At 67.0% G+C, this 55,640-nt stretch carries 55 protein-coding genes, 1 other RNA gene and 1 riboswitch (2 of these 57 cut by a window edge); of the genes, 27 read left to right on the top strand and 29 right to left on the bottom strand.

Going from position 1 to position 55,640, the window contains the following annotated elements:
• On the bottom strand, positions 1-159 hold the 5' end (the start) of the coding sequence (locus B2G71_RS16885) for a substrate-binding domain-containing protein (RefSeq protein WP_098107828.1). The gene continues 636 nt to the left of window position 1, outside the view; only the first 159 of its 795 coding nucleotides appear in the window; it begins with the start codon at positions 157-159; its stop codon lies off the left edge, out of view.
• Between the two features lie 195 nt (positions 160-354).
• Here B2G71_RS16885 and B2G71_RS16880 point away from each other — a divergent pair, with 195 nt between their 5' ends.
• On the top strand, positions 355-1,536 hold the full coding sequence (locus B2G71_RS16880; protein WP_098107827.1) for an acyltransferase: 1,182 nt from the start codon (positions 355-357) through the stop codon (positions 1,534-1,536).
• A 6-nt stretch (positions 1,537-1,542) separates the two neighbouring features.
• On the opposite strand, the gene B2G71_RS16875 is transcribed toward B2G71_RS16880, so the two are convergent.
• The 9 genes from B2G71_RS16875 to B2G71_RS16835 all read right to left on the bottom strand — a co-directional run bounded on the left by B2G71_RS16875 (position 1,543) and on the right by B2G71_RS16835 (position 11,408).
• Entirely contained in the window at positions 1,543-2,709 is a 1,167-nt protein-coding gene (locus B2G71_RS16875) for a thiolase family protein (RefSeq protein ID WP_206049434.1), read from the bottom strand.
• Between the two features lie 2 nt (positions 2,710-2,711).
• Positions 2,712-3,116, bottom strand: a complete 405-nt coding sequence (locus B2G71_RS16870) for an OB-fold domain-containing protein (RefSeq protein ID WP_098107826.1) — start codon at positions 3,114-3,116, stop codon at positions 2,712-2,714.
• A 100-nt stretch (positions 3,117-3,216) separates the two neighbouring features.
• Positions 3,217-4,137: a TIGR03619 family F420-dependent LLM class oxidoreductase gene (locus B2G71_RS16865; RefSeq protein WP_098107824.1), complete on the bottom strand. Its 921-nt coding sequence runs from the start codon at positions 4,135-4,137 to the stop codon at positions 3,217-3,219.
• Between the two features lie 45 nt (positions 4,138-4,182).
• A complete protein-coding gene (locus tag B2G71_RS16860; protein WP_098107823.1) occupies positions 4,183-5,400 on the bottom strand; it encodes a CoA transferase in 1,218 nt (405 codons plus the stop codon).
• Positions 5,393-6,541, bottom strand: a complete 1,149-nt coding sequence (locus B2G71_RS16855) for a CoA transferase (RefSeq protein WP_098107821.1) — start codon at positions 6,539-6,541, stop codon at positions 5,393-5,395. Before B2G71_RS16855 ends, B2G71_RS16860 begins: the two co-directional genes overlap by 8 nt.
• A complete protein-coding gene (locus tag B2G71_RS16850) occupies positions 6,538-7,578 on the bottom strand; it encodes an aldo/keto reductase (RefSeq protein WP_098107820.1) in 1,041 nt (346 codons plus the stop codon). The genes B2G71_RS16855 and B2G71_RS16850 overlap by 4 nt, the downstream gene beginning before the upstream one ends.
• A 5-nt stretch (positions 7,579-7,583) precedes the next feature.
• Complete coding sequence (locus tag B2G71_RS16845; protein WP_098107818.1) at positions 7,584-8,549, bottom strand: enoyl-CoA hydratase/isomerase family protein; 966 nt, start codon at positions 8,547-8,549, stop codon at positions 7,584-7,586.
• 116 nt (positions 8,550-8,665) lie between these two features.
• Positions 8,666-10,096 (bottom strand): aromatic ring-hydroxylating dioxygenase subunit alpha, encoded by a 1,431-nt coding sequence (locus B2G71_RS16840; protein ID WP_098107817.1) that lies wholly within the window; start codon positions 10,094-10,096, stop codon positions 8,666-8,668.
• Positions 10,097-10,109: 13 nt separating this feature from the next.
• A complete protein-coding gene (locus B2G71_RS16835) occupies positions 10,110-11,408 on the bottom strand; it encodes an amidohydrolase family protein (RefSeq protein WP_098107815.1) in 1,299 nt (432 codons plus the stop codon).
• Positions 11,409-11,670: 262 nt separating this feature from the next.
• Here B2G71_RS16835 and B2G71_RS16830 point away from each other — a divergent pair, with 262 nt between their 5' ends.
• The 4 genes from B2G71_RS16830 to B2G71_RS16815 all read left to right on the top strand — a co-directional run bounded on the left by B2G71_RS16830 (position 11,671) and on the right by B2G71_RS16815 (position 16,532).
• Entirely contained in the window at positions 11,671-12,006 is a 336-nt protein-coding gene (locus B2G71_RS16830; protein ID WP_098107882.1) for a 2Fe-2S iron-sulfur cluster-binding protein, read from the top strand.
• A gap of 180 nt (positions 12,007-12,186) precedes the next feature.
• Entirely contained in the window at positions 12,187-13,512 is a 1,326-nt protein-coding gene (locus tag B2G71_RS16825) for a cytochrome P450 (RefSeq protein WP_098107814.1), read from the top strand.
• A 28-nt stretch (positions 13,513-13,540) separates the two neighbouring features.
• Positions 13,541-14,059: a VOC family protein gene (locus B2G71_RS16820; RefSeq protein ID WP_098107812.1), complete on the top strand. Its 519-nt coding sequence runs from the start codon at positions 13,541-13,543 to the stop codon at positions 14,057-14,059.
• Positions 14,060-14,192: 133 nt separating this feature from the next.
• Positions 14,193-16,532 carry a TonB-dependent receptor gene (locus B2G71_RS16815; protein WP_098107811.1) on the top strand — a complete coding sequence of 780 codons (2,340 nt, stop codon included), beginning with the start codon at positions 14,193-14,195 and terminating at the stop codon, positions 16,530-16,532.
• Between the two features lie 88 nt (positions 16,533-16,620).
• On the opposite strand, the gene B2G71_RS16810 is transcribed toward B2G71_RS16815, so the two are convergent.
• The 3 genes from B2G71_RS16810 to B2G71_RS16800 all read right to left on the bottom strand — a co-directional run bounded on the left by B2G71_RS16810 (position 16,621) and on the right by B2G71_RS16800 (position 18,745).
• Positions 16,621-17,409, bottom strand: coding sequence for an alpha/beta fold hydrolase (locus tag B2G71_RS16810; RefSeq protein WP_098107809.1), 789 nt, complete (start codon positions 17,407-17,409; stop codon positions 16,621-16,623).
• Positions 17,406-18,158, bottom strand: a complete 753-nt coding sequence (locus B2G71_RS16805) for an SDR family NAD(P)-dependent oxidoreductase (RefSeq protein WP_098107808.1) — start codon at positions 18,156-18,158, stop codon at positions 17,406-17,408. Before B2G71_RS16805 ends, B2G71_RS16810 begins: the two co-directional genes overlap by 4 nt.
• Positions 18,159-18,250: 92 nt before the next feature.
• Positions 18,251-18,745: a flavin reductase family protein gene (locus B2G71_RS16800; protein ID WP_098107806.1), complete on the bottom strand. Its 495-nt coding sequence runs from the start codon at positions 18,743-18,745 to the stop codon at positions 18,251-18,253.
• A gap of 315 nt (positions 18,746-19,060) precedes the next feature.
• Here B2G71_RS16800 and B2G71_RS16795 point away from each other — a divergent pair, with 315 nt between their 5' ends.
• The 6 genes from B2G71_RS16795 to mmsB all read left to right on the top strand — a co-directional run bounded on the left by B2G71_RS16795 (position 19,061) and on the right by mmsB (position 25,034).
• Entirely contained in the window at positions 19,061-20,485 is a 1,425-nt protein-coding gene (locus tag B2G71_RS16795) for an aldehyde dehydrogenase family protein (protein WP_098107805.1), read from the top strand.
• Positions 20,486-20,570: 85 nt separating this feature from the next.
• Positions 20,571-21,062, top strand: coding sequence for a hypothetical protein (locus tag B2G71_RS16790; protein ID WP_098107803.1), 492 nt, complete (start codon positions 20,571-20,573; stop codon positions 21,060-21,062).
• 22 nt (positions 21,063-21,084) lie between these two features.
• Entirely contained in the window at positions 21,085-22,230 is a 1,146-nt protein-coding gene (locus tag B2G71_RS16785) for an acyl-CoA dehydrogenase family protein (RefSeq protein ID WP_098107802.1), read from the top strand.
• 24 nt (positions 22,231-22,254) lie between these two features.
• A complete protein-coding gene (locus tag B2G71_RS16780) occupies positions 22,255-23,298 on the top strand; it encodes an enoyl-CoA hydratase/isomerase family protein (RefSeq protein ID WP_098107800.1) in 1,044 nt (347 codons plus the stop codon).
• Complete coding sequence (locus B2G71_RS16775) at positions 23,295-24,077, top strand: enoyl-CoA hydratase-related protein (RefSeq protein WP_098107799.1); 783 nt, start codon at positions 23,295-23,297, stop codon at positions 24,075-24,077. The genes B2G71_RS16780 and B2G71_RS16775 overlap by 4 nt, the downstream gene beginning before the upstream one ends.
• Before the next feature lie 87 nt (positions 24,078-24,164).
• A complete protein-coding gene (mmsB, locus tag B2G71_RS16770) occupies positions 24,165-25,034 on the top strand; it encodes a 3-hydroxyisobutyrate dehydrogenase (protein ID WP_098107797.1) in 870 nt (289 codons plus the stop codon).
• A gap of 23 nt (positions 25,035-25,057) precedes the next feature.
• Here mmsB and B2G71_RS16765 read toward each other — a convergent pair whose 3' ends face one another.
• Genes B2G71_RS16765 through B2G71_RS16745 form a run of 5 tightly spaced genes read right to left on the bottom strand, consistent with a single transcriptional unit; the run spans position 25,058 to position 27,894 of the window.
• Positions 25,058-25,267: a hypothetical protein gene (locus B2G71_RS16765; RefSeq protein WP_098107796.1), complete on the bottom strand. Its 210-nt coding sequence runs from the start codon at positions 25,265-25,267 to the stop codon at positions 25,058-25,060.
• Positions 25,267-25,803 (bottom strand): NUDIX hydrolase, encoded by a 537-nt coding sequence (locus B2G71_RS16760; RefSeq protein ID WP_098107794.1) that lies wholly within the window; start codon positions 25,801-25,803, stop codon positions 25,267-25,269. The genes B2G71_RS16765 and B2G71_RS16760 overlap by 1 nt, the downstream gene beginning before the upstream one ends.
• Positions 25,800-26,483, bottom strand: a complete 684-nt coding sequence (locus B2G71_RS16755) for a TPM domain-containing protein (protein WP_098107793.1) — start codon at positions 26,481-26,483, stop codon at positions 25,800-25,802. The genes B2G71_RS16760 and B2G71_RS16755 overlap by 4 nt, the downstream gene beginning before the upstream one ends.
• Before the next feature lie 11 nt (positions 26,484-26,494).
• A complete protein-coding gene (locus B2G71_RS16750) occupies positions 26,495-27,274 on the bottom strand; it encodes a TPM domain-containing protein (RefSeq protein WP_098107791.1) in 780 nt (259 codons plus the stop codon).
• A 14-nt stretch (positions 27,275-27,288) separates the two neighbouring features.
• A complete protein-coding gene (locus B2G71_RS16745) occupies positions 27,289-27,894 on the bottom strand; it encodes a LemA family protein (protein ID WP_098107880.1) in 606 nt (201 codons plus the stop codon).
• 168 nt (positions 27,895-28,062) lie between these two features.
• Here B2G71_RS16745 and mscL point away from each other — a divergent pair, with 168 nt between their 5' ends.
• Together mscL and ssrA are read left to right on the top strand one after the other, a co-directional pair.
• Entirely contained in the window at positions 28,063-28,536 is a 474-nt protein-coding gene (gene mscL / locus B2G71_RS16740) for a large conductance mechanosensitive channel protein MscL (protein WP_098107790.1), read from the top strand.
• Between the two features lie 10 nt (positions 28,537-28,546).
• Positions 28,547-28,929: a transfer-messenger RNA gene (gene ssrA, locus B2G71_RS16735) on the top strand.
• Positions 28,930-28,960: 31 nt separating this feature from the next.
• Here the strand turns inward: ssrA and B2G71_RS16730 are convergent.
• Positions 28,961-29,251 carry a hypothetical protein gene (locus B2G71_RS16730; RefSeq protein WP_098107788.1) on the bottom strand — a complete coding sequence of 97 codons (291 nt, stop codon included), beginning with the start codon at positions 29,249-29,251 and terminating at the stop codon, positions 28,961-28,963.
• A gap of 263 nt (positions 29,252-29,514) precedes the next feature.
• On the opposite strand from B2G71_RS16730, the gene B2G71_RS16725 reads away from it, so the two are divergent.
• Together B2G71_RS16725 and B2G71_RS16720 are read left to right on the top strand one after the other, a co-directional pair.
• Complete coding sequence (locus tag B2G71_RS16725) at positions 29,515-31,623, top strand: malate synthase G (RefSeq protein ID WP_098107787.1); 2,109 nt, start codon at positions 29,515-29,517, stop codon at positions 31,621-31,623.
• 128 nt (positions 31,624-31,751) lie between these two features.
• Complete coding sequence (locus tag B2G71_RS16720; protein WP_098107785.1) at positions 31,752-32,246, top strand: PilZ domain-containing protein; 495 nt, start codon at positions 31,752-31,754, stop codon at positions 32,244-32,246.
• On the opposite strand, the gene rsmA is transcribed toward B2G71_RS16720, so the two are convergent.
• From rsmA to B2G71_RS16705, 3 genes are read right to left on the bottom strand one after another with little or no spacing between them, the layout of a single operon-like run.
• Entirely contained in the window at positions 32,243-33,070 is an 828-nt protein-coding gene (rsmA, locus tag B2G71_RS16715; protein ID WP_240530195.1) for a 16S rRNA (adenine(1518)-N(6)/adenine(1519)-N(6))-dimethyltransferase RsmA, read from the bottom strand. The two genes, B2G71_RS16720 and rsmA, sit on opposite strands and share 4 nt — an antisense overlap.
• Positions 33,071-33,077: 7 nt before the next feature.
• Positions 33,078-34,100, bottom strand: a complete 1,023-nt coding sequence (gene pdxA / locus B2G71_RS16710) for a 4-hydroxythreonine-4-phosphate dehydrogenase PdxA (RefSeq protein WP_098107784.1) — start codon at positions 34,098-34,100, stop codon at positions 33,078-33,080.
• Between the two features lies 1 nt (position 34,101).
• Complete coding sequence (locus tag B2G71_RS16705) at positions 34,102-35,391, bottom strand: peptidylprolyl isomerase (protein WP_098107782.1); 1,290 nt, start codon at positions 35,389-35,391, stop codon at positions 34,102-34,104.
• Between the two features lie 552 nt (positions 35,392-35,943).
• Between B2G71_RS16705 and B2G71_RS16700 the strand changes: the two genes are divergently transcribed.
• The gene (locus tag B2G71_RS16700; RefSeq protein ID WP_098107877.1) at positions 35,944-37,212 is read left to right on the top strand and encodes a cytochrome P450; all 1,269 of its coding nucleotides are present in this window, start codon (positions 35,944-35,946) and stop codon (positions 37,210-37,212) included.
• Between the two features lie 18 nt (positions 37,213-37,230).
• Here B2G71_RS16700 and B2G71_RS16695 read toward each other — a convergent pair whose 3' ends face one another.
• From B2G71_RS16695 to B2G71_RS16680, 4 genes are all read right to left on the bottom strand, one after another.
• Positions 37,231-38,487: an acyl-CoA dehydrogenase family protein gene (locus tag B2G71_RS16695; protein WP_098107781.1), complete on the bottom strand. Its 1,257-nt coding sequence runs from the start codon at positions 38,485-38,487 to the stop codon at positions 37,231-37,233.
• Positions 38,484-39,620, bottom strand: a complete 1,137-nt coding sequence (locus B2G71_RS16690; RefSeq protein WP_098107779.1) for an acyl-CoA dehydrogenase family protein — start codon at positions 39,618-39,620, stop codon at positions 38,484-38,486. The genes B2G71_RS16695 and B2G71_RS16690 overlap by 4 nt, the downstream gene beginning before the upstream one ends.
• Before the next feature lie 160 nt (positions 39,621-39,780).
• Complete coding sequence (locus tag B2G71_RS16685; protein WP_098107777.1) at positions 39,781-40,209, bottom strand: MAPEG family protein; 429 nt, start codon at positions 40,207-40,209, stop codon at positions 39,781-39,783.
• Positions 40,210-40,261: 52 nt separating this feature from the next.
• A complete protein-coding gene (locus B2G71_RS16680; protein WP_098107776.1) occupies positions 40,262-41,239 on the bottom strand; it encodes a pyridoxal-phosphate dependent enzyme in 978 nt (325 codons plus the stop codon).
• 51 nt (positions 41,240-41,290) lie between these two features.
• Here B2G71_RS16680 and B2G71_RS16675 point away from each other — a divergent pair, with 51 nt between their 5' ends.
• The 8 genes from B2G71_RS16675 (at position 41,291) to B2G71_RS16640 (ending at position 49,098) form a co-directional block, all read left to right on the top strand.
• Entirely contained in the window at positions 41,291-42,514 is a 1,224-nt protein-coding gene (locus B2G71_RS16675) for a saccharopine dehydrogenase family protein (RefSeq protein WP_098107774.1), read from the top strand.
• Positions 42,514-42,924 (top strand): hypothetical protein, encoded by a 411-nt coding sequence (locus tag B2G71_RS24345; RefSeq protein ID WP_206049433.1) that lies wholly within the window; start codon positions 42,514-42,516, stop codon positions 42,922-42,924. Before B2G71_RS16675 ends, B2G71_RS24345 begins: the two co-directional genes overlap by 1 nt.
• Complete coding sequence (locus tag B2G71_RS16665; protein WP_168176392.1) at positions 42,914-43,699, top strand: alpha/beta hydrolase; 786 nt, start codon at positions 42,914-42,916, stop codon at positions 43,697-43,699. The genes B2G71_RS24345 and B2G71_RS16665 overlap by 11 nt, the downstream gene beginning before the upstream one ends.
• Complete coding sequence (locus B2G71_RS16660; RefSeq protein WP_098107771.1) at positions 43,699-44,901, top strand: carboxynorspermidine decarboxylase; 1,203 nt, start codon at positions 43,699-43,701, stop codon at positions 44,899-44,901. The genes B2G71_RS16665 and B2G71_RS16660 overlap by 1 nt, the downstream gene beginning before the upstream one ends.
• A 370-nt stretch (positions 44,902-45,271) precedes the next feature.
• Positions 45,272-46,474: a decarboxylase gene (locus B2G71_RS16655; protein WP_098107769.1), complete on the top strand. Its 1,203-nt coding sequence runs from the start codon at positions 45,272-45,274 to the stop codon at positions 46,472-46,474.
• Between the two features lie 117 nt (positions 46,475-46,591).
• Complete coding sequence (locus tag B2G71_RS16650) at positions 46,592-47,332, top strand: MBL fold metallo-hydrolase (RefSeq protein ID WP_098107768.1); 741 nt, start codon at positions 46,592-46,594, stop codon at positions 47,330-47,332.
• Positions 47,333-47,364: 32 nt separating this feature from the next.
• Positions 47,365-47,549, top strand: a riboswitch (yybP-ykoY riboswitch).
• Between the two features lie 12 nt (positions 47,550-47,561).
• Complete coding sequence (locus tag B2G71_RS16645; RefSeq protein WP_098107766.1) at positions 47,562-48,131, top strand: TMEM165/GDT1 family protein; 570 nt, start codon at positions 47,562-47,564, stop codon at positions 48,129-48,131.
• 100 nt (positions 48,132-48,231) lie between these two features.
• Entirely contained in the window at positions 48,232-49,098 is an 867-nt protein-coding gene (locus B2G71_RS16640) for a DUF5694 domain-containing protein (protein ID WP_141521591.1), read from the top strand.
• 90 nt (positions 49,099-49,188) lie between these two features.
• Here B2G71_RS16640 and hemA read toward each other — a convergent pair whose 3' ends face one another.
• From hemA to murI, 3 genes are all read right to left on the bottom strand, one after another.
• Positions 49,189-50,403 (bottom strand): 5-aminolevulinate synthase, encoded by a 1,215-nt coding sequence (gene hemA / locus B2G71_RS16635; protein ID WP_098107763.1) that lies wholly within the window; start codon positions 50,401-50,403, stop codon positions 49,189-49,191.
• An 88-nt stretch (positions 50,404-50,491) separates the two neighbouring features.
• Positions 50,492-51,277: a hypothetical protein gene (locus tag B2G71_RS16630; RefSeq protein WP_098107761.1), complete on the bottom strand. Its 786-nt coding sequence runs from the start codon at positions 51,275-51,277 to the stop codon at positions 50,492-50,494.
• Positions 51,277-52,089, bottom strand: a complete 813-nt coding sequence (murI, locus tag B2G71_RS16625; RefSeq protein ID WP_240530194.1) for a glutamate racemase — start codon at positions 52,087-52,089, stop codon at positions 51,277-51,279. The genes B2G71_RS16630 and murI overlap by 1 nt, the downstream gene beginning before the upstream one ends.
• Positions 52,090-52,201: 112 nt before the next feature.
• Here murI and plsY point away from each other — a divergent pair, with 112 nt between their 5' ends.
• From plsY to topA, 3 genes are all read left to right on the top strand, one after another.
• A complete protein-coding gene (gene plsY, locus B2G71_RS16620; RefSeq protein ID WP_098107758.1) occupies positions 52,202-52,786 on the top strand; it encodes a glycerol-3-phosphate 1-O-acyltransferase PlsY in 585 nt (194 codons plus the stop codon).
• Positions 52,783-53,901, top strand: a complete 1,119-nt coding sequence (gene dprA, locus B2G71_RS16615) for a DNA-processing protein DprA (RefSeq protein ID WP_098107757.1) — start codon at positions 52,783-52,785, stop codon at positions 53,899-53,901. The genes plsY and dprA overlap by 4 nt, the downstream gene beginning before the upstream one ends.
• An 83-nt stretch (positions 53,902-53,984) precedes the next feature.
• Positions 53,985-55,640, top strand: partial view of a type I DNA topoisomerase gene (gene topA / locus B2G71_RS16610; protein ID WP_098107755.1) — the 5' portion only. Its footprint extends 942 nt past the window's final position; 1,656 of the gene's 2,598 nt are visible here — the first part of the coding sequence; the start codon lies at positions 53,985-53,987; its stop codon lies off the right edge, out of view.

Below are 55,640 nucleotides of genomic sequence, written 5' to 3'. Positions count from 1 at the left end.
CTGATGCCGTGCGATGAAGGCGTGCAGCGCCTCGTCCCGCGGTTCGGTCAGCAGGCAGAAGCCGAGCACTTGTCCGGCGGCTTGCACCACGTCAGCAAGGGCTTGCACCGCTTCGCCCAGTGGGACGGGGTCGATCCTGTCGCAGACCAGCGCGATCATGCGGAAACGAAGGGCGCCGGACGCACGGCTCGGGCGTGCAACCTCGTATCTGGGGCGTTCATCATTTCGCGATGGCCCGAAACCGGCGCATGCGAAACGCCGGGTCGCTCCGAATCGGATCGATTGGATGGGCCGAGTGCAGATTTGCACTTCCGCCGGCAGGTGCTAGAGGCCGCAGATGCCTGGGGATGCTCAATGACGGGGTCGCAATCCGCGCGGCACTACGGAATGGACTGGCTGCGCATCGCGGCGTTCATCCTGCTCATCTTCTACCATATCGGCTTCATGTTCACGCCCTGGGGCTATCAGACGCCTTCACGCGGCGTGGTCGACGGCGTGGCGGTATTCCTGCTCGCGCTGAGTCCCTGGCGCTTGTCGCTGCTGTTCGCGATCTCGGGCTACGCGAGCGCGGCGATGCTCGAGCGGCAGCCGGGCAGGGGCACTTTCCTGCGCAACCGCTTCATGCGTCTAGCGGTGCCGCTGGTTTTCGGCATCCTCGTCATCGTTCCGCCGCAGCCCTGGGTCGGCATGATGCGCGATACCGGATATTCGGGCGGCTACTACGAGTTCCTGGCCCACTACTACCGCGCGTTCAACATGGTGGACGGCATTCCCGTGCCGCGCTGGATTCATCTCTGGTTCGTCGCCTACCTGCTCGCCTACACCGTCGCCTTCTGCGGCCTGCTGGCGTTGCCCGAGGCGCTGCGCGCATGGCTCGCGCGGCTGTGCGAGCGAGTGCTGGCGGGACCGCTGCTGCTACCGCTGCCGATCATGTGGATCTTCGTCATGCGCCTGCTGCTGCGCGACGGCTGGACCGACACGCACAATTTCGTCAACGATTTCGCCGCGCACGCCTGCTATTTTCCGATGTTCCTGTTCGGCGTGCTGCTCCGCCGGTCCGAGCCGCTGCGCGAGGCGATCGCGGGGCAGTGGATGCTGGCGAGCGTATTCTCGCTGGCGGGCTATGCCGTGATCTTCGTGATCAAGACGGTCTATCCCAACAATACGCCGGTTCCCGCCGATCTCGACCCGCTGTTCATGGCGGCGCGCGCGGTGCTCGGCTGGGCGGCGATCGTCGCGCTGTTCGGGATCGCGGACCGCTACTGGAACCACGACGCACCCTTGCGCGCCACGCTCGCCGAAGCGGTGTTTCCGTTCTACATCGTGCACCAGACGGTCTATATCGGTGCGGGCTGGCTGATCAACGACGCCGGGTTCGGCGCGCTCGGCGAGTTCCTGTTCCTCGTCGGCGCGACCGCAATCGGGTGCGTGCTGTTCTATCTCATCGGCCGTGAGATCGGCCCGCTGCGGCCATTCATCGGGCTTGGCATCGAGCGCAAGGTCGGTCGGCGGCGAGCCCAGCCCGCCGCCCCCTGATCCGCGTCAGTCGCGCGCCAGCAGCAGCGCTGCGGCGAGCGGCCCGCCGCCCGAGGTCGCCACCGCCACTTTCGGATCGCCGGGAATCTGCCGCTCGCCGCCCACTTTGCGCAATTGCGTCACCGCTTCGTGCGCGAAGCCGAAGCCGTGGAGGCGCCCCGAGCCGAGCTGCCCGCCGCTGGTGTTCATCGGCAGTTCGCCGTCACGCGCGATCCGCGTGCCGCCCTCGACGAACTCGTGCGCCGATCCCTTCTCGCAAAAGCCCAGCCCTTCGAGCCATGTCAGCGGCAGGAAAGCGAAGCCGTCGTAGAACTGCACGCAATCGACGTCGTCGGGGGTGTAGTCGGTGTGCTTCCACAAGTCCGGGCCGGTGTCGTAGGAGGCGGGCCATTCGACCTGGTCCCACGAATAGCGATCGACCGAGCCCGCCATCGCCGCGACGCGGATCGGCGTCGCGGTCACTTCGTCGAGCGCATCGCCGGCCGAAACGATGATCACCGTCGAGGCGTCGGAAAAGCGGTCGCAGTCATAGAGGCACAGCGGCGTCGAGATCATCCGCGCGCTCATGTACTTGTCGAGCGTCAGCTCTTCCTTGGTGATCGCCCGCGCGCGCGGATTGGCCATGGCGTTCTTCGAGGCGTTGATCGCGATCTGGCCGAGCTGCTCGCGCGTCATGCCGTAGCGATGAACGTGCCGCGCGGCGTACTGCGCTGTCCAGCAGGCCGCCGAGGTCGCCCAGAAGGGACTGGTCCACTGCTGCATGCCGGTGACCGTCTTGGCGCCCATGCCCGCCATGTAGGTCTCGGGATCGGCCATGCCGCCCGCCTCGTAGACGGTGCGGAAGCACAGCACATGACGGCACAGGCCCTGTTTGACCGCCATCGCCGCCATGCCGATCGCCGAGAGCTGCGCGGGCTGCTCCATCGCGCCCATCTGCCACTTCGACTTGATCCCCAGCGCTTCCATGACCTCGTCGGTGCCCACCGGCGAAAAGGCAAGATAGCCGTGGCTCTTGCCCGGATACGAAAAGACGCCGTCGATCTGCTCGAAGGTCAGCCCCGCGTCGGCGACGGCCTCGCGCGCGGCGTCGAGCGTGAGCAGCAGCGGATGGCGCGGCAGTCGCACGCCGACTTCCGACTGGCCGATACCTGTGATGTAGGCTTCCTGCGCCATGGTCAGTCCGCCTTTTCGAACAAGGGATAGAAGATGCCGTCCTGCTCCTCGAAGACGACGCGGACCGGATCGTCGAAGGCGACCTCGTCGACTTCGCAATTGACGATATTGGTCGTCAGATAGACGCCGGGCACACCATCGAGGCGGACGCGCGCGATCACGTACGGCACTTCCAGGCCCTTGGCCCAGGGTTGATGATTGACCGACATAGTCTCGACCGCGCCGGTGCCCGCGACGGCCTCGGGTGCGACGTTTTCCGACTGGCAGTGGCGGCACAGGATCTGCGGCGGGTGCGTATACTGGCCGCAGTCGCCGCACCGGGTGATGTTGAGTTTGCCCTCCGCGCCGCCCGTCCAGAAGGCACGGTTGGCGTCGTCGAGCTTCGGCACGGGCCGGGGTGGGTTCATTGCTGGGTCCTCTCCGCTCTTGCGCGCGACCTTCGCACCGGCGGCGGCGGCGTCAAGCGGCGGCGCGGGTTCATCGCGGAGGCGTATCCCTCGCTTCGCGTCAGGCGACGGCGGGCATCACCTCTTCGGCGACCCATTGCGTGAAGTCGTAGTATTCCTCGATCGCGGCGAGCGGCGGAATCGGAACCGAACTCCAGGACACTCCGAGGTCGGCGAGCTGCCCTAGCCGCTCGATCAGCTCGGCGGCGGACTGGCCGGCGCGCCCGCCCGGATCGTCCTTGACGACGTGGCCTTCGCCCACCCGCCCGGTGCCCAGGCCGTAGTAGACGTCTTCCAGCAATCCCGCGTAGTCGGGCTGCGAGCGGATGAAATCGAGCCGCGCGGGGATGTCCTCGGGCTTAGTCAGGAACGGCCACCAGCCCTGCGCGTATCGCCCTGCCCGCCGCAGCACGGCGTCCGCGTCGCCGCCGAACCAGATCGGCAGGTGCGGCTTCTGGACCGGCTTGGGTTCGAAGGCGACGTCCTTGAACGAGACGTACTTGCCCTCGAACTCGGGCTCCTCCTGTGTCCACAGCGCGATGATCGCCTGGACGTACTCCTCCGCCATGACGCCGCGCTCGCGGAAGGGGATGCCGAGCAGTTCGAATTCGTCGGCGAGCCAGCCCACGCCGAAAGTCACCGTGACGCGCCCGCTCGACAGCCAGTCCATCGTCGAAAGCGCCTTGGCGGTCACGATCGGGTGCTGCGCGGGCAGGATCGCGATGCACGAGTTGACGCGGATCGTCTCGGTCGCACCGGCCATGTGCGCCATCGCGACATAGGCGTTGAAATAGTGCGGCCCCGACAATTCGACGTGGTGGCGCGGAATGATATGGTGTTCGGGCACGGCGATCATCCCGTAGCCGAGCTGTTCGGCCCATTTTGCCAGCCTGGTCTGATCCGCGCCGGTCACCGCCGCTTCCCAGGGTTGCGTCATGGCCTTGAGCCGCAGCATGTGCGGCATCGCAAATCCCAGCTTCATAGCCTTCTCTCCCTTCGGCCGACGCAGCGGGTTTGTCGATGCCTGTCAGACGATCACCTTGCGCGCAACGAGATCGTCCATTTCGGCCTCACTGAGCCCGAGCATTTCCCGGTAGACATATTCGTTGTGCTCGCCGAGCAGCGGGGCCCCGCGCGCCACTTCCGGCCCGTCGGGGCTGATCCGCCACGAGGGGCCGATGATCGGGCGCGAGCCCTGGCGATGGTCGCTGACCATGCGGAACGCCTCGCGGCCCCAGAGGAAGCCATCGCCGCACAAGTCGAGCGAACTCATCGACTTGAAGGCTGGGACGCCGGCCTCGCGCAGCTTTTCGGCGAGGTCCGCCGCGTCGTGACCACGAGTCGCCTCGCCGAGCGCGGCGTCGAGTGCATGGCGGTTGGCGAGGCGCGACGAAAGGTCGGCGAAGCGCGGATCGTCGCGCAGCGCGGAGGCGCCGAGGGTCTCGCACAAGGCCCGCCACTCCGCTTCGTCCCCGACGGCGATACTCACCCAATCGACTCCGGTGCAGGGATAGGCGCCGTGCGGGCACATCTCGGGATGGAAATTGCCGTCCGCGGCGGGAACCTCGCCGGTGACAGACCAGGCGAACAGGCTGTCGCCGACGAGGCTGGTCATCGTCTCGACGGCGGATAGGTCGATGAACTGACCCTCGCCGGTGCTTTCGCGGTGGTGCAAGGCGGCGATGCAGGCGAGCGCGGCGCAGGCCCCGGCGGTCGAATCGCCGTAACGGATGTTCATCCCGCGCGGCGTCTCGCCTTCGTGGCCGACCAGCGCGGTGAGCCCGGATAGCGCCGCGAAGCTCGGCGCGTAGCCGGTCTGATAGCCGAGTGGGCCGTCGGTGCCCCACATCTTGATCGCGCACTGGATGATGTCGGGCTTGATCTGCTTCAGGCTCTCGTAGTCGAGGCCGGACCGCTCCATCGCGCCGGGGCGGATGTTGTCGATCACCACGTCGCTCTCGGCGACCATCCGCTTGACCAGGTCGAGCCCCTCGGCGGTCTTCATGTTGACCTGCACCGAGAGGATTTCCTGGTTGATCGAGAGGAAATAGGGCGCCGAATCGGTATCGACCCCGCCATAGGCACGCATCTCGTCGAGATTGGTGCGGCTCTCGACCTTGATCACCTCGGCGCCGAGGTGGGCGAGCATCTTGCCCGCGTAGGGTCCGGCCCAGACCTTGGTGATCTCGAGCACGCGCACCCCCGCCAGCGGTCCGCCGCGATCGAGGAAGCTCTTGTCAGCCATGCGCGGCCTCCTCCTGATCGGCGCCGAGCGCGGGGGCAGGGGTGGCGACCGCCACCGGCGTCGCGCTCATGCGGTAGGGCGCCATGGGATAAAGCACCTGCCCGAAGGCGGGATGCTCACCCTCCTGGAAGAAGCCGCGATGGATGAACTGCTCGTGCCGGGGCAGGTCGGCGGCGGTGTTGACCGGAACGATCGGCACGCCCGCCTTTTGCGCCGCCTCGCTGATCGCGAGCTTTTCCTGCCCCGCGATCCAGTCGGAGAAATGCTCGCGGAAGCGCGCGACGTTGTCCTTCGTGCAGTCGAACTCGAGCCAGTCCTCGCGGAAGTCCGCGGTCCATTCGGGCTCGCCCATCAGCTCGCACAGCGCCTTCCAGTGAACGCGGGTGGTCATGAACAGGAAGACGTGACCATCGCGGCAGGCGAACGAGGTGCCTGGGCCGCCCATGTCGTAGGCCGTGCGCGCCTCGCTCGGCTCGGCCTCGCCCGCGAGCATCCGGTCGAGCACGCAGTCGATGCGGTTAAGTTGCACTTCGACCTCGGAGATGTCGATGAACTGGCCCCGCCCGGTTCGCCGCTTGCGCAGCAGCGAGGCGGTAACGCACATCGCCGCGTCGATCCCCGCCTCGTAGTCGGACAGGAACCGGCCCGCGCCCTTGAGCGGGGGCTTGTCGTGCGGGGTCTCGCTCGGCGAGTGATAGGCCCAGCCGCCGGCATTGATGACGTTGAGCGGCCTTGCCGCCTGCCACGATGCCGGCGCGCCCTGCCCGAAAGGGGTGACGATGCAGTGCACGAGGTGCGCGTGGCCGGCCGCGACCGCTTCGGGTTCGAGCCGATGCGCCTCGGTCCAGCTTGCGGCATGGTCGTCGACGAGCGCGTCGGCGCGCGCCAGCAGGCGGTCGAGGGTCGTCCTGTCGGCAGGCACGGCGAGATCGAGCACGACCGATTTCTTGTTGGTGTTGAGATAGGCGAACAGCGCGCTCTCGCCCTCGCGCAGCGGCCCCATGTGCCGTGTCGGCGCGCCGCCGGGGCGTTCGACCTTGATCACCGTGGCGCCAAGATCGGCCATGAGCTTGCCGGTGTATTCGCCCGCGACCCGCTCGGCGGTTTCGATGATCGTCAGGCCTTCCAGTGCGCCGGTCATTTCCTTTGCTCCCCCAGTCGTTTGGCGACGAGACCATCTTCCTCGACCCAGTCGGACGAGGGATAGAGCGGCGCGATCCCGGTCGCCTGGTCGAGGCGGGCGCGATCCTCGTCGGACAGGGACACCGCGACCGCGCCGAGGTTGTCGGCGAGCTGGTGCGCCTTGGTCGCGCCGAGCAGCACCGCGTCGACGCCCCGGCGCCCCAGCAGCCAGGCGATTGCGAGCTGCGCCATCGAGCAGCCGGCGCGCGCGGCGATTTCCTCCATGATCGGCAGCAGCGCGAAGGCCTGTTCGCGGTCGAAGCGCAGCCAGTCGAAGTTGGCGAAGCGGTTGTCGTCGCGCTTCATGTCCTCGCTCGAATACTTGCCCGCGAGGAAGCCGTAGGCAAGCGGACTCCACACGGTCATGCCCAGCGCATGGTGCGCCATCATCGGCAGCGTGTCGCGCTCGACGTCACGGCCCAGCAGCGAATAGTACATCTGTCCGTGCGTGAAGCGTGCCAGCCCCATCGCCTTCTGCATCCCGAGCGCGGTCGCGGCGACCCAGGCGGGCCAGTTCGAATAGGCGAGGTAGCGCACCTTGCCGGCGCGGACGACGGCGTCGAGCGCCTCAAGCTGCTCCTCGAGCGGCGTGAAGGGATCGGTGCGGTGGACGATGAGCACGTCGATCCAGTCGGTGCCGAGGCGCCTCAGCGACTGGTCGACCGACCACAGCACGTGCCTGCGCGACAGGCCCGAATGCAGGATCTCGCGATTGCCCGCGCCGCGATTTCCCACCTTGGTCGAAAGCACGATGCGGTCCCGATGCGGCTTGAGCGCCGCGCCGAGCAGTTCCTCCGACTGGCCGCTGGCGTAGACGTCGGCGGTGTCGAAATAGGTCACGCCGGCATCGAGCGCCATGCCGACCAGTTCGTCGACCAGTTCGGGGCCGACCTTGTAGAACGCCCCAAGCGAGGTGTCGCCGCTGGTGAAGGTCGATCCTCCCAGCGCGAGGCGCGATACGACGAGACCGGTATTGCCGAGCTGGGTGTACTGCATGGGCTCTAGGGCTTGTTGCGACCGCCGTAGCTCAGGCGCCAGTCGGGCGGGAAACGCGAATCGTTGTCCTTCACCGCGTTGTTGAGCCCGCCGCCGAAGGTCTCCGCGCCGAGACCAAGGTCGCTGGCGCTGTCGTCTGTCATGATCGGCTTGATGCCCTCGACGAAGCCGGTCAGCAGGCTGCCGAAGTACTCGCCGCGATACTGCTTGTAGAGTTCCATGAAGGTCTTCTGGACCACCACGGTATCGTTGGGCCTCGTGATCGAGCAGGCATGCGCGTACTTCGCGGTCTCTTCCTCGAGCTTGTCGCGCGGCACGACCGAGTTCACGAAGTTGCACTCGTACATTTCCCTGGCGGTGAACGGCCGCCCGGTGAAGAGCATCTCGGCGAACTTGCGCGGGCCCATCATTTCGGCCCAGGTCCACATGCGCGGGCCCCAGCCGACGTAGCGGAAGGCGGCGTGACCGAACAGCGCCTCGTCGCTCGCGACGACGATGTCGGCATCGCCCGCGAGGTAGAAGTGCCAGCCGTAGACGTAGCCCTTGCACTCGAGGATCGAGATCTTCTTGAAGCTCTGCAGGCTGCGGCAGCCGAAATCGGAATTGGCGTAGAGGTTGGTAATGCCCTGGAGGAAGCGGTACGAGCCCGAGGGCGGGTAAGTCACCGAGCCGTCATCGGGGATGCGGAATTCGTTGAGCAGAGAGATGTCGCTGTCGGGATTGAGCATATCGGCCTGCTCGGGCAGGTCGGCGCCCGAGCCCAGATGCTTGCCCTCGCCGCGAATGACGAGGACCTTGACGTCGTCGTCGATATTGGCGCGGTTGACGAGGTCGGCGAAGCGCAGCCGCGCGGCGATCGTCGGCGCGTTGAGCGCATCGGGCCGGTTGAGCGTGATCGTGGCGATCTTGGTCGCCTTGTCCTTTTCGTAGACGACGATTTCTTCGGGCGTCGGACGATCCGCTTCTGCCATTATGCTCTCCCGTATGGTCTTGACCCGCTCTGCGGCGGCGCGCCTATCCAAAGCACAGCGCGGGCGCGCCGCATAGGACGCGCCCGCGAGAGTTTAGATCGTTCGCGCGGGCCGCGTCAGCAGCGCTGCAGCTTGTCGATCGAAGGCGCATAGGGCGCCATCGCCATGTACTTGTCGACCGTGCGCTCGAAGTGGCGGATGCGGATCTCCTGGTAGTCGGCGAGGGTGATCCCGCTCTTGGCGCTCGCCTCCAGGCCCTCCTGCTGCGCGTAGAGGTTGTCGGTATCCTGGTCGAGAATCTTGCCGAAGCCGGGGTCCATGCCCTCGGCCTCGGCGAAGGACTGGTGATCCTCGAGCACCTGGACCGACGCGGTCTCCACCTGGCTGCCGTCCTTGGGCTTGGACCGCATGAACATCACTTCGTAGATCGTGCGGCGATGGTCCTTCGCGTCCGGGCGGAAGCGGTAGATCATCGGCAGCGAAATCCCAGGGAACAGGAACAGGTTGGGGAAGAACGTGTAGCTGTAGGTGTCGAGCAGCTCGGTGTCGGACACGTGGCTGAGATCAGTGTTGGTCGCCGTCTCGAACATGTTGCGGAACATGTCGGCCATGACCTGCCGCGCGCGCTCGCCTTCCTTGAGCTCGGGCTTGGTGCCGCCGAGCGAGGAACTGTCACCGAGCGTGAAGTTCTCGATGATGTCGGCTTCGGAATACTTGTCGCGCAGCTTCGGGCTGACCACGCCGAGCGTCGAGATGAACCGGTTCACGTGCTCGCCGTAGACGTCGTACTGCGAATTGACGTCGCCGTTGGCGGGCTGCACCTGCGGGTGCGTGTCGCCGACGTGATAGGCTTCCATGAACGCCTCCATCGTCAGCTTCCAGTTCGCCGGATAGCTCTTCTGGACGTGCAGGTAGATATAGCGGTCTTCCAGCTTCCAGGCCTTGAGATGGGCGAGCGCTTCGGGGCCGAGGTATTCCTCGAGGCTCGGCGCGTCGGGGTCCATGTTGATCCACACGAAGCCGCCGAGGCGCTCGACGCGCGCGGCGGGAAGGCACATCTTGCGGCTCTGGACATGGGCGAAGTCCCACTTCTCGGGGATCTCCTTGAGCGAACCGTCGAGGTTCCAGGTCCAGCCGTGGAATGGGCACTTGAGGTCCATCGCATAGCCTTCGGTGGCCGAGGGCTTGAGCTTGGTGCCGCGGTGCAGGCAGGCGTTGAAGTGCGCGTGAATCTCGCCCTCGTCGTCGCGCGCGATGATGAACGAGTAGGGGCCGATGTCGTAGACGTAATAGTCGCCGGCCTCGGGGATGTGGTTCTCGCGGCAGGCCATCTGCCAGGTGCGCGTCCACATCCGCTCGAATTCGCCCTTGGCGAATTCGGGATCGACGTAGCGGTCCTTGGTGACGTCCTCGCTGCCGAGGTATTCGTAGTTCTCGCTCGCGGCCCAGCCGGGCGCCTTGACCTTGTCCTGCGCGATGATTTCCTGCGTGGACTCGGCGGGATGGCGCGCCTCGCCGGGCTTGAGCATGCCGGTTTCGACGTTCATCAGTTGATGCTCCTTATTCCGCGGCTTCGAGCACGGGTTGTGTCTGTTGTGCCGAGAGTCTCGGCGCTATTTTTTGAATCTGGCCATCCTTCATCACGAATTCGACGCGATCGGGCCCGGACAATACCGTGATGTCCGAGAGCGGATCGCCGTTGACCAGGATGAAGTCCGCCAGTTTCCCCGCCTCGAGAGTGCCGAGTTCACCGTTATTGCCCATCGCGAGGCCGCCGTTGCGGGTGGCGCAGACCAGCGCTTCGGCGGGGCTGTAGCCGTAATACTCGACGAAGAACTCCAGATCGCGGCCCTGCGTGCCTTGCGGGCTCCAGCCGAAGCCGTAGTCGCCGCCGATCAGGTGCCGGATGCCCCGCTTGCGCAGCTCGGTATGCGTCTTGACCGAGTTTTCGAGCAGTTCGGGGATGTTCATGTAGCCGCCGACTTCGGCCGAGAGGCCGTGGCCCGCCGCTTCGCCCGCCATGATCTGATGGAACAGGCCAACGGTCGGAACCACGAAGATGCGGTCCTTTGCCTCCTCGAACAGGTCGAGCATTTCCTCGTCGGAATATTCGCAGTGGAACAGGCCGTCGACGCCGGCGCGCACGCAGTGCTTGGAGCCTTCGAGCGAGCGCGTGTGCGCGTTGATCTTGCGGCCGTAGGCATGCGCGGTTTCCGCCGCGACCTTGATCTCGTCGAAAGTCATCGGCGTGGTGTGGCCGGGCGTGTTCGGATAGAACGGATCGCCCGAGACATCGAGCTTCACGTTGTCGACGCCCTCGCGGCAATGCAGGCGCACCGCCTTGCGCATTTCCTCGACGCCGTCGACGATCGTCGAGGGGCCGATGCGCGGGTTGTGCGCGGTACTCTCGTCCCCCATCGCGCCTGTCACCGAGATCTCGAGGCCGCCGGCACGGATGCGCGGGCCCGGCAGCCGCCCGGCGTTGACTTCGTCGCGTACCGCGACCGCCAACTTCAGCTTGGCTTCCGAGGCCCCGTAGGCGCTGGTGAAGCCCGCCTCGATCAGCGCCTTGGCGCCGCGCGCGGCGGTGAAGACCTGGGTTTCGGGCGAGGGGGTGATGAGGTTCTCGGTCGCGGTGACGTTCTCGAACGACAAGTGCGCGTGACCCTCGGTCATTCCCGGCATGCAGAACATGCCCTCGGCGTCGATCACCGTATCGGCGGCGTCGGCACCGGGCGCCACCGTCCCGGGCTGGCCGAGCGCGGCGATGCGGTTGCCCTCGACCAGGAGGTCGCCCTTGTACGGAGCGTCTCCCGCCGCCGTGAATATCGTGGCGTTCTGGATCAGGGTCCGGCCCACGGTTCCTCTCCTTCATATCGGCCGATCGCGCGCGGGTGCGCCGGGCCTGGGATCATGCCTGCCGACTCTAAGTCCGGCATGCGCCAAGGCAAATGACTGCTCGCGCAGACCCCGTTTCCCCTGAAGGTGGGCGCCCGCAAGGGCGTGAAACTGCGACGTCAGTCAATTTATGAGACGGTTTGGCTCTTTGCAAAGCGCCGCGCACTGAGGCATTGGGAGCCGGTAATCCCCTTTGCGCGAATACGAGGGAACAAGGATCGAGATGGGTACTCTGAAAGTCACGATGATCGACGTAAACGGCGAAACCCGCACGTTCGACAATGTCGAGGAAGGCACCAGCCTGATGGAACTCGGCAAGAGTAACGGTGTGGCCGGGATCATGGGAGACTGCGGCGGCGGCTGCGCCTGCGCGACCTGCCACGTCTATGTCGACCCCCGCTGGTGGGACAAGGTGGGCGAGCCCGACGACATTGAGTTTGCCATGCTCGACATGGTCGCCGACGTGATGAAGGACACCAGCCGCCTGGGCTGCCAGATCAAGATGCGCGACGAGCTCGACGGCATCGAGGTCACGGTGGCGCCGGCTTCCACCTATTGAGTGCGCATCCCCGAGGTGACCGGTCGCCGGGTTGCGTCCAAGGGCAAGCCCCGCGGCGAGCGCGGATATGGCCTTGAACCGGGCCCGGCGGCAAAGTCGCACGGCACAAGGCTCGCGCCGCCGATGCATCGGACGACGCATCGCATGACTCGCGTGCCGACAGGATGACAGGACAGGCAGATGGCGACACAGACCACCGAGGACCGCGTATCCGAGCGACTTCCGCTCAGCCCCGAAGAGGAGCGTCTGCTCAAGGAAGGTACGCTTACCGACCGCGCCGTTCAGGCTCATCCGCGTGACTATTTCCGCGCGATGCGCCACGGCGATCCGATTCACTACGACGAGAAGCTCGGCTCGTGGCTGGTGACGCGTCACGAGGATATCTCGGCCGTCCAGTCCGATCCGATCACCTTTTCGGTCCACCACGGCTATCACGATTTCCAGGCGCGCGGCCTCCAGGCGGAGTTCCGCGCCTTCCTGCAGGAGCACGGCGGCGGCTACTTCCCCGACGCGATCATGTCGGACCCGCCCTACCACACGCGCATCCGCAAGCTGATGGAGAACGCCTTTACCGCGCACCGGGTGAAGGAGCTGGAACCGCGCATCACCCAGGTCGTCCATGACCTCATCGCCGAGGTGGTCGCGCGCGGCGACGGCAAGTGCGACGCGGTGAAGGACATCGCGATTCCGCTCACGATCCGCATCATCGTCGAGCAGCTCGGCCTCGATCACGGCATGGAAGAGCAGATCTCGCGCTGGTCGGTCGCGGTCACCGCGCAGATCAGCGCGATGCAGTCGCGCGAGACCATGCTCGAGAACGCGCGCCAGATCGCGGACCTTCAGAACTACCTCATCGCCAAGATGAAGGAGAAGGAGGCCAATCCGACCGAGGACATGATCTCCGATCTCGTCCATGCCGAAGTGACCAACGCGGACGGAACCAAGGAAAAGCTGACCTTCGAGGAAGCGGTCTCGCTTTGCCGCGCGACTCTGATCGCGGGCAACGACACGACTGCCACCGCGATCGGCAACCTGTTCTATGTCCTGACCACCAGGCCCGAGATGGCCGGGGTGCTCGAAAGCGTGATCGACGACGACCGCCAGCTCAACCGCTTCGTCGAGGAGCATTTGCGCAACGAGCCTCCGGTGCGCGCGCTCTCGCGTTCGGCGACCAAGGACGTCGTCGTCAACGGCACCAAGATCCCCAAGGGCGCGCACATGCTGCTCGTCTACGGTTCGGGCAACGACGACGAGACGGTGTTTCCCGATCCGCGCGCGTTCGACCTGACGCGGCCCAATCTGGGCCGTCACGTCGCCTTCGGCGGCGGACCGCACCGCTGCATCGGCCTTGCGCTGGCGCGTATGGAAGTGAAGGTCGCCGCCCGCGAGATCGTCAAGCAGATGAAGAACATGAAGCTGGCGATCCCGGAAAGCGAGATCACCTACACGCCGACCGTCGCCACGCGCACGATCGAATCGCTGCCGATCACGTACGAACCGCGCTGAGGCGGTCGCCGCCGGGGCGACGAGGACGATGGGCCGCGGTCACTACGTCCAGGCCTGCCATGTCGTTGCCGACATCGAGGCGGCAATGGCCGAATGGCTGCGCACGACCGGGGCGGGGCCCTTCTTCGTGATGTCGCACGTCCGGCCGTCGAACGGCCGCTATCGCGGCCAGCCCGTCGCACTCGAGATGACCTGCGCCTTCGCGCAGGCCGGTCCGCTCCAGATCGAGCTGATCGAGCAGCACGACGCCGGTCCGTCGGTCTATCGCGACATGTACGCGCCGGGCGCGGGCGGCTTTCACCACTTCTGCTATTGGGCGGACGGAACCATCGAGGCGGAAACGGCGCACTATGCCGCGCTCGGCATCGAGCCGGGCTACCTCGCCAGCTTCGGGCCGCTCAACTTCGCCTATTTCGATCTGCGCCACACGATCGGCTGTTTCCTCGAAGTGCTCGAGCGTGAGCCGGGGACGGTCGCGCTTTTCGACGCGATCGCCGAAGCGGCGCGTGATTGGAACGGTAGCGATCCGATCCGCTACTTGACCTGACCGGACAATCGCCGGGCCTATCGCGCCAGCCGAGTGGCAAGCGCCCCGATGAGGCGGTATTCGGGGCCCGCATCGGGTATCGCGACGACGACGCGCAGTTCGCGCGCGGTCACCCGGGAGGAGGGGAAAAACAATGAGGATATGGATTGGCGCGAGTCTGCTCGCGGGTTGCGCGATGCCGTTTGGCACTGTCGCGGTGGCGCAGGATCGGGCGGCGCTCGAGGAGGGCGGAGGCGACGAGGCGATCGTCGTTACCGCACGGCGTCGCGAGGAGCGGCTGTCCGACGTTCCCATCGCGATCGCCGCGATCGACGGCGAGTCGCTGGCCGAGCGGGCGATCTATAACGAGAACGACCTGCAGACCGCCGTGCCGGGGCTGGTGATCCGCCAGAACGGCGGTGTCCACGCGTTCAACTACTCGATCCGAGGCCAGAGCGTCGACACGTTCTCGAACTCGCCGCCGAGCGTGCTGCCCTACATCAACGAGGTCCAGATCTCGACCTATTCGGCGACGCCCTTCTATGACCTGGGTGGCATCCAGGTGCTCAAGGGACCGCAGGGCACGCTGTTCGGCCGCAACGCGACCGGCGGCGCGGTGCTCTACGAGACCGCCAAGCCCGGCGACGAATTCGGTGGCTACGTCAGCGGCCGCTATGGCAGCTACGAATCACGGCACGTCGAAGGCGCGGTCAGCGTTCCGCTTTCCGAGACCGTCGGCCTGCGCGTCGCGGCCGAATATACCGGCGGCGGCGGCTTCGTGCGCGACTACTATCTCGACGAGGACTACGGGAACATCGACCAGATCTCGCTGCGCGGCACGCTCGCGATCGAGCTGGCACCCGGCATCCGCAACACCACGGTGGTGCAGTACACCGACGAGGACGGGACGAACACGCCCTACCTGCTGTGGTCGGTGAACCCTTGCGGCAGTTCGGCGCAGGGTCTGGTCGACGCCGCCGCCTGCGCGCTGAGCGCGGCCAATCCGGTTTTCACCCAGTTCCTCGCAGCGAACCCCGGCGTGTTCCAGGGCGACCTCGAGGATGCCCTGGCCTTGCAGCGCAGCCTCGGGCCGTGGGTCAACCTGTCGAGCGTCGATCCCTTCCACGAGGCATCGGACACGTTCGCTATCAACACCACCGAGATCGAGCTTTCGCCCGACCTGACGATCAAGAACATCTTCGGCTACAACCGCGCCAAGGCCTATGACGGTTATGACTACGACGGTTCGCCGTTCCCGTTCTTCCAGACCCAGGGCGAGCTTATCCTTGGCGGCCTGAAGACGCAGAACATCGAAGGGTTCCGCCAGCGCAACCGCCAGATCTCGAACGAGCTGCAATTGCAGGGCAAGGCCGTCGGCGGTGCGCTCGACTATGTGGTGGGCTTCTACTATCTCGACGAGAAGAAGTTTGTCCGCTCGCCGCTCGATTTCGGCAACTTCAACCCGATCCAGCCGCCGTTCCGCTTCTTCTACACCGGCAAGTTCAAGACGCGCTCGGTGGCGGGCTTCGCGCAGGCGACCTACGCGCTGACCGAGGCGCTCAATGTCACCGGCGGTTTCCGCTATACCTGGGACAAGACCACGCTGCGCCAGGGCGAGGATTCGCTGTTCCTCGGCTTCTTCCCCGACAACGTTCCCGAAGTGACCAAGGCCGACAAGCCGAGCTGGACGATCAGTCTCGACTACAAGATATCGCCGGACCTCATGGTCTATGTCTCGCACCGGGGAAGCTGGCGTGCGGGAGGCTTCAACTACTCGGTCGCGCCGATCGCGGTGACCGCGGCGGGCGGGGGCAACCTATTCCTGCCCGAGACCACGAAGGACATCGAGGCCGGCGTCAAGTATTCGGGCAACGGCCTTGGCGTGCCCGCGACCTTCAACGCCGACGTCTTCAACCAGTGGGTCGATAACATCCAGCGCGCGGCCTACATCCTCACGCCGCAAGGTGTCTCGTTGCTCACCGTCAACGTGCCCAAGGCGAAGATCTCGGGCGTCGAGTTCGATGCCTCGGTGCGCCCGACCGCGAACCTGACCTTCGGCATCTCGGGCAACTACACCGATGCGCGTTACACCAGGGACACGGTGACCGTGCTGGGCGAAACGGTCAAATACGGGCCCTTCGCCGACGTACCCGAATGGAGCGGCACGATCTACGGCGAAGTCGGCGTCCCGCTCGGTGATACCGGAACGCTCAAGTTTCGGGCCGACGCTTATGGCCAGACCGAGCAGAACTTCTCGAACGTGGGCGCGACCGATGCCCCCAACACCGTGCTGCCCGGCTATGTCCTGGTGAACGCGCGCGTGACGCTGGAGAACATCGGCGGATCGGGGCTCACCGCCGCGCTTTATGCCCGCAACCTGTTCGACCGGAAGTACTACTCGGGCGGCAACGCGGCCGCGCCGGGCGGCAACACCAATGTCGTCAATCCAGGGCTGCCGCGCTTCTGGGGCGGCGAGGTGCGCTACGACTTCTGACAGCGAGGTGGCGGGGGCAGGGCCGGTATGATCGGCCCTGCCCCCGCCACCCGGTCCGGCCGAGGCGATCTTTGCCGCAGTGCGGACCTCAGGCGACGAATTCCCCGATCGCCTTGCCTATCTCGGCGGGGCGCTCAAGCGTCAGCATGTGGCCGGCCTCGCGATAGTCGATGCGCGTCACCTCGGGCGCGGCGCCCGCAATCAGGTCCGCAATCAGCCGGAAGTCGGCCATGTCGCGCTCGCCGGTGAGCAGCAGGGTCGGGGGCTCGAGCTTATGGAGCCGCTCGACGTCGGATACTTCGGGACGTGCCGCGTCGGCGATCCATTGCCGGCCGTGGAAGGCCGCGATCGCTTCGCGCTGGTATTGCTCGTTGTCGGTGCCACGCACCTGATCGAACAGCGGATGCGCGAGCCAGGCTTGCCGCGCGCCGTCCATGTCGTCCGCACGCGCCAGCCGTCCGATCGCCTTCCACAGCGCGATCCACTCCTCCGACCACGACCAGCCGACGATCAGCGGGCTCACCAGGATTAGTCGGTGCACACGCTCTGGGTGGTCGAGCGCGAAATGGAGCACGGTCGAGCCGCCCAGCGACATGCCGCACAAGTCTGCCCGCGCGATGTCGAGTTCGTCGAACAGCGCGAGCAGGTCGTCGGCGTGCGAGTAGGGAGTCTCGGCATAGGGTGAGTCGCCGAAGCCGCGCTGGTCGTAGCGCAGCACAGAATGATCGGCCGGGAGCGCGTCGACCACCGCGCCCCAGTCACGCCGCGAACCGCCGAAGCCGTGCGCCAGGACGAGCGGGCAGACATTGCGCGCGCCCTTGCGCCAGTCGCCGACGAGCGTGGTGCCTTCCGCCGCGACCGAGAAGGGCTCGCTCATGCCGAACCCATGTAGCGGCCGCCATTCGTGCTGATCGTCTGGCCTGTGACGTAGCCGGCTTCCTCGGAGGCGAGATAGGCCGCCGCCGCGCCGATGTCCTCGACCTGCCCGAGGCGGCGGACGGGCAGCGCCGCGCCGAAGGCCTCACCGTCGATCCCGGCGCCGCGCAGCATGGGCGTGTCGATCGCGCCCGGCGGGATCATGTTCACGGTGATCCCGTGCGGTGCCATTTCGAGCGCGAGCGACTTGCTGAAGCCGAGCAGTCCGCCCTTCGAACTGGTGTAGTGGCTCTGGGTCGGCGAGCCCGTCTGCACCGAGGACGAGGTGATGTTGATGATCCGTCCCCACTTCGCCGCGAGCATGTCCGGGATCAGTTCCTTGGTCACCAGCCAGGGGCCGCGCAGGTTGATCCGGATGACCGTGTCGAACAGTTCGTCCTCGGTTTCGAGGAAGGGCTTGAACGGCGCGATCCCGGCATTGTTGACGAGGATCGCCACTGGGCCGAGTTCGCTGCGCGTGGTCGCCGCGGCAGCGGCGATCGCCGCCTTGTCCGAACAGTCGCACTCGATGGCAATGGCGGTGCCTCCGGCGGCGCGGACCATGTCCGCAGTCTCGTCGGCGCCGGCCTTGTTGATGTCCCATACCGCGATCTTCGCATCGTCTTCGGCGAGCCGCAGCGCAACGCCGCGCCCGATTCCCGATCCCGCGCCCGTGATCACGGCGACCCTGCCGCCCAGCGAACGTGTCATATCCTGCTCTCCCGTATCCCGCTCTCTTGAACGGCACGGGTGATCCGTGCCGCGGGCACGCAAGTCAAGCAGCAGGCCGGACTAGATCACTTCTAGATCACCTCGGCGAAGCCGCCGTAGCGGCCTCGGTGGAACAGCATCGGATCGTCGTCGCGAGTCATTTCGAGCCGCAGCACTTCGCCCAGCACGAACCAGTGGTCGCCCGCCTCGGTCACCGAATGGAGCCGGCACTCGATGCAGGCGAGCGAGTCGGCAATGATCGGCAGATTGTGTTCGGACAGCGCGAATTCGACGCCGACGAACTTCTCGTCGCCCTTGGCGGCGACCGCGCGGCAGATCGCCTGCTGGTTGCTGCCCATGACGTTGACGCAGAAATGCCCGGCACTCTCGATCAGCGGCCAGGAACTCGACTTCTTGTCCGGGAAGAATCCCACCAGCGGCGGATCCAGCGAAACCGATGTGAAGGAACCCACCACCATGCCCGCGGGCTTGTCGTCAGCATCGAGCGCGGTGATCACGCATACCCCTGTCGGATAGCTGCCGAGCACCTTGCGGAAATCGTTGGGATCGATGCTGGTTTCGCCCATGGAATAGCCTTTCGTTAGTGCCGCATGCCAACCCGTGGGCGACTAGCCGATGCATATCGAGGTGTCGACAGCGGAAGCGGTTCGCCGAAGCGGCGGGGCGGTCCGCCGCAAGTCGAACGATCCCCTAATCCAATTGGCAGGTGCGCGAGAAAGCGGCGGGGTTGATCAAATTACAACTGCAACGATTTAATTGCTCGATTAAACTGTTTGCGACTCCCTGCGTGAAGGTGCAGGGAGGGGCGTGAAAATTTTTCCGCGGCTGCGTGCCCGCGCGGTATGGCGATGCGGATGGGATGAACACAAGGGATAGATGCCATGGCCACCGTTGAAGACATTGCAGAAACCACCGTCGCCGACGAAGTCGCGGAGCTGGTCGCCCGCTCGCGCAAGGCGCAGCACCAGATCGAGCACGCCACGCAGGAGCAGGTCGATCGCTGGATTCGCGGCATGGTCTATGCCGTGTGCAAGCCGGGCATGGACGAGGAAATCGCCCGCGAGACCGTCGAGGAAACCCAGCTCGGCAACTACGAAGGCAAGTTCAAGAAGATCTCGATCAAGACTCGCGCCACGCTGATGGACATCATCGACGACAAGTCGGTGGGCATCATCGAGGAGGATCGCGAGCGCAACATCGTCAAGATCGCCAAACCCGTCGGCGTGATCGGCGCGCTTTCGCCCTCGACCAATCCCGAGGCCACTCCGGTGATCAAGGCGATCAGCGCGGTCAAGGGGCGCAACTCGGTGATCATCTGCCCGCACCCGCGCGCCAAGTTCGTCAACGCCAAGATCTGCAACCTCATGCGCGACGCGCTCGAGAAGATGGGCGCGCCCGCCGACCTCGTGATCCCGATCGAGCAGCCCTCGGTAGAGAAGACCAACGAAGTGATGAAGCAGTGTGACCGCGTGCTCGCCACCGGCGGCACGCCGATGGTCAAGGCGGCCTACAGCTCGGGCACGCCGGCGCTCGGCGTCGGCGTCGGTAACGCCGTGATCACGGTAGACGACACCGCCGATCTCGATGACGCGGCCGAGAAGATCCTGATTTCCAAGACGCTCGACTATGCCGCCTCGTGCTCCTCGGACAACGCCGTGATCCTGCTCGACGCGATCTACGACGAGATGCTCGCCAAGCTGAAGGAAAAGGGCGGCTTCGTGATCGAGGGTGAGAACAAGGCGAAGCTGCAGAACGCGATCTGGGAAGATGGCGAGCACATCAACGCCAAGGTCGTGGCGCAGTCGCCGCAGTTCATCGCCGACTATGCCGGCTTCCAGATCCCCGAGGGAACCGCGTTCTTCATCGTGCCCGAGACCGGTCACGGCAAGGAGCACCCCTTCTCGGGCGAGAAGATGACGGTCACCATGGCGCTCTACCGCGCCAAGGATCTCGACGAGGCGATCGAACTGACCAACGCGATCCAGGCCTATCAGGGCCAGGGCCACTCCTGCGGCATCTACTCGACCTCGGACGAGAACATCATGAAGCTGGCCGAGCACACCAAGACCAGCCGCGTCATGGTCAACCAGCCGCAGGCGGCCTCGAACTCGGGCAACCTGTGGAACGGCATGCGCCAGACCTTTTCGCTCGGCTGCGGTTCGTGGGGCGGCAACGCCACCAACAACAACGTCACCTGGCGCGATCTCATCAACGAGACCTGGGTGTCGAAGCCGCTGGCGAAGACCAAGGAGATCCCCTCGGACGAGGCGCTGTTCGGCAAGGACATCATCGAACTCATCGGCTGATCGCGCCTAGCGCAAGCCGGAGGTCTGGGCGCGCGGCGTGCGCGGGTCATTGCCCCGCGTCGCCGTGCGTGGAAGGAGAGGACGGATGAAATACGCACTGCCACTGGTCGCGGCGGCGACGCTCGCGCTCTTGGGCGCCTGCTCGAAGGAGCCGGCCGAGCCCGAGGCGCAGGGGACAGACGCCACCGCGATGGAAAGCGCGTCCGCCGGGGCGGAGACGGGCACCGCGGCGCCGGGCGAACCGCCCGCGCTGGCCGGCGACGAGATCCCCGAGGCCATGCGCGGCCGCTGGGGCCTGGTTCCCGCCGATTGCACCAGCACCAAGGGGGACGCCAAGGGCCTGATGACGGTCGAGGCGGACAGCCTGAAGTTCTACGAATCCGTCGCCACGCTCGGCATGGTCGAGAATGTCGAACCCGACGCGATCAGCGCGGCCTACGAGTTTTCCGGAGAGGGGCAGACCTGGATTCTCGACGTCTCGCTCGAGATGAGCGACGACGGGCAGACGCTCGTGCGCCACGACAAGGGGCCCGACGCGATGCCCGACCCGCTGACCTACACGCGCTGCGCCGCATAACGAAGACAGAACAGGGGCAATCATGACCGAACAGTTCGCGCTGACCGAAGACCAGCTCGCGATCCAGGATACCGCGCGCAAGTTCACCGAGGACCGCATCACGCCCTTCGCGGCGGAGTGGGACGAGAAGCATCACTATCCGGTGGACGTGTGGAAGGCCGCCGGCGAACTGGGCTTCGGCGCGATCTATGTGTCCGAGGAAAGCGGGGGCATCGGTCTTGGCCGGCTCGAGGCGGCGCTGATCATGGAAGCCATGTCCTACGGCTGTCCGGCGACGAGCGCCTATGTCTCGATCCACAACATGGCGGCATGGATGATCGACAGCTTCGCCTCGCAGGACATCAAGGACCGCTACCTGCCCGAGCTGGTGACGATGGAGAAGATCGCCTCCTATTGCCTCACCGAGCCGGGCTCGGGATCGGACGCGGCGGCGCTCAAGACCAGCGCGAAGCGCGACGGCGACGCCTACGTGCTCAACGGCACCAAGCAGTTCATTTCGGGCGGCGGCGTCAACGACGTCTACGTCGTCATGGCGCGCACCGGCGAGCACAAGACCAAGGGCATCTCGTGCTTCGTGGTCGACAAGGACACACCGGGCGTCAGCTTCGGCGCGCCCGAGAAGAAGCTGGGCTGGAACGCCTCGCCCACCGCGCAGGTGATCTTCGAGGACGCGCGCGTCCCGGCCGAGAACCTCGTCGGTGCCGAAGGCGAGGGCTTCCGTTTCGCGATGATGGGGCTCGACGGCGGCCGCATCAACATCGGCGCCTGCTCGCTGGGCGGCGCCCAGCGCTGCCTCGACGAAGCGGTCCAGTACGTGCGCGACCGCAAGCAGTTCGACCAGCCGATCGGCGAGTTCCAGAACACCCAGTTCATGCTTGCGGACATGGCGACCGACCTCGAGGCGGCACGCGCGCTGCTCTATCTCGCGGCGGCCAAGGTCACCGCCGGCGCGCCGGACAAGACGCGTTTTTCGGCGATGGCGAAGCGGCTCGCGACCGACAGCGGCTCGGCGATCGTCAACGACGCGCTGCAGCTCTTCGGGGGCTACGGCTACCTCAAGGACTATCCGATCGAGCGCTTCTGGCGCGACCTGCGGGTCCACTCGATTCTCGAGGGCACCAACCAGGTCATGCGGATGATCGTCGGGCGCGAACTGCTGCGCCAGTAAGGGCACGACCCAAGGGGGACGACGATGACGGACGAACTTCTCACCAGGCGCGAGGGCGCCGCCGCCTATCTCACGCTCAACCGGCCCAAGGCGATCCACGCGCTGACGCTCGACATGTGCCTGGCGATGACTGCGGCGCTCAAGGAATGGCAGGACGAAGGCGAGGTCAAGGCGGTGATCCTCGACCACAGCGAAGGCCGGGGCTTCTGCTCGGGCGGCGACATCAACCTGCTGCGCCAGTCCGCGCTCAATGACGAGGGCAAGGCGGGGCGCGCTTTCTTCTTCGACGAATATCGCCTTAACCACCAGATCTTCACATACGCCAAGCCCGTGGTCGCCTTCATGGACGGCATCACCATGGGCGGCGGCGTCGGCATCTCGCAGCCCGCGCGCTATCGCGTCGCGACCGAGAACACCCGCCTCGCCATGCCCGAGACCGGGATTGGCCTGTTTCCCGACGTCGGCGGTGGTTGGTATCTCTCGCGGCTCGACGGGCGTGTCGGCCAGTTCCTCGCGCTCACCGGCGCGCGGCTCGACGGCGCGGAGTGCCTGTGGGCGGGGCTTGCCACGCACTACGTGCCGTCCGAGGCGATCCCCGAGGCCAAGCGCCGGATCGCGGCCGGGCACGAGATCGGCGGCGTGCTGTCCTCACTGGCCGAGACGCCGCCCGAACCGAAGATCGCGGCACACGCCTCGGCGATCCGCAAGCACTTCGCCTCGGACACCTTAGAAGAGGTGCTTGCCTCGCTCGAGGCTGACGACGGCGAGTGGGCGGCCAAGGAACTCGCGACGCTGCGGGTCAAGAGTCCGCAAGCCTGCAAGGTCTCGCTGCGCCAACTCGCCGAGTCCGCGAAGCTGTCGGACTTCGCCGACAACATGGCGATGGAATACCGCATCGCCAGCCGCGTTCTGACGCTGCCCGATTTCGCCGAGGGCGTGCGCGCGGTGATCGTCGACAAGGACAACGCTCCGAAGTGGAACCCCGCAACGCCCGAGGGCGTCACCGATCAAAAGCTGGATGCGATCTTCGCACCGCTCCCCGCAAACGAGGAATGGAAACCGCTATGAGCTACGAAACGATCACGGTCGAAACCAAGGGCGCGGTCACGCTGATCACGCTCAACCGCCCCAAGGCGCTCAACGCGCTCAACTCCACGGTCCTCGCCGAACTGATCGACGCCTTCGCCAAGTACGAAGCCGACAAGTCGCAGCTTTGCGCCGTCATCACCGGATCGGGCGACAAGGCTTTCGCGGCGGGCGCCGACATCAAGGAAATGCTCGAGAAGACCGGCGCCGAGTTCTTCTCCGAAGACTTCTTCTCCGGCTGGCAGGCCGATCTCGTGCGCAAGGTGCGCAAGCCCTGGATCGCGGCGGTCAACGGCTTCGCGCTCGGCGGGGGGTGCGAGGTGGCGATGATGGCCGATTTCATCATCGCTTCGGAAAACGCCAAGTTCGGCCAGCCCGAGGTCAAGCTCGGCGTCGCGCCGGGCATGGGCGGATCGCAGCGTCTGACCCGTGCGGTCGGCAAGGCCAAGGCGATGGACATGTGCCTCACCGGCCGGATGATGGACGCGGCCGAGGCCGAGCGTTCGGGGCTCGTCAGCCGTCTCGTGCCGCACGATCAGCTCATGGACGAGGCGATGAAGGCGGCCGAGGCGATCGCGGCGATGCCGCCGCTCGCGACCATGGTGAACAAGGAACTGGTCAACGTCGCCTTCGAAACCACGCTCGAGACCGGCCTGCTCGCCGAGCGCCGCAGCTTCCAGATCCTCACCGCGACCGAGGACAAGGCCGAAGGCATGGCCGCCTTCGTCGAGAAGCGCGCGGGTGTCTGGAAGGGTCGCTGACCGCACGGGTCTTCGTACCCTGACGATTCGGACAGTACCCAGCGGATTTGCCCCGGCGCAGAGCCGGGGAGCGAGAGGAGCATCGACATGAAGATCGCATTCATCGGGCTTGGCAACATGGGCGGCGGCATGGCCGCCAACCTCGTCAAGGCGGGGCACGAGGTCCATGCCTTCGACTTGTCCGAAGAGGCGCTGGCGCGCGCGGCCGAGAACGGCTGTGAGACCTTTACCGCCGTGCCCGACGCGGTCTCGGGCGTCGATGCGGTCGTCACCATGCTGCCCAATGGCGGGATCGTGAAGGGCGTCTACACCGCCGATGTGATCGGCAAGGCCCCCCAGGGCGCGCTGTTCCTCGACTGCTCGACGATCGACGTCGATACCGCGCGCGAAGTCGCCCAGCTTGCCGCCGAGGCGGGCTACGAGATGGTCGATGCGCCGGTCTCGGGCGGGATCGCGGCGGCCAACGGCGGCACGCTGACCTTCATGGTCGGCGGTACCGAGGCGGCTTTCGCCAAGGCCTCCGAAGTGCTCGAACCAATGGCCAAGAAGGTGATCCACGCAGGCGCGATCGGCGCGGGGCAGGTCGCCAAGATGTGCAACAACATGCTGCTCGCGATCCACATGATCGGCACGTGCGAGGCGCTCAAGCTGGCCGAGAAAGCCGGGCTCGACCCGCAGATGTTCTACGAGATCAGCTCCAACGCCACGGGCTATAACTGGTCGCTCAACGACTACACCCCGGCGGCCGGTGTCGGCGTTACGAGCCCCGCCGACAACGACTACGCGGGCGGTTTCGCTTCTGCGCTGATGCTCAAGGACCTGCGCCTCGCGATGCAGGGCGCGCAAAGCTCGGGCGCTTCGGTGCCGATGGGCGAGCACGCGATGAAGATCTACGAGGCCTTCGTCGAGGCTGGCGGCGGCGGCAAGGACTTCGGCGCGATCTTCACCACGCTCTGAGCAAGGCACCGGCGCGCGCGCTATCACTCGGCGCGCGTTCGCATCGTCTTCCTTCGCGCCAGTTCGAACGGCGGCAGCTTCATCCCCTTGGTGCGCCCGGTGAGGTGCCACCGGCGGCACAGCCCGCAGCGATAAGCGCGCAGAGCGAAGGGCGCGCGTTCGGCGGCGGCGTTGGCATCGTCCTCGCTGGCGAAGCGCTTCTTGCGCGCGCAGACCGCCGGGCGCGTGCGCATCAGCCGAGCAGCTTCGCGCCGAGCAGCAGCAGCAGCTTCACGTCGATCGCATAGCCCTGCGCGCGCCATTCGGCGACCGCCTGCTCGATCCGGTCGAGCGGCACGCGGTGGACGGTGATGTTCTCGCTGTCGACACCGCCGCCTTCGCCGACCTTCGTGAGTTCGTGCGCGCGTAGCAGCGTGAAGCTCTCGCTGACCATGCCGGGCGAGGAGAAGAACTCGCCCACCGCCTCGATGCGCCCGGCGGCGTAGCCGGTTTCCTCTTCGAGTTCGCGGGCGCCCGCGACGGTGGCGTCTTCGTCGGGACCGTCGTCGTGGTCGCCGATGAGCCCCGCCGGAAGCTCGATGCACGCGCGGCCGAGCGGAACGCGGTACTGTTCGACGAGGATCACATGGTTCACGTCGTCGACCGCGAGGATGACCGCTGCCTTGATACCGCGTGAGCGGCTGACGTATTCCCATCGGCCCCGCTTGCGCGCGGTGATGAAACGGCCCTCCCACATGATCTGCTCGGGGGCATCGGCATCTGCTGTCATACTTCGATCAACCTGTCGGGCAGTTCATTGCGGTCGTCCCTGGCGGGCGGAAAGTGGTCCGCGAGCACCGCGCCGACGCCTTCGATCGCCGCGATCATCCCGTCGGCGACGCGGCCCGCGCGAATCTGGTCGAGCATCGCCGTCATCGCGTCTCCCCAGACTTCAGGGTCGATGCGCGTGGCGATCGCTTCGTCGGCGACGATCTCGGCGCGGCGCTCACGCATCGAGAGATAGATGAGGATGCCGGTGCGCCCGTGCGTGCGCCGCTCGGCGCCGATGCGAAAGGCGCGCAGGGCGCGATCGCGCACCCGTGCCGACTTGATCGGGGATGGCACCAGCCCGAACTTAAGCGGTTGCCACAACTGGACGAGCAGCACGCATCCGAAGGCGAAGGTGGCCGCCAGCGCGGCAAGGAAGAAAATCTCGCGCGACGTCCATTCGACGATCCAGCCTCCGGTCAGGTTCTCGTAGAGATCGAGCGCGGCTTCGGGCGCGATCGCCAGCACGCCCAGCGCGAGGATCGCGGCGAAAGCGGCCCATGCCAGCGCCACGTCGGTATAGCCGTCGGAGCGCTCGGCGATGATCGTGACGATTTCGCCCGCGGTATGCGCCTCGGCGAGGCCGACCGCGGCGCTGACGCGGGCATGGTCCTGCTCGGAAAGATAGCGTGGCGCTTTCATGCCGATCCCTTCTACCAGCTTCCGCTCGCGCCGCCGCCGCCGAAGCTGCCGCCACCGCCCGAAAACCCGCCCCCGAATCCGCCGCCGCCCGACCAGCCGCCGCCGGACGAGCCGCCAGAGAACATGCCCGGCGCCCAGATGATCGGCCCGCCGAAACCCCGGCGACGACCACCCCGACGCCCGGAGGCAGCGCGCAGGATCGGCAGGATGAAGAAGAAGAACACGAAGAGGAAGAAGATCACGGTGCCGAGGTTGATCCCCTCGGGCTCACGATCGGCTTCGGCGGCGATGCGCGCGGCTTCTTCGGGAGGAAGCTGGAGCTGGGTTATCAGCGCATCCGCGCCCGCCTCGATGCCGCCGGGCAGGTCGCCCGCCTTGAAGCGCGGAACGATCAGATTGCGCACGACGTCGGAGGAAAAGCCGTCGGTGATCACGGGTTCGAGCCCGTAGCCGACCTCGATGCGTACCTTGCGCTCGTTGGGCGCGACGATCAGCAGCGCGCCGTCGTTGCGCTCCTTGTCGCCGATGCCCCAGGCGCGGCCGAGCTGGTAACCGTAATCCGATATCTCGTAGCCTTGCAGGCTGGGCAGGGTGGCGATCACCAGTTGCCGGTGCGTCTGCCTGTCGAGATCGGCGAGCTTGCTTTCGAGCCGCGCCTCGACGTCGGCGGGAATGACGTTGGCGGCATCGGTGACGCGTCCCGTCAGCTTCGGAAACTCGGGCGCCGCTGCGAGCGGCGAGACCAGCGCCGCGCCGATCAGCAGCAGCAGGGAGGCGATCGCCGCCCGCATCGTTCAACCTCCGCTCAGAGCTTGCCTTCGAGGTCCGGCGCGGTCTCCGCGCCCGGCGTGACCGCGGCATAGGGCGTCATCGGCTGGGCGCCCCGGATCATCGCGCCGATCATCGTCGGAAAGACGCGAACCTCGGTGTTATAGTCGCGCACCGCCTCGTTGTAGTCCTTGATGGCGATGCGGATGCGGTTTTCCTGGCCCTCGAGCTGGTCCTGCAGCTTCGTGTAGCCGGGGATCGACTTGAGATCCGGGTACTGCTCGACGCTGACGAGCAGGCGGCCCAGGCTCGCGCCGAACTGGTCCTGCGCCTGCTGGAACTGCTGCACCTTGGCCGGGTCGTCGAGATCCTCGGCATCGACCTGGATGCTGGTCGCCCTGGCGCGGGCCTCGATCACGTTGGTGAGGATTTCCTTCTCCTGCTCGGCCGCGCCCTTGACCACGGCGGCGAGGTTGGGGACGAGGTTCGCGCGCTCCTGGAACGCGGCCTGAACGTCGGCCCACTTCGCCTTGGCCGCCTCCTGCTTGGTCGGCACCGAGTTGATGCCGCAGGCCGAAAGGCTGGCGACGGCAAGCGCGGCGAGAACGAAACGCCAGGCGCGGGCGAGGGGGGCTAGGGACATTCGTGTGATCCTCCGTCCAGGCGCGGGCCGCGCCTGCTCCACAGCGGGATAGATAGCGACCATGCCGGGCCGCGCAAGCGCATCGCGGCGCTTGTCGCACTCGCGGGCTTGCGGCATGGAACGGGCCATCGCCCCGGACCAGGGGCGGCAAGACAGGGACGGCGGCGCATGACGCTTTTCGAAGAGTTCAAGAAATTCATCGCGCGCGGGAACGTGCTGGATCTCGCGGTCGGCGTGATGATCGGCGCCGCCTTCGGCAAGATCGTCACCTCGCTCACCGAAAGCGTGATCATGCCGGTGATCGGCTGGATCTTCGGCAACATCGACTTCTCGCGCTATTTCATCCTGCTCGGCGACGTGCCGGGCGACTACAAGGGCAGCCTGTCGGACTACAACGCGCTCAAGGAAGCCGGCGTGGCGATGATCGGGTACGGCTCGTTCCTCACGCAGATCGTCAACTTCCTGATCATCGCGCTCGTCCTGTTCATGCTGGTGCGCTCGGTCAATCGGATCATGGACGCGATCGAGGAAGAGAAGAAGAATGCGGCCGACACTTCGGCCGAACCGACCGTGCCGACCGATCCGCAGCTCGATACGCTGCGCGCGATCCTTGAGGAATTGCGCAAGAAACCCGCGGCTTGAAGCGGATCGCTCACTTCACATTCATGGCGTTACGCCTATATAGGGTCCTGCCGGCTTCGGTCGGCTATGACGATAAACTGCGGCGTGCAATAGGCACAGCGGACCCGGGGGCGGTACCCGGCGGCTCCACCACCTTCCTCGCTCCGGCGGGGAAAATGACGGGGCCGAACTAGGATCGACGTGTGTTGAAAAGCGGCGTTTTCGTCCGGGCTGAGTAACCCGTTAAAGGCTCAAAACTCATAAGTGCCAACGACAACGAAGCACTTGCTCTCGCGGCGTAATTCTAGGGCCTAACGGCCTGAAGTTACAAAGTTAGAACGCGGTTGGACCCACCGGGCAACAGAAGCGGATTCCAGGGGCCCGGGGCGAGCCTGGCAACAGAATCGCCCCACTTCCCCACATCTTCGAGAACTGGCCGGGCCGCTCAGGCGCGCCGTCGCTCCGGTTCGGAGACGCCGGCTACGTCGTTCGCCGGTTCGATCGAGGCGACCTGCGCCTTGGCGGCCTGTTCGTATTTCAGGCAGTCGAGGATCTTGGCGCCCGCGAGGAATACCGCGCCGGTGCAGGCGAGGAACAGCAGCTTGCCGCCGATGCCGGGAAAGATGTCGAGGTAGACCTTGCCTCGTTCGGTGGCGCCGAGGCCCAGCGCATAGATGATCAGGTAGGCTTCCCAGCGCGTCTTGATCACGAACAGCCTGCCGATTTTCCTGAGCATCGCTAGAACCTCTTTCCTGCCCACTAATAAGCAACCATTGTGCCAGTCCCCGGTTTCCAGGGTTCGAGACGGTTAATTCCGCATTGATTGTAAATCATTCCGACAAGCAGCGTAAGGCCTGACGACAGGGCGCGGCGACCGCCCGCTGTTGCCATTCGCCCGGCCTTGCGCCATAGGCGCTCGCGTTCCCTCCCCAGGACATCTATTTGACCAACCACCCCGTCCGACGTTCCGAGCGGTCGGGAAAGGCGATGTGAGGAACGATGACGAACAGGATTGATTGCGCAGGCCTTGGTGTCGATGCGGAGCTTGCGGGCTTCGTCGAAAGCGAGGTTCTCGCCCCGATCGGCATGGCGCCCGATGCGTTCTGGCAGGGCTTCGCCGCGCTCGTCGCGCGCTTCGCTCCGCGCAACAAGGCTCTGCTCGAGAAGCGTGATTCGTTCCAGCAGCACATCGACGAATGGCACCTCGCGCGCGGTGGCAAGCCGATCGACATGGGCGAGTACCGCGCCTTCCTGACCGAGATCGGCTATCTCGTCCCCGAGCCGGGCGACTTCACCATCGGCACCACCAACGTCGATCCCGAGATCGCGACGATGGCGGGCCCGCAGCTCGTCGTGCCCGTGCTCAATGCGCGCTTCCTGCTCAATGCCGCCAACGCGCGCTGGGGCAGCCTTTACGACGCCTACTACGGCACCGACGCGCTCGACGCGCCCGACGCGGAAGGCAAGGGCTACGACCCCAAGCGCGGCGCGGCGGTGATCGCGGCGGGCCGCATGTTCCTCGACAAGGCACTGCCGCTCGCGGCGGGAAGCTGGAAGGACGTCGGTTCGCTCGATGTCGACCTCGCCGATCCGGCACAGCGCGTCGGCACGACCGACAAGGGCGTCATGTTCCGCTCGCACGGGCTGCATATCGAAATCGTGGTCGATCCGACCAGCGAAGTCGGAAAGTCCGACCGTGCGCAGATTTCCGATATCCTGCTCGAAGCGGCGATCACCACGATCGTCGATCTCGAGGATTCGGTGGCGGCGGTCGATGCCGAGGACAAGACGCTCGCCTACACCAACTGGCTCGGCGTTATTCGCGGCGATCTCGAAGACACCTTCGAGAAAGGCGGCAAGACGCTCACCCGCAAGCTCGCCGGCGACAAGAGCTACACCACGAGCGAAGGCGAGACGGTGACCCTGCCGGGCCGCAGCTTGCTGTTCGTGCGCAACGTCGGCCATCTCATGATCAACCCCGCGATCCTGATGCCCGACGGCGGCGAGATCCCCGAGGGCATCATGGACGCGGTCATCACCAGCGCGATTTCGGCGCAGGACGTGAAGGGGCTCGCCAAGTACGGCAATTCGCGCAAGGGCTCGATCTACATCGTCAAACCGAAGATGCACGGCCCCGAGGAGTGCGCCTTCACCAACGACCTGTTCGACGCCGTGGAAGACCTGCTCGGGCTCGATCGCCACACCGTCAAGGTCGGCGTGATGGACGAGGAGCGGCGCACGTCGGCCAACCTCGCCGCCTGCATCCACGCGGTGAAGGACCGCATCGTCTTCATCAACACCGGCTTCCTCGATCGCACCGGCGACGAGATCCATACCTCGATGCGCGCCGGCCCGATGATCCGCAAGGGCGAGATCAAGGGCTCGACGTGGATCAAGGCCTACGAAGTGCGCAACGTCGCGATTGGGCTCAAGCACGGCCTGTCGGGCAGGGCGCAGATCGGCAAGGGCATGTGGGCCGCGCCCGACCGCATGGCGGCGATGCTCGCGGAGAAGATCGGCCATCCGCTGACCGGCGCGAACACCGCCTGGGTACCGTCGCCGACAGCGGCAACGCTCCACGCGATGCATTATCACGAGGTCGACGTGTTCGGCGTGGTCCAGCCCGAGAAGGCGGCCGATCCGATCCCCGGCCTCGACGAACTGCTGCAAGTGCCGCTTGCGCTGGGGACCAACTGGTCCGACGAGGAAGTGCGCGCGGAGCTCGACAACAATGCGCAAGGCCTGCTCGGCTATGTCGTGCGCTGGATCGACCAGGGTGTCGGCTGCTCGAAGGTGCCCGACATCAACGACGTCGGGCTGATGGAAGACCGCGCGACGCTGCGTATCTCGAGCCAGCACATGGCGAACTGGTTGCTCCACGGCGTGTGCAGCGAGGAACAGGTGATGGATTCGCTCAAGCGCATGGCGGCCAAGGTCGATGCGCAGAACGCGGGCGATCCGCTCTACGAGCCGATGGCCGGCAACTGGGAGACCAGCCTCGCGTTTCAGGCGGCCTGCGATCTCGTCTTCAAGGGCGTGGAACAGCCCAACGGCTATACCGAGCCGTTGCTCCATGCCTGGCGCCTGAAGAAGAAGGCCGCCGCCTGACCCTGCTTTTCCGGTTCGGTCCGTCGCGGCGTCTCCCCGCGGTTTGCAAGGGAACCGCCGCGACGGCCATTAATGCGCGGACAAGCTTTGCCGTTTAGACTTGCGATATCTCCCGGAGAGCAAGCGGCATGGCGAAGGAACCGGACAGGACAGAACCGCGAATCAAGGCCGGCATCACCGCCCACCTGCGCCATTCGGGCGGCGAGGGCGATGCACGCGTGCTCGACGTGTCCTCGCGCGGGATGCTCGCGATGATGAGCGATCCGCCGCCGCGCGGCGAATACGTCGAACTGACGGTGGGCCGCCATTCGCTCGTCGGATACATCCAGTGGAGCGACCGCAAGCGCTTCGGCGTGCGGTTCCGTGAGCGGATCAGCGTCTCGGCGCTGATCTCGGGCGGAGCCGGCCCGCTGGAGCTCTCCAAGAGCCGGGCAGCGACGATGCGCCGGGGCGGGCTGCTCACCGCGCTGGCAATGGACGCGCAGAGCCTCGGGCGCTTCGCGCAGTTTGCCTTCCTGGTGCTGGTGGTCGGCGCCGTCGGCTATCTCGTCGCGAGTTTCGCCGGCGAGGGGCTCGCCTCGCTCGAAGAAGCGAAGTCGGCGCTCGCGGCGTCGTCGGACTAGGCCTGGCTCAGCGCCCGCGCGAGCGCAACGAATTCGTCGACCGAAAGCGTTTCCGCGCGCCGCTGCGGGTCGATGCCGATGGCTTCGAGCGCCTCGACCCCGCCCGTCAGCCCCTTGAGGCTCTGGCGCAGCATCTTGCGGCGTTGGCCGAAGGCGGCCTCGGTCACGCGCGCGAGCACGCGCGCGGATACGCCCTCGGGCACCGCACCGGGCTCGACGTGGACGATCGCGCTCATCACCTTGGGCGGCGGGGTGAAGGCGCTGCGATGGACTTTCAGCGCCAGCCTCGCGCGGGCGCGCCACTGCGCCAGCACCGCGAGGCGTCCGTAGGCCGAGGTGCCTGGCGCGGCGACGATCCGGCGCGCGACTTCTTCCTGGAACATCAGCGTCAGCGACGACCAGCGCGGCGGCCAGTCCTCGCCGCCGAGCCAGCGCGTGAACAGCAGCGTGCCGACGTTGTAGGGCAGGTTGGCGACGACCGCGTAGGGGCCGGCGAACAGCGCGCCCTGGTCGATCCTGGTGGCGTCGCCCTCGATGACCGTGAGCCGCGCGGGGAACGCCTGCTCAAGCTCGGCGAGCGCTGGCAGGCAGCGGCGGTCCATCTCGATCGCGGTGACGCGTGCGCCGGCCCGCAGCAGCGCGCGGGTGAGCCCGCCGGGGCCGGGGCCGACCTCGAGCACGTCGCGCCCCGCCAGATCGCCGGGAATCGCGGCGATCCGGTCGAGCAACTGCTCGTCGAAGAGGAAGTTCTGGCCCAGCGCCTTGCTGGCCGAGAGGCCGTGGCGGGCGATCACCTCGCGCAGCGGCGGTAGCGGCGTGCTCACCAGGCGCTCACGCGGGGAGGCGGCGCGCGGCGCATTGCCCGGCGAGGCGGATCGCGGCGATGGTTGCGTCGGCGCGCGCGGTCCGCTGGCCGGCGATGGCGAAGGCGGTGCCGTGATCGGGCGAGGTGCGCACGATCGGCAGGCCGAGCGTGGTGTTGACGCCCGCGTCGAATTCGAGCGCCTTGATCGGGATCAGCGCCTGGTCGTGGTACATGCACAGCGCCGCATCGAAGCCGGCGCGGGCATGCGGCGCGAAGAGCGCGTCGGCCGGATGCGGACCGCTCGCGGCGATGCCCTCTTCGCGAAGTTGCGCGACGGCAGGGGCGATGATCCGGATCTCCTCGTCGCCGAAGCGGCCTTCCTCGCCCGCGTGCGGATTGAGGCCGGTGATCGCGAGGCGCGGCCCGGCAAGGCCGAAGTCGCGCCGCAGCGCAGCCGCGACGATCCGCGCACGGTGCACGATCAGCTCGCGCGAGAGCAGGGCGGGGACTTGCGAGAGCGCGGCGTGGACGGTGAGCGGAACCGTGCGCAGGGTGGGGCCGGCGAGCATCATCACCGCGTTCTCGCGCGGCAGTCCGCAGGCATCGGCGAGGAACTCGGTCTGCCCCGGCTGGGTGAAGCCGACGCGCGCCAGCTCGGCCTTGGAAATCGGCGCGGTGACGACCGCGCCCGCCGTCCCCTTGCGTGCGAACTCGACCGCATCGGTCAGCGAGGCGAGCGCCAGGGCCGCGCCTTCGCCGTCGGGCTCGCCAGGGCGATAATCCGCATCGCGCGCGCCGAGCACGGGCAGGGCGCCGTCGAACACAGCAGCGGTTTCCTCAGGCCCGGCGATCGCGCGGACCGCGATGGTCAGGCCGCGAGCCTCGGCTGCCCGGCGCAGCAACTCCGTGCCGTGGACGACGAAGAACGGTGGCAGCGCGGCGTCCCTGCGGCGAGCCCAGGCCTCGGCGATGCATTCGGGGCCGATCCCCGCCGGATCGCCGAGCGAGACCGCCAACGGAGCGTGCCCGGCAGGCCCGGCGACCGCCATGTCAGTTGTAGTCGATGACCGCGTCGCGCCGAAGGTCGCGCAAGTACATCTGCGCGCGCTTGTTGATGCGGTCTTCCTCCATCTGCGCCATGAGCTGGTCGAAGTTGGGGCCCGACGGCGTCTGCGCATCGTCGCGGCCGCACAGCATCAGCATGCGCACGCCATCCTCGATCGACCCGAACGGCGGCGAGGTCTCGCCGATGTTGAGATTCAGGACCGCGTTCTGCAGCGGTCCGGGCAGATCGCGTGCGCGCACCTGGTCGTTCGTCACCACCTGCGCGCCGATCCCGGCGGCGACCGCGTCGACCGCGCCGCAGCCGGCGGCTTCGGAGATGGTCTCGGCGAAGCTCTTGGCCCGCGCCTGCGCCTGCGAATCGGAAATGCCCTTGGGGAAGTTGATCGAAATCTGCTTGAGGGCGAGGATCGCATCGCGCGGATCGGCCATCAGCACCTGGCGCTTGTCGATCAGGTAGATGATCGAGAAACCGCCCGGGACCGCGATCGGACCGACGAGCTGGCCCGGCGTGAGATCGCGCGCCGCCGCCGCCAGTTCGGGGGGAAGCTGCTCGAGCCGGATCCAGCCGAGATCGCCACCGACGGCCGCGGTCGAGGCCTGCGAATACTGCCGGGCATAGGCGACGAAGCTGCCGCCTTCCCGTAGCTGCTCGACGATGCGGCGGGCGTTGTCGGCAACCTGCTGCTGGGCGTCCGGCGCGGCGGCGAGGTAGATCTCGCCAATGCGGTATTCATCGGTGCCCTTGGAGGCCTGCATCCGCGAGATGATCTCGTTAACCTCCTCGTCGGAGACGTTGATGAACGGCGCGACGTTGCGCTGGAGCAGGCGCTGCCAGGCAAGCTCGCCCTCGATCTGGCGCTTGAGCGAGGCGGCGGACGATCCGATGCGCTTGAGGTAGGCGTCCATCGCTTCGGTATCCTGCCCGAAGTTCTGCGAGGCGACGCGCAGATAGGACTGGTCGATCTCCTCCTTCGAGATCTCGATCTCGGCGGCCTTGGCCTCTTGGATCTGCAGTGTCTCGTCGATGAGGTTGCGCAGGACCTGGAGGCGCAGGCGCTCCTTGTCCTCTTCGCTGAGCTGGTTCTCGTTCGCCGCCAGGACGAGCGCCATGCGCTGATCGACGTCGGTGCCGGTGATGACGTCGCCGTTGACCACAGCCGTCGCCTTGCGGACGTTCGGATTGGCCTCGCCGAAGATCGTCACGTCGGGCGGGATGATGATGTTTCCCTGCTGCGACTGCGCGGCCGCGCCGGACATGCCGCACAGGCCCGCCATGCCCAGTGCGACAGGGACGCTGAATATCCTGATCGATCGAATTGCCTTGGTCACTCTGGCTTGATTCCCATCTCCGACCGGCGCGAGTCCGGCCTCACCGCGTTGTCATGGCCCGAAAAACGTGCTCGCGCCTGTGTCTGCGTCCCTTGCCGCAGGGCGGCTTAACCGCAACTGAGCGCGTCCGATAGCGTCTTTGCGGCAACAAGCCAACGGTCGCCGGGGGATGGTGCTTTGCGAGGGCGGTGTCGCTAGCTCTCGGCTGGCCGATCGGCCAGTCGCGCGCAGGCCACGGTTGGGCGACTGGCAGGAACGGTCTTCGGGTCGGCACGTTGGGGCTTGGTAGGCCGGCGCGGCAGTTCCCTCCACCCTCCCACCCCCTTCTGCGTCGGCCTCCTTTTCCCCTGATTGTCCGGACAGATCGCCGTCAGCCTTCGCCTCGGCGATGCGCGCGGCCGGTTGAGCGATCCGCTCGCCTGTGCCAATGCTAACAACGTGACGAGCGCCCGAGGCAAGGCGCCGATCGAGTGTGCCGCATGGCCCTGGGAGCGGACGATGAACGCGAACGAACCGAACTTCTTCCGGGACCAGGCGGTCATCGCCGATCCGCGCAGCTACTTCGACCTGATGCGCGAGCGCTGCCCGGTCAGCCGGGAAGCCTACGAAGGCACGCTGATGGTGACGGGCTATGCCGCGGCCCTCGAAGTGCTCAACGACAAGGAGGGGGTGTTCTCCAACGCGGTATCGGTCGTGGGACCGATCCCGCCGCTGCCGTTCGAGCCGCAGGGCAGCGACATCACCGGCCAGCTCGAGGAACACCGCGCCGAGCTGCCCTGGTCCGACCACCTGGTTTGCATGGACGGCGCGCGGCACGCCGAACATCGCGCGATCGTCGGAAGCCTCCTGACCTTCAAGCGGCTCAGGCAGAACGAGGACTATCTCCATGGCCTCGCCGATCGCATGCTCGACGCGATCGTCGGCAAGGGGGTGCGCAACATCGTGCCCGAATATGCCCACGCGACGACCGTCTATGCGATCTCCGACCTGCTCGGCATTCCGCTCGAGGACCGGGCCGAGCTGCTCGAACTGATCGGCGCGCCGCCGAGCCAGATCGAGGGCGACGCGGTGCACAAGATCGGCTCCGATCCGCTGGTGTTTCTCAAGGAGCGGTTCGACGGCTACTTGCGCGACCGGATCGACAACCCGCGCGGCGACCTGATGAGCGAACTGGTCGCGGCGCGCTTCAAGGATGGCTCGCAGCCCAGGTTCGAGGATCTGTCGGGTCTGGCGCGGTTCATGTTCGGGGCGGGACAGGACACGACCTCGCGGCTGATCGCGATGGGTGTGCAGCATCTCGGCGAGGACAAGGCGCTCCAGGCGCACATGCGTGCCGACGCCAAGGCGATCCCCGCTTTCGTCGAGGAACTGCTGCGCCACGATGCGCCGGTGAAGGCGGTCTATCGCTTGGCCCGGCGCGACACCCGGATCGGCGATATCGAGGTGCCCGCGGGCACGATCGTCACCGTCTGCCTCAGCGGCGCAAACAACGATCCCGAGCACTTCGCGCAGCCGCACGATTTCCGGCCCGACCGACCGCACGTTCGCGATCACATGGCGTTCAGCCGCGGCGCGCACGCCTGCCTCGGCGCGCCGCTCGGGCGGATGGAAGCGCGGATCGCGATCGAGCGGCTGCTCGCGCGCACCTCGGACATCGTAATCAGCGAGGCGCACCACGGCAGCCCCGAGAACCGCGTCTATCGCTACGAGCCGACGTTCAGCTTCCGCAACCTCGCCGATCTCCACGCCGAACTCGTGCCCGCCTGACGCGGACGAGCCGCGGCCTCAGGCACGCTTGGGACCGCGCGGCACGTCGCGGAAGGGCACGCCCTTGTCGCCGGAGAGTTCGCGCGGCATCCCGAGCACGCGCTCGGCGATGACGTTGCGCGCGATCTCGGTGGTGCCGCCGCCGATGCACGAGACCTGCCGCATCAGATAGCGCATCCCGGTCGAACCGGAGGCATGGTCCTCTTCCTCGGTCCAGGCGGCGGCCTGCGGGCCGGCGATTTCGTATTCGATCGTCGCGCGGCGCACGCGGGCGATGCCACGGAACAGGCGGTCGACCGCCGATCCGTCGACATTGCCGCGTCCCGACGCGGCCGCCTGCGCGATCCGGTTCTGGAGCGCGTGGGTGGCGATCTCGAGCGTGCGGTCTTCGCCGATCAGGTCGCGCGCCACGGGGTCGTCGAGACGGCCGGCCCGGCGCGCGATCGAGATCGCGCTCGGTCCCTCGGCCTCGGGATTGGTGAGGCCGACGGGACGCGTCACGTAGGGCGAGTTATGCCCGATCCGCTCGAAATACATCCAGCGCGATCCGACTGTCCACCCGCCGTCGACGGGGCCGAGCCGGTCGCTGTCGGGCACGCGCACGTCGGTGAAGAACTCCTGGCAGGCCTCGGTCTCGCCGCTCAGCCGCTCGATGCGGTGGATCTCGATACCCGGCTGGTGAAGCGGCAGCGCGAAGACAGTGAGCCCCTGATGCTTGGGCACGTCCCAGTTGGTGCGCGCGAGGCACAGGCCCCAGTCCGCCCACCAGGCACGGCTGGTCCAGACTTTCGAGCCGTTGATGATCCAGTCGTCGCCGTCCCTCACCGCGCTGGTCGTCGCTCCCGCGACGTCCGAACCGCCGCCGGGTTCGGAGAGCATTTGCACCCAGAATTCGTCGCCCTTGAGGATCGCGGGGATGTGCGCCGCTTTCTGTTCGGGCGTGCCGAACTCGAGCAGCACCGCCGCGCAGGGGGAGAAGGTCGGTACGGTGAAGCGCGAGGGAAATTCGTGCCCGGCCAGTTCCTCGTTGAAGGCGCGCTGGTGCGCCGGGGTGAGGCCGAGGCCACCATATTCGGGCGGAAAGCAGATCCCCGCGAAGCCGCCGTCCCATATCTGCCGCTGGAGCGCACGGTCGCGGGCGACCGCCTCGCGCTCGATCTCGTCGTTCTCGCAGTTCTGGCTCGCGTCGAAGGGCTGGATCGGGCCGAGGTTGGCCTTGATCCAGGCGCGGGCGCGCAGGCGGAAGTCGTCGACCGATTCGATTCCGCCGCTCATGCCGCCTTCTCCTGTCCGATCCGTGCCGCCGCTAGGAGCCTGCGGTGATCGGTCACGGTGCCGTGGAGCACGGCGTCGAGCGCCACGCGCCGCAGGAAGAAGTGCAGGTCGTGCTCGTAGGTCACGCCGATGCCGCCGTGGAGCTGGACGCAGTCCTGCACCAGCTCGGTGCCGTACTGGCCGATGTAGGCGCGCGCCGCGCTGGCCGTCTCGGACGCGAGGGGGGAGCTGTCCGCGACCGCCTCGGCGGCGGCGTCGGCGATAGCATGGCTCGCCTCGAGCCACGACTTGAGATCGGCGAAGCGGTGCTTGAGCGCCTGATACGAGGCGAGCGCGCGCCCGAAGGTGTAGCGGTCGAAGGCATAGTCGAGCGTCATCGCGAAGGCGGCGTCCATCGCGCCGACCGATTCGGCGGCGAGGATCACGGCGGCGTTGTCGACCTGCCTCGCGATCGCGTCGGCCGCGCCGCCGAAATCGCCGACGAGGTGGCGCGCCGGCACGCGGACCTTGTCGAACGTCACGGCCGCGTAGCGACGCGTGACGTCGAGCGTGCGCAGAGGCATGATGGTCAACCCGCTCGCATCGACCGGGACCAGCGCCTGCGTCGGCCCCGTACCGCCGTGACCCGAGACGAGCAGCCAGGCGGCCTGCGCGCCCGCCTCGACCGGGCGGACGGCGCCGTCGATCACGAGATCGTCGCCGTCCCGGGCGATCGTGATGGTCTGCTCGCCCCGGCATTGCCACGGAGCGGTGCCGAGGCAGCAGGCGGCGATCAGCGAACCGTCGAGCAGCCCGGCGAGCACCGTGCTCTGTGCGTCGCCGCTCCGGCCCGCCAGCGCTGCCGCGACGACGTTGCAGTCGACCAGCGGCCCCGGCGCGGCATGGCGGCCGAATTCGTAGGCGATTAGCGAGAGATCGACGGCGCCGCGCCCGCTGACGCTGCCGCCGTCGTCTTCCTCGCTGACCAGCAGCGAGGTCCAGCCCAACTCGGCGCCGTTCGTCCAATATTCGGGGGCGAAGCCCGCCGGGTCGTCGCGGTCCTTGCGCAGGCGGCTCAGGGGGACCTTGTCGTCGAGGAAGCGCGCGGTCGTATCGCGCAGCATTTCCTGATCGGACTCGAGAACGTGCAGCATGCTTTGAGGCTCTCTCCCATACGTCGGGCCTGATGCCCGCTCGGCCCGGAAGGCTTGCAGATGCCGCGATGCCCGGCAATGGCGCCGCGCGCACATTCGCTCGGGCGATGGCGCTCGGCCGATGGCGCCCAGGCGATCGGCTTTGCTTCTGAGCGCAGCGTCAGAACATCGCCATCGCCGCGCGCGCGACGAGGAACATCAGGCAGAAGCTCGAAAGCGCGAAGACGGTGAAGCGCATCGTCACCCGGTTCACCGTCGCCTGGATCAGCGAATGGATTACCCGCAGCACGACGTAGACCCACGCCGCCTGGGCGTTGATGCCGTCGCCCTGGCCGATCATGGCAAGGACGATGGCGACGGCGTAGAACACCGTCGGCGCTTCGTGCAGGTGGTTGTAGTTGTGCGCCTTCCACATGACTTGCGGCGGCAGCACCTTGTCGAGATCCTTGGTCGGATCGTGGACGAGATCGTCGGGATCGACTTTCGCCGCGCTCAGGGCGGGGATGCGCGTGCCGTAGAGCCAGAACCACATGACCATGGTCCAGGCGGCCAGCGCGACCACCGGTTGCAGGATCGCCATTCCCGTCATTGAAATTTCCCTCTCAGTCTTCTTCCAAGGCTCGGCGCGGCGGCAAAGCTTGTCAATCGCTGCCCGAGATCACGCGTGCGAAAGTCTCGCCATCGGTATTGCCGCCCGAGAGGACAACGGCGGTCCGTTTCCCGGGTTCGACCTTGCCAGCCAGCACGGCGGCGAGCGCGGCGGCGCCGCCCGGCTCGACCACCAGCCTCAGGCGCGAGAAGGCGAGCCGCTGCGCCGCGCGCACCTCGGCGGGCGTCACGCCGAGACCGAAGGCGCAGCGCTCGCGGATCACCTCGAAATTGACCGGTCGCGTCGCCAGCGTCTGCAGCGCGTCGCAGGCGGTTGGCGGGGCATCCGGCCCGACCGGCAGGATCTCTCCGGCCGCGATGCTGCGCGCCACGTCGTCCCATCCCTCGGGCTCGACCGGAACGATCGCGGCGTCGGGACAGGCGAGCGCGAGCCCGGCGGTGAGCCCGCCGCCGCCGCAGGGGGTGACGAGCAGGTCGGGCGCGCCGTCGGCCAGCGGCTGCATCTGCGCCGCGATCTCGACTCCGACCGAGCCCTGTCCCTCGATGACCCACGGGTCGCCGAAGGCATGGACCAGCGTGGCCCCGCGCTCGGCGCGGATACGCTCGGCCACCTCGTCGCGATCCTCGCCGCCGGGGCGGTCGTAGAGGATCACTTCGGCGCCGAGCGCGCGGGTGTTCGCCAGCTTCACCTGCGGGGCGTCGCACGGCATCACGATCGTCGCGGCAATGCCGAGACGCCGCGCGGCCCAGGCGACGCCCTGGGCGTGGTTGCCGCTCGAGACGCCGACCACGCCGCGCGCGCGCTCGGCCTCGGACAGCGCCGTGAGGCGGTGCCACGCGCCGCGGATCTTGAACGCGCCGACCGGCTGGAGGCACTCGGCCTTGCACCAGATCGTGCGTCCGTCCACTTCGAGCGGAAGCAGCGGCGTCGGCGGCAGGATCGCCGCCACCTTTTCGGCGGCCCGCAGCACGCCTGCGCGGGTCGGAGCGCGCGTCGGTTGAGTTGTCATGCAGCGGGCCTATATCCGGCCCTTCGCGCAAAGGCGACAAAGGAGAACGATGTGAGCAAGGTTCTGGTGATCGGCGCGGGCGGCGTCGGTTCGGTCGCGGTCCACAAGATGGCGATGAACCCCGATATCTTCACCGACATCCATCTCGCCAGCCGAACCGTCGCCAAGTGCGAGGCGATCGCGGAGTCGGTCAAGGAACGCACCGGGATCGCCATTTCGACTTACGCGATCGACGCCGACGACGTCGCGGCGACCTCGAAGCTGATCGAGAGCATCGGTCCCGAACTCGTCGTCAACCTGGCGCTGCCGTACCAGGACCTCGCGATCATGGACGCATGCCTGGCGACGGGCACCAACTATATGGACACCGCCAACTACGAGCCCAAGGACGTCGCCAGGTTCGAGTACAAGTGGCAGTGGGAATACCACGATCGCTTCAAGGAAGCCGGGCTTACCGCGCTGCTTGGCTCGGGCTTCGACCCCGGCGTGACCAGCGTCTTTGCGATGTGGCTCAAGAAGCACAAGCTCAGGACCATTCGCACGCTCGACATCCTCGACTGCAACGGCGGCGACCATGGTCAACCCTTCGCCACCAACTTCAATCCCGAGATCAACATCCGCGAAGTCACCGCGCCCGCGCGGCACTGGCAGAACGGCGAGTTCGTCGAGAGCCCGGCGATGGGCAAGAAGCAGTCGTTCGACTTCGAGGGCGTGGGCCCCAAGACGATGTACATGATGTACCACGAGGAGCTGGAAAGCCTCGCCAGGTTCGTACCGGAGATGGAGCGTGCGCGCTTCTGGATGACTTTCGGCGATGCCTATATCCAGCACCTCACCGTGTTGCAGAACGTGGGCATGACGCGGATCGACCCGGTGCTGTACAACGGGCAGGAGATCATTCCGCTGCAGTTCCTCAAGGCGGTGCTGCCCGAGCCCGCCTCGCTTGGCGCGACGACCAAGGGTAAGACCAACATCGGCGATATCGCGACCGGCGAGGCGCTCGACGGATCGGGTGAGAAGACGTTCTACATCAAGAACATCTGCGATCACGAGGAAGCCTATGCGGAAACCGGCAACCAGGCGGTGAGCTATACGACCGGCGTTCCGGCGATGATCGGCGCGGCCATGCTCGTGACCGGCAAGTGGAAGGGCCCGGGCGGCGAGGGCGGCGTGTTCAACATGGAGCAGTTCGATCCCGATCCCTTCATGGCGATGCTCAATGAGCAGGGCCTGCCGTGGACTTGCGAGGAACTCGCCGAGCCGCTGCCGTTCTGATGCGCGCGCTCGCCCTCCTGTTCGCCCTGCTCGCGCTCGCGGCTTGCGCCAAGCAGGCGCCGCCGGGTCAGCAGGGCGGCTCGGCGGCCACATCCGCTGCGCCCGCCACCGAGCGTGGGCAGGCGAGCCCGTTTCAGCGCACGATGACGCCCGAGAAGCGCGCCGCGTGCGAGGCTTCGGGCGGCACGGTCGAGCGGCGCGGCATGGTCGGAGCCGAAACGTGCGTCCACGCCTATGCCGACGGCGGCAAGATCTGCACCGATTCGGCCCAGTGCGAGGGCAAGTGCGTTGGTTCGCCGGGGGCCGCGGATCAACGGGCGGCGGGCTCTTGCCAGAAGGACGACAAGCTCTTTGGCTGCTATGCCGAGATCGTCGGCGGCCGGCCCGCCTACGCGATCTGTGTCGACTAGCGTGCCGGCGGCGCAAGCTCTCTTCATCCACGGCGCACCCGGCGACGCGCGTGTGTGGACCCCGGTGATCGACGCCATGGCGGCGGGCCGCGACGCGCGCGCGATCACGCTCAGCTACTTCGGGGCAGGGGAGTGGCCGGGTGACGGCACCGATTTCGGCACCGATCGGCACGCACGCGATATCATCAGCTATGTCGAGGCCGCTATGGAATGGCCGGTCACGCTGGTGGCTTGGTCGTTCGGCTGCCATCCCGCGCTTCTCGCTGCGATCCGGCGGCCAGAGCTCTTCACCTCGCTTGCGCTCTACGAGCCGAGCCTCGACAGCTATGTCGATGACGAAGCCGAGCGCGCCGCCTTCGCTGCCGACGGCGCGGCGGCCTTCCCGCCGGTCATTGCCGCGCTTGAAGCGGGCGACGAAGCGGCCGCCATGCGCACGATCTTCGACAATTCGGCGCGTCCCGGCGATTACGATGCCTTGTCCCCGGCGCGGCAGTCGCTCTATCGTGACAGCCTGCGCGTGCTGCCGCTGCTGATGGGGCGAGGGCAGCCGCCCGCAGCGATCGCCAGCGCCGATCTCGCGCGGATCGCCTGCCCGGTGACCGTCGCCATGGGCGAGCACACGCGTGCGATGTTCGCGGTGCCTTCGCGCGCCGTCGCGGCGGCGATCCCGGGCGCGAAGCTGGTCGAAGTCGCGGGCGCGTTCCACATGCTGCCCGAAACCGACCCTGAACGATTCGCCGGCCTCGTCGAAGGCTGGCTGGAGGACATGACCTGATGGAAACCAGAGCAGGCGATCCGGGCGCCTTCGCGCAGTTCGATCTCTCGCGGGTGGACAGCCCTGCCTTCGTCGTCGACGCCGCTAAGCTGCGTGACAATCTGCGCATCCTCGCCGAGGTGCGCGACGCGGCGCAAGTGAAGGTGCTCGCCGCGCTCAAGGCCTTCTCGATGTGGTCGACCGCGCCGATCATCGGCGAATACCTCGACGGGGTATGCACCTCGGGCCTGTGGGAAGCGCGGCTCGCGGGCGAGTTTTACGATGGCGAGATCGCGACGTACTGCGCCGCCTACAAGCCCGACGACCTCGACGAGATCCTGCGCCTGTCCGATCACGTGATCTTCAATTCGCCGCAGCAGATCGAGCGCATGCGCGCCGTCATCGAGGCGGCGCGGGCGCGTGGGGATGACTTCGATATCGGTTTGCGGGTCAATCCCTTGCATGCCGAAGGTGAAGTTCCGCGTTACGATCCGTGCGCGCCGCATTCGCGCCTTGGCTTCCCGATCAGCCAGCTCACCGACGAGCATGTCGAACTGGTCGACGGCATCCACATGCACACCTTGTGCGAGCAGGATTTCCGCCCGCTCGAGCGCACCTGGGACAAGGCGTTCGATTTCCTCGAACCGTGGTTCGGCCAGTTTCGCTGGATCAACCTGGGCGGCGGCCACCACATCACCCGCTCGGACTACCAGCGCGAGGAACTCGTCCGGTTCCTGCTCGACATGCAGGAGGATACCGGCGCGGAAATCTATCTCGAGCCGGGCGAGGCGGTCGCGCTCGACGCGGGTATCCTTGTCGGCACGATCCTCGACACGGGGTTCAACGGCATGCCGCTGGCGATCACCGACGTTTCCGCGACCTGCCACATGCCCGACGTGATCGAGGCACCCTACCGGCCGGCGATGCTCGGCGAGACGCCGGTCGACGAATCGCAGCTCGTCGACGAGGCACAGGGCGGCCGCATAAGGCTGGGTGGTCCCTCATGCCTCGCGGGCGACGTGATCGGCGACTACGCGCTGCCGGTTCCGGCCGAGCCGGGGCAGCGCTTCGCCTTCCTCGACCAGGCGCACTACTCTATGGTGAAGACGACCACGTTCAACGGCGTGCCGCTCCCGTCGATCTGGCTATGGGATTCGGAGACCGATCAGCTCGAGCGCATCCGCCAATTTGACTACGAGGATTTCCGGGATCGGCTGTCGTGACCGTCTGCCGGACAAGGCAAGGCGCACGATCCGTCTCAGCACAGGCCCGGTCAGTCCCGCCAGGGGCGATTCGCGGAAACGAGTCTGCTAGGGCCGCGCTTCTTGTGCAGACGGCATCTGGCGGCCGTCTCCGGAGCAAGGGTATGTACCTGGGAGTTGTCTCGTGCAAACCGTTGCTTCGTTTAGGGTTTTCCTTGTCTGCACGTCATCCGTGGAGGCAATTGCCCGACTATGTGACAGATTTGTGAAGTGGCCCGTTTTTAACTTGCACTTCGCACCATCGGACCTATATCCGCCCTCCGCTGCCCCAAGGGGACTTCCAAACCGCAAGGCAGCTCTTGTCTAACTATCCGTTTGGGGGTCCCTTGAGTTGCACAATCACCTTGATGCACCGGCTGTAGTTCGGGCCCTCGCGCCCGACGAACCCGTCATTCTGAACCGCCCGCATGCCGCGGCGCGCGCCGCTCGCTTCTTCGCCACGAGGTTTCCGGGCAAGTCGCTCTATGCGGTGAAGGCGAATCCCTCGCCCGATCTGCTCAAGGTGCTGTGGAGCGCGGGCATCACCCACTACGACGTCGCGTCGATCGCCGAGGTGCGCCTGGTGCGCGCCACGCTGCCCGAAGCGACCTTGTGCTTCATGCATCCGGTCAAGACCGCGAGCGCGATTGCCGAGGCCTACAAGGTCCACGGCGTGCGCACCTTCAGCCTCGACACGCACGAGGAACTGGCAAAGATCGTCGCGGCGACGAGCGATGCGGAGGGCAATGCGGCGAGGGACCTGCGCCTGTGCGTGCGTTTGCGCGTCTCCTCGGAATTTTCGGAACTGAGCCTCGCATCGAAGTTCGGCATCGATCTCGCCGATGCCGCGCCGCTGCTCCAGGCGACGCGGCAGGTGGCGGACTGGCTTGGCGTGTGCTTCCACGTCGGCAGCCAGGCGATGACGCCTTTCGCCTATGTCCAGGCGCTCGACCGCGCGCGCGCGGCGATCGCCGAGGCCAGCGTCGTCGTCGACATGGTCGATGTCGGCGGGGGATTCCCGTCGGTCTATCCGGGCATGGAGCCGCCGCCGCTCGAGGACTACTTCTCGATCATCCACCGCCACTTCGAATCGCTGCCGATCGCCTACAACGCCGAGCTGTGGTGCGAGCCGGGCCGGGCGCTGTGCGCGGAGTACAACTCGCTGATCGTCAAGGTCGAGCGGCGCCGCGGCAACGAGCTTTACATCAATGACGGTGCCTACGGCGCGCTCTACGACGCCGCGCACGTCGCGTGGCGTTTCCCGGTGCGCTGCCTTGACGAGGACCGCACCGGCGCGCTCGAGGACTTCGCCTTCTACGGGCCGACCTGCGACGATGCCGACTACATGGAAGGCCCGTTCCTTCTGCCGGCGGATATCGCGGCGGGCGATTTCATCGAGATCGGCATGCTCGGCGCCTATGGCGCGGCGATGCGTACCGCGTTCAACGGCTTCGGCCAGGGCGGCGCGGTGATCGTCACGGACGAGCCGATGGCGAGCCTCTATACCGGTCGCAAGGACCCGCGCGTTTCGGACAACGTCGTCAGTCTGCGCTGACCGCCGCGTTCGGCAATCAGGATCACGACCCATCCGTAGGCATCGCCCCGCGGATGGGTCTTTTTTGTTGTCCGATCGCCGCGCTGCGCTAGTCCCTCGCGTCGAGGAGAGTGAGCGATGCATGTGCGTTTCATCGGCTGCGGGGACGCTTTCGGGTCGGGCGGCCGCTTCAATACCTGCTTCCAGGTGGTGGGCGAGACGACCAACCTGTTGATCGACTGCGGCGCGTCCTCGCTGGTCGCGATGAAGCAGCAGCAGGTCGATCGCAACGCGATCCGCATGATCGTCGTCACTCATTTCCATGCCGACCACTTTGGCGGAGTGCCGTTCTTCATTCTCGACGCGCAGTTCTTCGCCCGGCGCCGAGACCCGTTGACGATCGTCGGACCGGTCGGGCTGGGCGAGTGGTACCGCCGCGTCATGGAGACAGCCTTTCCGGGCTCGTCGGGCGCCGCGCGCAAGTTCGAGGTCCGACTGGTCGAGATCGCGGCGGGGACATCGTGCGAGGTCGAAGGCGTCACGGTTCATGCGGCGCAGGCGCGGCACGGGGCGCTCGACGCGCCGTGCCTGGCGGTGCGCGTCGAGGCCGAGGGCAGGGCGGTCGCCTATACGGGCGACGGCGAATGGACCGACGGCCTCGTGCCGATCGCCCGCGATGCCGACCTGTTCATCGCCGAGGCCTATTTCCGCGAGCGCCGGGTCGCTACACATCTGGGCCTCGCCGAGATCGAGGCGCATCTGGCCGAGCTTGGTCCGCGACGGTTGATCCTCACGCACATGAGCGACGACATGCTCGGGCATCCCGACCGTCCCCGCTACCTCTGCGCGGAAGACGGGCTCGTTCTTCCGATCGACTAGCACGGTTGCATGATGGCGCGGCCCCGGCTAGGTCTGGCCCCGTCATCTGGGGAGTAGCCAGCCGCCGCAACCGGCGGGCGCTTGCGTCAACATACTTGGTCGAGAGGCCATGGCGCATGCGGGACGGGAAACCGTTCGGGCGAGACCAATGGCGCGGAGATCCTCGTCCGGCCGGGCGGGGGGACACGTGCCGTTGCGTTTCGAAACCGCCCGGCCTGGAGACTTGTCCTTGGAAGCTCTTCTCACCTCCACCGCCGTCGTCGCGCTCGCCGAGATCGGCGACAAGACGCAGTTGCTCGCGATCGTGCTGGCGACGCGTTTCGCCCGGCCCTGGCCGATCGTCGCCGGGATCCTGGTCGCCACGCTCGCCAACCACTTCCTTGCCGCGCTGGTTGGCCAGCAGGCCGCGTCCTGGCTCGACGGGACATGGTTTCGCTATCTCGTCGCCTTCTCGTTCATCGCCATGGCCGCCTGGACGCTGATCCCCGACAAGATCGACGACGACATGGACAAGCCCGCCCGCTTCGGCGCTTTCCTGACGACGCTGGTCGCCTTCTTCCTCGTCGAGATGGGCGATAAGACCCAGGTCGCGACGATCGCGCTCGGCGCGCGTTTCGACAGCGTGCTGGCGGTCATGACGGGCACGACGCTGGGGATGATGATCGCCAATGTCCCGGCGGTGTTCCTCGGCAACGAGCTGGTCGCGCGCGTGCCGCTGGGGCTGGTGCGGATCATTGCCGCGCTGCTGTTTCTCGCCATCGGCCTGTGGTTGCTGGTGCAGACCATGGGCCTGATCTGAGCGCATCCGATCGATCGGGAGCCGAGTGGCATCGACGAGCGCGCTGGGCGCGCGCACCGCGCGAACCTAGACTGATCGGCATGACGGAGGGAGACGGCGATTGGCACTCAGGGCTTGGCTCGCGGCCATGGTGATCCTCGGCACGATCATGCCGGCAAGAGCGGCGCAGGCCGATGCCGACCAGAACGCGGTGACGGTCATGGTGGTTGGCACCTATCACTTCGCCAATCCCGGCCGCGACATGGTCAACATAGCGGCCGACGACGTGCTGGCGCCGCGCCGGCAGGCGGAACTGGCGGCGTTGGCGCGGGTTCTCGCGGAATGGAAGCCGGATCGTATCGCGGTCGAATACCAGTCCGGCGAGCCCGACTTGTCGGTCCCAGCCTATGCGCGCTTCACGGAGGCGGACCTGGCGACGCAGCGCAACGAGACCGTTCAGATCGGCTATCGCCTCGCACGGCGCCTCGGGCATGACAATGTCTACGGTTTCGACGAGCAGCCGGGCGAGGGCGAGCCCGATTATTTCCCGTTCGACAAGGTCCAGGCCTATGCCGACGGCCACGGTCAGACCGCCCGTGTCGCCGCGCTGTTCGACGAGGTGCGCCGCTCGGCGGCCGAGACCGAACGGCTGCAGAAGACGGCCTCGATCGCTGCCATGCTCGCGCGCGAGAACGATCCGGCCCGCGTGCTGCCGATGCATGCGCGGCTGTACTACGGGCTGATCCCGGTGGGCGACGCGCGGGACCAGCCGGGGGCGGTGCTCAACGCCATGTGGTACATGCGCAATGCCAAGATGTTCGCCAAGCTCGGCCTGATCGCCAGGCCCGGCGAGAAGGTGCTGGTACTGGTCGGCTCGGGCCACGTGTACTGGCTGCGGCACTTCGTCGAGGAGACGCCGGGCTTCCGGTTTGCCGATCCCATGCCGCTGCTCGAAAGCGCGGCGCAAATCCCGCCCGCCGCGGATTGAGGCGCGGCCCTTCCGCGGTCGGACGGGGATCAGAGCGGCGTGGCGGGCCGTTCCCTGCCACAGCGGCCGGCGGGAAGCCGGATCGCCCGATCAGGCGGCCAGCTTCATCTCCATGCGGTCCCAGATCTCGACGAGCGCCGAGGTGAGTTCGCGCATCATGTCTTCGGTGTGCGCCGGGCCGGGGGTGAAGCGAAGGCGCTCCGTGCCGCGCGGCACGGTGGGGAAATTGATCGGCTGCACGTAGACGCCGTATTCGGCGAGCAGGATGTCGCTGATCTTCTTCGCCATGACCGGATCGCCGACCATCAGCGGGACGATGTGCGTGGTCGAATCCATCACCGGCAGACCCGAGTCGCGGAACATCGCCTTGAGCATCGCGGCCGCCGCCTGCTGGCCCTCGCGCTCCTCGCTCGAGGACTTGAGGTGCTTGACCGCCGCGAGCACGCCGGCGGCGAGCACCGGGGAGAGCGAGGTGGTGAAGATGAAGCCCGGCGCGTAGCTGCGGATGCAGTCGATGATCTTGGTGTCGGCGGCGATGTAGCCGCCCATCACGCCGAACGCCTTGCCCAGCGTGCCCTCGATTATGGTGATGCGGCCGGCCGCGTCGTCCCGCTCGGAGATGCCGCCGCCGCGCTTGCCGTACATGCCGACGGCGTGGACTTCGTCGATGTAGGTCAACGCGTTGTACTTGTCCGCCAGATCGCAGATCGCGTGGATCGGGGCAACGTCGCCGTCCATCGAATAGACGCTCTCGAACGCGATCAGCTTGGGTAGCGCGGGATCGGTCTCGGCCAGCAGCATCTCGAGATGCGCGAGGTCGTTGTGACGGAAGACCCGCTTCTCGCAGCCCGAATTGCGGATGCCCGCGATCATCGAGGCGTGGTTCAGCTCGTCGGAGAAGATCACGCAGCCCGGCAGCAGCTTGGCGAGCGTCGACAAGGTGGCGTCGTTCGAGACATAGCCCGAAGTGAAGATCAGCGCGCCTTCCTTGCCGTGAAGGTCGGCCAGCTCGTGCTCGAGCTCGATATGGTAATGGGTGTTGCCGCCGATGTTGCGGGTTCCGCCCGAACCGGCGCCGACGTCATGCAGCGCTTCTTCCATGGCCGCGATGACCTTGGGGTGCTGGCCCATCGCGAGATAGTCGTTCGAGCACCACACGGTAATCGGCTTCGGGCCGTTGTGGCCGGCGAAGCAGCGCGCATTGGGGAACGCGCCCTTGTTGCGGAGGATGTCGATGAAGACCCGGTAGCGGCCTTCGGAATGCAGGCGTTCGATCGCCTGGTCGAAAATCTGGTCGTAGTTCACGAAAGAAAATCCGTCCCGCAATATCTTGGCGACTTGGCCGGTCCGTCGCGTGCACCCTCTATCCCATCCGCACATTGATTTCCAGCAATTATCGGACGGCGGCCTCCGACGGCTCCCCGTTCCGGGCCAATCCGCGCGGCAGCGATGCCGCGTGCCCTTCCACCACCTCGAGTCCGGGAGCCTCGCGCCGCAGCTTGCGGATCGTCGCCAGCCATGCGGTGAGTTCGCCCCTGTCCGCCGGTTCCTCGAACGTGGTCAGGTAGCGCGACTGGACATGGCCTTGCGCCCAGTTCGCCCGGACCTGGGCGACGCGACCGGTCAGCAGGTATTCGCGGTCCGCCTCGGTGCGGATGAAGAGCATGTTGTGAATATCGCCCAGACCCGTGACCGGAATGAGCACCACGCCGCGAGCGAGCGCCCGCGGGCTGGTGTCGTCGGTCCTGCCGGGCGCTTCCGAGGCCTGGGGGGAGCCTATTGCCCGAGAGGCGAGCAGTCCCGCGTTCGTCGCGGTGGCGAAGCCGAGCCCGCGCGCGTCGGGCAGGGCGAGATCGTCGTCGCCGCTCAGCGGGTCGGGCCGCCGCGCATCGACGTAGATCGGCGGCGCGTCCGCTCGCTCGATCGCGAAGACATAGCTGGGCAGGGCGACCGTACGCAGCCCGGTTCCCGCCGCCACGGTGTTGCCGAAGCGATGGTCGATGCCGACGATGGCATAGCGAATTGCGCTCGGCGCTTCGCCCTGGGGCTCGGCCGCGAGGCGGCGCAGGTCCGCGATCGTGATCGGCTTGGGCCTTGCGTCGCCGGGCGAGGTATCGAGAAAATACCAGTAGAACGGCGGCACCACGAGCACGATCGCCAGCACCAGGAGGAGGTTCATCAGCCTTTGCACTGGACCGACATCCTTTCCAGGCCGTAACGGGCCAGCCGGGAAGCGAGTTCGCCCGGTTCGACATGCGCGGTGAAGATGATCTCGTCCGCTTCGGCACGCACGAATTCCTGATCTTCGAGCAGATGCGCGATTCGCCGCGCGATGCCTTCGGCGCCGTGAACCATGCGCACCCCATCGCCCAGCGCCTCGGCAAGTTCGGGCTCGAGCAGCGGAAAATGGGTGCAGGCGAGCACAAGCGTATCCATTGCCGGGCCTCCGGGCTGGCGCCTCAGCCCCTCCACCGCCTCGGCGATGACGGCGCGGTCCGGAGCCTTGCCGCGCAGCTTGGACTCGGCGCAGGCGACGAGTTGCGGGGCGGGGTAGCGCAGCAAGGTCTTGCCCTTGGCGAACGCGGCCTCGAGTCGGTCGACGTACTCCTGCCGGATGGTCGCCGCGGTGCCGAGCAGGCCGATCACGCCCGTCTTCGTCAGCGCCGCGGCAGGCTTGATCGCGGGCACGGTGCCCACGACCGGCACTTCGAGCACCTCGCGCACCATGCCCAGCGCGATGGTCGATGCGGTGTTGCAGGCGATGCATACCAGCCGCGGCGCGAGCCGCTCGGTCAGGCGGCCGAGCAGGCCGCACACGCGCGCGGCGATCTGCGCCTCGGTCTTGGAGCCGTAGGGCAGTCCGGCATTGTCCGCGACATAGACCACGGGCGCCTGGGGCAGGATCGCGCGCAGCGCCTCGAGCACCGTCAGGCCGCCGACTCCGGAATCGAAGAGCAGGATGGGGGCCGACGGGTCTGGAGTGGTGGACACGAGGCGTGGGACGCTTTCCGCAAGGCTCTGAAGGGCGGCCCTGTTAGAACCACGGCGGCGGTTTCGGCAATAAGTCTTAGCCAATCCGTGCGGCGACGCTAAGACGTCGCCCATGGAATGGATTCTCGGCCTGCTGCTGGGCTACCTGCTGGGAGCGATCCCGTTCGGCCTGCTCATCACCCGCCTTGCCGGTGCGGGCGACTTGCGGGCCATCGGCTCGGGCAACATCGGCGCGACCAACGTGCTGCGAACCGGCCGCAAGGGCCTTGCCGCGGTGACCCTGCTGCTCGACCTCGCCAAGGGTCTCGCCGCCGTGCTGCTCGCCGCCCGCTTCCTGCCCGGCGCCGAGCCCGCCGCGGCCTTCGGCGCTTTTCTCGGGCATTGCTTTCCGGTCTGGCTGGGTTTTCGCGGCGGCAAGGGCGTGGCGACGACGGCGGGCGTGGCGTTCGGCCTCGCCTGGCCGGTGGGGCTGCTCTATGCCTTCGTGTGGCTGATCCTGCTCGGTACGACACGGGTTTCCTCAGTGGCCGGGATGACGGCCGCGGTCGCGGCGCCGGTCGCGGCGCTTGCCAGCGGCGATCGGGACGCGGCCGCGGTGCTCGCGCTGATCGCGCTGGTTGTGCTCGTCCAGCACCGCGAGAACATCGCCCGCCTGCGCGCCGGAACCGAACCGCGCATCGGCGGCGGCACGGCGTGAGCGAGCCGGCCTCGATCTCGCGGGACGAGGCTTTCGCGCGTATTCGCCTGCTGCGCTCGCCCAATGTCGGACCGGTCAGCTACGGCCTGTTGCTCGCGCGCTTCGGTTCGGCGCTCGCGGCGATCGATTCGCTCCCCGAAATCGCCAGCCGCGGCGGCAAGGCCTACCGCCCGGCCGACGCCGCGCGCGTGGCCGATGAAGTCGCCGCCGTCCGCAAGGCGCGCGCGCGCTACCTGTTTCACGATTCGCCCGACTATCCGCCGCTGCTCGCCCAGTGCGACGGGGCGCCGCCGATCCTGATCGTGCGCGGCGATGCCACGATCGCGGCGCGGCCCTGCGTCGCGATCGTCGGCGCGCGCAATGCCTCGGGCGGCGCGGTCAAGCTTGCGCGTGAGTTTGCCGCGGCGCTGGCCGCGTCCGGGCTGGTCGTGGTGTCGGGGCTCGCGCGCGGGATCGACGGCGCGGGCCACAAGGGAGCGCTTTCCTCGGGCGGCGCGGACGGCGCGACGATCGGGGTCATCGCCAGCGGAATCGACATCGCCTATCCGCCCGAGCACGCCGACTTGCAGGAAGAGATCGCCGCGCGCGGCCTGCTGATCGCCGAGCAGCCGCCCGGGACCGAGCCGCTCGCGAGGCACTTTCCGACGCGCAACCGGATCATCGCGGGGCTCGCGGCCGGCACGCTTGTGGTCGAGGCCGCGCCCAAGTCGGGCTCGCTGATCACCGCGCGGCTCGCGGGCGAGATGGGGCGCGAGGTCATGGCCATCCCCGGCTCGCCGCTCGATTCGCGTTCGCGCGGCTGCAACCAGCTCATCCGCGACGGCGCGGTCCTTGTGCAGGAGCCCGCGGACGTGATCGAGCTGCTTTCCGGCTTCGACGGCGCGCCGCGCTCGACGTTCCGCGAGGCGGCGCCGACCGGCTTCGTGCCGCAGGAGATCGCCGACAGCGATCCCGCCGATGTCGCGGGCCTGCTCTCCACCGCGCCGATCACGGTCGACGAAATTATTCGCCAGAGCGGTGAAACGCCGCCCGCGGTCCAGCTCGCCTTGCTCGAACTCGAGCTGGGCGGCCGCCTCGTCCGTCATGCCGGGGGGCGGGTCTCGCTCGCCTCTTGACGGCATCGCGGCGAGGCTCCCACCTTACACGTGTGTATATGCGTGTGCGGGTGCGCGCGTGGGGTGAAGTAAAAAGGGTCTAGATGCAGCTTGTTATCGTCGAGTCGCCAGCCAAGGCGAAGACCATCGAGAAATATCTCGGCAAGGACTACAAGGTTCTCGCCTCTTACGGCCATGTCCGCGATCTGCCGGTCAAGGACGGGTCGGTCCGTCCCGACGAGGACTTCGCGATGGACTGGGAACTGCAGGGCGAGAAGCAGAAGCAGGTCAAGGCGATCGCCGACGCGGCCAAGGACGCCGACCGCCTGATCCTCGCGACCGACCCCGATCGCGAGGGCGAGGCGATTTCGTGGCACGTGCGCGAACTGCTGTCGAAGCGGCGCGCTTTGCCCAAGGACGTCCAGCGCGTCACCTTCAATGCGATCACCAAGGACACCGTCACCAAGGCGATGACCCAGCCGCGTGAACTCGATCAGGACCTGATCGACGCCTATCTGGCGCGCCGCGCGCTCGACTACCTGTTCGGCTTTACGCTTTCGCCGGTGCTCTGGCGCAAGCTGCCGGGCGCCAAGTCGGCGGGGCGCGTGCAGTCGGTGGCGCTGCGCCTGATCGTCGATCGCGAGCGTGAGATCGAGGCCTTCGTGCCGCAGGAATACTGGTCGGTCGCCGCCGCGATGGAGCAGGACGGCACGCCCTTCACCGCGCGGCTGGTCACTTTCGAGGGCGAGAAGCTCGACAAGCTCAGCCTCGGCGACGAAGGCATCGCGATGCGCGCCAAGGCGGCGGTCGAGGCGGGCGCCTTCAAGGTCGAGAACGTCGAGACACGCCCGCACAAGCGCAACCCGCAGCCGCCGTTCACCACCTCGACGCTGCAGCAGGAAGCTTCGCGCAAGCTCGGCTTCTCGGCCAGCCAGACGATGCGCGTGGCGCAAACGCTCTACGAGGCGGGCGCGATCACCTACATGCGTACCGACGGCGTGCAGATGGACCCCTCGGCGATCTCGGCCTGCCGCAAGGCTGTCGCGGACCGTTATGACGGACACTACCTGCCCGACCAGCCGCGCCAGTATTCCACCAAGGCGAAGAATGCGCAGGAGGCCCACGAGGCGATCCGTCCCACCGATTTCACCCGCGACCGCTTCGGCTCTGGCGACGAGGCGCGGCTCTACGACCTCATCTTCAAGCGCGCGATGGCGAGCCAGATGGCCTCGGCCAATCTCGAGCGCACCACCGTCACCCTGCGCGACGGCACCGGCCGCCACGAACTGCGCGCCACGGGCCAGGTAGTGAAGTTCCCCGGCTTCCTCGCGGTCTATGAGGAAGGGCGCGACCAGAAGGACGATGACGACGAATCGGGCCTGCTGCCCTTCATGAAGGCGGGTGACGCCCCGGCCAAGAAGGACGTCATCGCCGAGCAGCACTTCACCCAGCCGCCGCCGCGCTTCTCCGAGGCGAGCCTCGTCAAGCGGCTCGAGGAGCTGGGCATCGGGCGGCCCTCGACTTATGCTTCGACGATCCAGGTGCTCAAGGACCGGGCCTATGTCCGCACCGAGAAAAACCGTTTCTTCGCAGAGGAATCGGGCCGGCTTCTCACGGCGTTTCTCGAACGCTTCTTCGAGCGGTACGTCGCCTACGACTTCACCGCAGGCATGGAGGAGGATCTCGACGACGTTTCCGGGGGGCGCGGGGAATGGCGCGAACTGCTCGAAGCGTTCTGGCGCGACTTCAAGCCCAAGTCG

The sequence above is a fragment of the Novosphingobium sp. PC22D genome, from assembly GCF_002556635.1.
GTDB lineage: Bacteria > Pseudomonadota > Alphaproteobacteria > Sphingomonadales > Sphingomonadaceae > Novosphingobium.
This window is presented reverse-complemented; position numbering and strand designations above follow the sequence as displayed.

Bases quoted from the DNA above. Each gene is read 5' to 3' on its own strand.
- B2G71_RS16880 (WP_098107827.1), top strand. From the start codon at position 355: ATGACGGGGTCGCAATCCGCGCGGCACTACGGAATGGACTGGCTGCGC.
- B2G71_RS16875 (WP_206049434.1), bottom strand. From the start codon at position 2,709: ATGGCGCAGGAAGCCTACATCACAGGTATCGGCCAGTCGGAAGTCGGC.
- B2G71_RS16870 (WP_098107826.1), bottom strand. From the start codon at position 3,116: ATGAACCCACCCCGGCCCGTGCCGAAGCTCGACGACGCCAACCGTGCC.
- B2G71_RS16865 (WP_098107824.1), bottom strand. From the start codon at position 4,137: ATGAAGCTGGGATTTGCGATGCCGCACATGCTGCGGCTCAAGGCCATG.
- B2G71_RS16860 (WP_098107823.1), bottom strand. From the start codon at position 5,400: ATGGCTGACAAGAGCTTCCTCGATCGCGGCGGACCGCTGGCGGGGGTG.
- B2G71_RS16855 (WP_098107821.1), bottom strand. From the start codon at position 6,541: ATGACCGGCGCACTGGAAGGCCTGACGATCATCGAAACCGCCGAGCGG.
- B2G71_RS16850 (WP_098107820.1), bottom strand. From the start codon at position 7,578: ATGCAGTACACCCAGCTCGGCAATACCGGTCTCGTCGTATCGCGCCTC.
- B2G71_RS16845 (WP_098107818.1), bottom strand. From the start codon at position 8,549: ATGGCAGAAGCGGATCGTCCGACGCCCGAAGAAATCGTCGTCTACGAA.
- B2G71_RS16840 (WP_098107817.1), bottom strand. From the start codon at position 10,096: ATGAACGTCGAAACCGGCATGCTCAAGCCCGGCGAGGCGCGCCATCCC.
- B2G71_RS16830 (WP_098107882.1), top strand. From the start codon at position 11,671: ATGGGTACTCTGAAAGTCACGATGATCGACGTAAACGGCGAAACCCGC.
- B2G71_RS16825 (WP_098107814.1), top strand. From the start codon at position 12,187: ATGGCGACACAGACCACCGAGGACCGCGTATCCGAGCGACTTCCGCTC.
- B2G71_RS16820 (WP_098107812.1), top strand. From the start codon at position 13,541: ATGGGCCGCGGTCACTACGTCCAGGCCTGCCATGTCGTTGCCGACATC.
- B2G71_RS16815 (WP_098107811.1), top strand. From the start codon at position 14,193: ATGAGGATATGGATTGGCGCGAGTCTGCTCGCGGGTTGCGCGATGCCG.
- B2G71_RS16810 (WP_098107809.1), bottom strand. From the start codon at position 17,409: ATGAGCGAGCCCTTCTCGGTCGCGGCGGAAGGCACCACGCTCGTCGGC.
- B2G71_RS16805 (WP_098107808.1), bottom strand. From the start codon at position 18,158: ATGACACGTTCGCTGGGCGGCAGGGTCGCCGTGATCACGGGCGCGGGA.
- B2G71_RS16800 (WP_098107806.1), bottom strand. From the start codon at position 18,745: ATGGGCGAAACCAGCATCGATCCCAACGATTTCCGCAAGGTGCTCGGC.
- B2G71_RS16795 (WP_098107805.1), top strand. From the start codon at position 19,061: ATGGCCACCGTTGAAGACATTGCAGAAACCACCGTCGCCGACGAAGTC.
- B2G71_RS16790 (WP_098107803.1), top strand. From the start codon at position 20,571: ATGAAATACGCACTGCCACTGGTCGCGGCGGCGACGCTCGCGCTCTTG.
- B2G71_RS16785 (WP_098107802.1), top strand. From the start codon at position 21,085: ATGACCGAACAGTTCGCGCTGACCGAAGACCAGCTCGCGATCCAGGAT.
- B2G71_RS16780 (WP_098107800.1), top strand. From the start codon at position 22,255: ATGACGGACGAACTTCTCACCAGGCGCGAGGGCGCCGCCGCCTATCTC.
- B2G71_RS16775 (WP_098107799.1), top strand. From the start codon at position 23,295: ATGAGCTACGAAACGATCACGGTCGAAACCAAGGGCGCGGTCACGCTG.
- mmsB (WP_098107797.1), top strand. From the start codon at position 24,165: ATGAAGATCGCATTCATCGGGCTTGGCAACATGGGCGGCGGCATGGCC.
- B2G71_RS16765 (WP_098107796.1), bottom strand. From the start codon at position 25,267: ATGCGCACGCGCCCGGCGGTCTGCGCGCGCAAGAAGCGCTTCGCCAGC.
- B2G71_RS16760 (WP_098107794.1), bottom strand. From the start codon at position 25,803: ATGACAGCAGATGCCGATGCCCCCGAGCAGATCATGTGGGAGGGCCGT.
- B2G71_RS16755 (WP_098107793.1), bottom strand. From the start codon at position 26,483: ATGAAAGCGCCACGCTATCTTTCCGAGCAGGACCATGCCCGCGTCAGC.
- B2G71_RS16750 (WP_098107791.1), bottom strand. From the start codon at position 27,274: ATGCGGGCGGCGATCGCCTCCCTGCTGCTGCTGATCGGCGCGGCGCTG.
- B2G71_RS16745 (WP_098107880.1), bottom strand. From the start codon at position 27,894: ATGTCCCTAGCCCCCCTCGCCCGCGCCTGGCGTTTCGTTCTCGCCGCG.
- mscL (WP_098107790.1), top strand. From the start codon at position 28,063: ATGACGCTTTTCGAAGAGTTCAAGAAATTCATCGCGCGCGGGAACGTG.
- B2G71_RS16730 (WP_098107788.1), bottom strand. From the start codon at position 29,251: ATGCTCAGGAAAATCGGCAGGCTGTTCGTGATCAAGACGCGCTGGGAA.
- B2G71_RS16725 (WP_098107787.1), top strand. From the start codon at position 29,515: ATGACGAACAGGATTGATTGCGCAGGCCTTGGTGTCGATGCGGAGCTT.
- B2G71_RS16720 (WP_098107785.1), top strand. From the start codon at position 31,752: ATGGCGAAGGAACCGGACAGGACAGAACCGCGAATCAAGGCCGGCATC.
- pdxA (WP_098107784.1), bottom strand. From the start codon at position 34,100: ATGGCGGTCGCCGGGCCTGCCGGGCACGCTCCGTTGGCGGTCTCGCTC.
- B2G71_RS16705 (WP_098107782.1), bottom strand. From the start codon at position 35,391: ATGGCGGGCCTGTGCGGCATGTCCGGCGCGGCCGCGCAGTCGCAGCAG.
- B2G71_RS16700 (WP_098107877.1), top strand. From the start codon at position 35,944: ATGAACGCGAACGAACCGAACTTCTTCCGGGACCAGGCGGTCATCGCC.
- B2G71_RS16695 (WP_098107781.1), bottom strand. From the start codon at position 38,487: ATGAGCGGCGGAATCGAATCGGTCGACGACTTCCGCCTGCGCGCCCGC.
- B2G71_RS16690 (WP_098107779.1), bottom strand. From the start codon at position 39,620: ATGCTGCACGTTCTCGAGTCCGATCAGGAAATGCTGCGCGATACGACC.
- B2G71_RS16685 (WP_098107777.1), bottom strand. From the start codon at position 40,209: ATGACGGGAATGGCGATCCTGCAACCGGTGGTCGCGCTGGCCGCCTGG.
- B2G71_RS16680 (WP_098107776.1), bottom strand. From the start codon at position 41,239: ATGACAACTCAACCGACGCGCGCTCCGACCCGCGCAGGCGTGCTGCGG.
- B2G71_RS24345 (WP_206049433.1), top strand. From the start codon at position 42,514: ATGCGCGCGCTCGCCCTCCTGTTCGCCCTGCTCGCGCTCGCGGCTTGC.
- B2G71_RS16660 (WP_098107771.1), top strand. From the start codon at position 43,699: ATGGAAACCAGAGCAGGCGATCCGGGCGCCTTCGCGCAGTTCGATCTC.
- B2G71_RS16650 (WP_098107768.1), top strand. From the start codon at position 46,592: ATGCATGTGCGTTTCATCGGCTGCGGGGACGCTTTCGGGTCGGGCGGC.
- B2G71_RS16630 (WP_098107761.1), bottom strand. From the start codon at position 51,277: ATGAACCTCCTCCTGGTGCTGGCGATCGTGCTCGTGGTGCCGCCGTTC.
- plsY (WP_098107758.1), top strand. From the start codon at position 52,202: ATGGAATGGATTCTCGGCCTGCTGCTGGGCTACCTGCTGGGAGCGATC.